Raw genomic sequence first — 52,803 nt, 5'->3', positions numbered from 1 at the left:
TCCAAAAAGCCTTATCATGTGTATCTTATCAGGCGGTACACGACTGGGAAACCCAGTACGTCTGCGAAAATCGATACGGGTTGGTCCGCCGTATGAATCGGGAGCTAAAATCAGCGGCGGCTTGAAGCTAACAGACGGAACACCCTAGGTATAGTAGAATTAAAACGAGTTGGCCTATCTTTCGACGAAACCTTTTCTCTTAGGAAAATGATGTCTCCACTCGCATTAGAATTTAGGCATGAACTTAATTGCCACAAATGGGACATGGAGATGTTTGAAACATCAATTTCAATATTACATCCATTTATCTGATCGCTTTTTGAAATCAAACGATACATTTTTTTCTCGGTATCGTAATAATGAATTGCATATCCAATCACGTCCTTTTTCGAAACCTGAACTGTTTCTGATGATGTGAAGAAGTTAGGTGAAAGAATGTAACTTATTGCAGAAATTGTTAGGTCATTGAGATGAGCATTCGAATGGCCTCGCTTACTTAACGATGATGCAATAAGGCGTAAATCATCTTGATGAAGGCTAGTTGACAAGAATTGGTTAGGTTCCTCACGCTCACCAAACAATCTTGTGTTGTCTGATGAGAACTCACCTGTATCTAAATCAATGATTAGAGTTGGCGTTTCGAATTTCGTTGGAGTACAGTTTCCAGACTCGCACAAATTTGTTTGAGAACATGAGGAAACAAGAAGCGCTAAGATAAGATTAGCAGATAAAAAGAATAGTCTCATAGTAATAGGTTTAAATAAGGTGAAGTAAATATGTAAAGCGTATATGATTCAACCACAAGTTAATTGACTACGAATCGCACGAAAAATGAGTCGCTCGCCTTAGAAAAGGCAAAACTTAGTGATAGTAAGTCATAAACACAGTGGCAAATATAATATTTTAAATGTTAAAGCAATCGAAATATGGATACATTTTTTAAATAATCATCTAATAATTAAACCCTTAGGGCTATTCTCAGCTAAATAATAACTGGACAAAATGCCTAAAAAGAGTCTAAGAGTCTATACCTTTTATTTTAATCGCACATAACGTTTGCAGCCCCGCAGCCCGCGCGTTCCACCAAAGGTAAGGCATAGCGCAAGATTGTCTCTCCCCCAAAACTTAGGCTCCGCCCCACTGGCGATCCGCGCGGGTTGACGGGGCTGCGGTGTTCTGCGCATTTTTTATGTTCATTGAATATAATTATATTCATTTGTCATCGGTTCAAATCCAATACCCTTTATAAATTGTACGTATCTCACTTCATTATTTTTGTCATTTCCATAAAGGCTTATAAACATTGTAGAATCCATATTTTCAATAGTGAATGCTTGGCCAGAATGCACAAAATTTTCTTCCAACAGTTTCGCAGATACTACCTCATGTATATATCTGAGTATAACTTTTGATTTGAAATTGGTGATTATTATTGAATCATTATTAATAACCTCCTCTCTTCTGTAATCGACTTCGTTCCCATTTATTGGAGGAGGTGGTGGACCACAGGACAAATCATATTGAATTAAATTCACTAAATATTTATTGTCCTCAATCTTGGAAACTAATACTTCTTCAAAGTGGTCTCCAAATTCGCCGCACTCGCTGAAATAAGCTGTAATTCTCAAAGGAGCAGGTTCAAATAAGCCATAACCTAAAAACTCATTTGAGAATACATCGACATCATTGATCTTATGATTATTAGCGTTCTCATCGCATGATGAAAATAACGATAAACTAAAAATACAGATTACGTAAATGAGTATAACCTTTCCCATTAATTCTTAATTAGATCGATTAGATTAGTTAGAATGAATTACAATCCTAATTTCTGTTATAATTAAGTTATCTTAATTATGTAACTTGATTTAATTTTATCCATCGTTAGTAAACATTAAATGACATGATACAAGAACTAATTAAATTTGTCTAGAATATCAATTAGTTCACGACTATTATTCTTAGACAACCAATACAAATCTGACCCCGTCACTTTTTGATAAGTTATACAATCACTACGTTTCAATAGTTGCAATGGAGTTCTTGGACCTGAAGTGCTATATATAATTGATTTAGGTAAAGCGTCAAAAATATATACAGAAATATAACCTGAAAACATAATTTCATCATTTAAAGCACTAACAGCATGTATGTCATTGACATCTGATAGAAAAATCCTCTTATGTTGACCATTTAATCCGTATGAAATAGAATTTACTTGTATAGTATCTCCACATTTAAGAGGAACCTCGATTCGATTGACACTTATTTGATTGCTCGCTGATTCACCTGAACATGAAATTAGTGAATATATAATAAACATGAAGGCAACTAGTAGTGAATTATATTTCATCAAGCAAAATTAAAACTTTATCTTCATTATGATAAACTCGATAGAAATTAGATCAATGTTTATTCGTTGCGCAGAACACAGTTGCACACGTATTGCGCGTATACCAGATATCTCCGCTATACACCAGTTGCGCTTTCCCCCCGCCAATATACCGTAAACACGCAACTCCACCAACTCCAAACAGGTAAAAGCCTGTTGCGTGTTTACTGCCAATATCCCGCAACTCAAATCCGGTCCAGTGGGCTGATTACACCTTGCTTCTCCGCCGTGGAAACGTGGGTGTATACCTCCGTAGTTGAGCTATTGGCGTGTCCAAGGAGTTCCTGGATGTGCCGAAGAGAGACACCAGATTCCAATAAATGCGTAGCGTAACTGTGGCGCAGAGTATGTACAGTACACAAAGGGTTGACGCCACTTTTGTCGACGGCTTTCCGCAAGATGGCCTGTACGGAGCGCTTGCTGTACTGTCCACCGGTCTGGCCCTCAAACAGCCAGTGTTGTGGCTGGTATTCACGGAAGTACTGCCGCAACTCCGTAAGGAATTTGGCGGATAGCGTCGTGTAGCGGTCTTTCTTACCCTTGCCGCCGTTGACAAATATTTGTAAGCGATCAGAATGAATATCCGCTATGCGAAGATTCACTACTTCACTCAGCCGCAGCCCTCCTCCGTAGATGATTTTCAGAATGCACCGGTGCTTCGTATTGCTGATGGCCCCAAACAAACGCCGGACCTCTTCAACACTTAACACCTTCGGCAGAATGGTCCGCTTTTTGGGCCGCAGATCAACAAATGCTTTTCCCCTCTCCCCCCGCCCTCAGGGCTAACGCATAGGCTAGTTAAGCCGTGTTAAACCCCCACCCCAACCCCTCCCCACGGGGGATGGGCTTGTGAAAACGCTAGGCGTTTTGGGTTGAAAGCTCTTAGGTGGTGACTATCATCTCGAGCTAAAAGCTTAAAATCGAATCCTATGCCTCAGCCCTGCCCCCCGCCCTCTCCAACAAGGTTTGCTTCTCGCAGTGCTTCGTGCTCGCCTAAGGCTCAGCGGAGAGGGAGCCAAAAATGCAGAGTAATGTGCCTTAAAACGTATGCTTGCGTTTATAAACGGCTAAGGCTCACATTTTCGGGATACTCCAGACTCCAGACTCCAAAATACGCCTTCGGCCTCCATCAGTCGGGACAACTTACGGATACGGGTGTATAACGGGCTTAGGTACGCATTAGCGATGGATGAATATAAGGATTTCAGGTCAGGTGGATTTAGATCAGAAGTTAAAAAATTACACAAATCCAGCAATACCTTCAACGAGGTTTTGCCGGGCGCAAGCCAGATTATCGCTCTCACCCTTTCCAGCCTCCCCACATCGGTACGCCGGGGAGGAGTAATCGTTACAATCTGGTTTGCGCCCGAAGGGACTTTGCTCACTACAGGCGACAACTTCAGTTGTCGTATAACAGATAGGACTTTGTGATTGAGGCGGGTTGGCGGATACACTACTCCCTGCTCTTAAGATAAAAAACCATCCATCGCTTTAAATAACCTCTTTCGTTTACGGTTTCAGAAGACACCCGCGAATTCACTTCAACGATTCTCCCTTCATCGAAAAGGAGCGTAACTTCGGGAAGATTATAATCTATATCGGCATCAGGCTCGTAGTAGATGGCTGGGTAGAGGTTCCATTCTCCGTGTCGCACACCGTCCTTGAAACTGCCGTCGAATGCCACGTACCGTTCCGCTTCAGTTCCAGGCAAAAGACTTAGTTGCTCACCGCATATCGCACCATCCCGGGCAGAAGACAACTCCCTTAGGATTTCTATTTCCGCTGCCCCTCGTCCATTAGTTAAGCGCGTTTTACGAGAGCATAACGATACGCCTATACTCTCTACACCGTTCTCGTTAGCGCGATTGTACAGATAGAGGATGTATCGCTCTCCTTTTCCTGGCTGCCATCCGCAACTTGGACCAAAAGGTGAGGTAGTCAGCGTAAGAGAATCTCCTTCAATATCTCCTTTAAAAACAGACTCCACCTTCACTCTGAACTCAATGCTGTTCATTGGTGGAGGGGGAGGTGGTGGGGGAATAGATTTCCCTCGTCTCCTGGCTTCCTCGATTTCAATTCGATAGGCTTCTCTGTCAAAAGACTTCCTTTTCACTGGCCTAGCGTATTCGGACCCCGTAATCTCTACAATTAGGTCGGCCGCATCGTAGTCCATCAGATTAAAAGAAGAAGTATGGCCTATGCAGGAACATGCATTTGCGGCGGCGAGCGACATTGTCGTTAGAAGAAGGCTTAGTAGATATCGTGACATGTTTGCTTGGATGCAAAAAGTAAGGCGGCTGGTGTATTCGTGCAGCCCAAAGGCTGCAGAAAATTACCCGAATACAGCGAAGACGAGGTAAACCCCAAAGAATACTACCCATGTGCCCTGATAAAAGCGGGCGATCGAAGCCTGATCTTTCAAATCGAGCCGGGAAGCGACGAAGCGGTAGCTGACCAGCAAGGCCGCGAGCCCGACGCCCAGGTACACCCACCCCACCCAAAACGAGTAGGCTGCAGCCAGAAACAATGTTACCGTCAGAAGCAATCCGCCCCGGTTGTACACCCACTCGCGGGATTGCAACAGCGTCAGCGTCTTGATGCCGTGTGCTTCGTCTCCCTCGGTATCAGGGAGGTCCTTAAACCAGGCAATAATGATTCCAAAAACGAAGATTACCGTAGTCAGCAGCCAAACCGTTCCCTGCACCTGCGGCCCCGCCCCCAAACTTGTTCTGAAATGAAGGTACAGCAATAGATTTACGATCAGCCCCCTCACCACAATGATGCAGAACGCGGCCCAGAAATGGTATTTCTTAAGCCGCACCGGCTCCACGCTGTAAGCCGTTCCGATCAGCAAACTGGACAGCACAGTCGCCGTCAGCCACGGCATGTACACCAGGCTGGTAGCTATCGCTAGAAAAAGGCAAACTCCCACAATCACTTTCCCTGTCCGCATCGAGTACGCTCCACTTGCCAGCGGAAGATACGGCTTGTTGATCCGGTCTATTTCTACGTCCGTCACCTGGTTCAGCCCCGTGATGTACACATTCGCCGCAAGGCAGGAGAACAGACTAATTCCGAACATCCACCAATCCTCCACTCCTGTATGACGGGCAGCCATCAGGTAAAGCGCCAGCAGGGAAAGCGTGGTTCCGATGAGGGTATGAGCACGACCGAAGCGAAGAAATGTAACCATTTTAATTAGTTGGTAGTGGGTAGTTGGTAGAATGTAGTGGGTAGTGCTGCCGCGCGTTGGAGGTGTGATATGCGTGGCTGGCGTTAGAACAGGCCGCAAACAAAGCTGCCGCGCGTCAAAGATGCAATATGCGTGGCTGGCGTTAGAACAGGCCGCAAACAAAGCTACCGCACGTTGGAGGTGCAATATGCGTGGCTGGCGTTAGAACAGGCCGCAAACAAAGCTGCCGAGCGTTCAAAGATGCAATATGCGTGGCTGGCGTTAGAACAAGCCGCAAACAAAGCTGCCGCACGTTGGAGATGCGATATGCGTGGCTGGCGTTAGAACAAGCCGCAAACAAAGCTGCGGCACGTTGGAGATGCAATATGCGTGGCTGGCGTTAGAACAAGCCGCAAACAAAGCTGCGGCACGTTGGAGATGCAATATGCGTGGCTGGCGTTAGAACAGGCCACAAACAAAGCTACTGCACGTTGGAGGTGCAATATGCGTGGCTGGCGTTAGAACAAGCCGCGAACAAAGCTGCCGCACGTTGGAGGTGCGATATGCATGGCAGATATTGAGACAGACTCCAAAAATAATGTCCGGAAAGTCCGGATTTGCCGGCAAAGCCTGTTCCCGGGCGCAAACCAGATTGTCGCGACTGCTCCTCCCAGCTTAGCGATGTGGGGAGGCTGGGAGGGAGTTGAGCGACAATGGTTTGCGCGTGCGGGCACTACCCACTACCCACTACCGTCTACCAACTACCCACTACTTACTCCCCCGCAAAACCCCGTACCGGATTGCTCCCGTGCGGAATCCTTCTTTCATGTACTTCATCGCCCACGCGCCTTTGATGGTGCTCATTCCCGCTCCGATCAGACCCGGCCAGTTGCGTGGATCAAGTCCGGAACTGATGACTGCCCCCCAGAAGGGCTCTACGGCGGCCGACCAGTCATCGGTCGCGACATCCCGGAAACCGGCTTTCTCGGCGGCTTGCCCGAGGGTTAGCACACTCACCAGCGGCGGCAGGTGGTAAAGTTCACAAATTTTGCTGAGTACCTTCTCGTCTCCCGCCGAAAGCGCCGGCGGTTCTTCGCGGTGGCACCAAGTAGCCATTACCAACTGACCGCCAGAACGCAGCAGGCTGTAGAACAGATCAAGCAGTGCCTGCTTGTCTTCCATATGCTCGGCCGACTCCATGCTGTAGATCAGGTCGAAAGGTCCGTCCTGCACCGGATCGAGGGTGTACACATCCTGAGCCCGAATCTCCAGCCGGTCATCAACCCCTGCTTCGCGGTTATAGCGCATTCCGTTTTCGGCCTGCACCGGGCTAAGGGTAACGCCGAGACCTTTGGCCCCGAGGTGCTTCAGGGCAAGATAGCGACTGCTGCCCCCTACCCCACAACCGGCATCGAGAAAATACGTCGGTTTGGCCGGCGACTGTCCCCAGCTGAGCAACTCATCGATCATGTCCAGTTGGGCCTGCTGGTGCGCTACTTTGCGCTTTCCGTCAGGACCATAAAAACCGTGGTGCATCTGCTCGCCCCAGGTGTTTAACCATAAGGGAGTAGAAGCATCGTAAAAGTCTTTGATTCGCGTATTGAGCGTTGCCATATTACCTGGGAGATTGTAGTCTTACCTGCGGCGCGTAAGCCGGTTGACGATCAGAACCGCGGCTACAACTCCTACGGTGGCCAATGCAACTTTCTGATGCGAATTCAGTGGTTCGGGCTCCTTGTCGATGCCCCGCATCGGAGCCGTAACGGAGGCAATCAGTGCCATTGGGATGAAGATAAAGCCCGCCGCAGAGCCAAGGATCACCCGACCTGCGAGCATAAGACCGCGGCCAAGGGTAACACCTTCATTATCTACCGCAACGAGCTGCCGCTCTTCGGCTACTGCTTCGTAATGGTTGGGGCTCTTGCCCGGCAGCGGTTTACGGCCTACGATAGCGATGCCGTAGCGATCGTTCTTCTGCCAATGGGGGCTGACGTAGGTATAGTCGATACGGTCAAAGCCGGCACGCTCCATGTAACGGAAGTAATCCTCCTCCGGCGGAAAGAGCATCCAGGTATTAGCCGCGAAGCGGCTGATGGGATTCACCGGTTCAAGGGGGCCGATCATCAACGCCCAGCCGCCCGGCTTGACAACGCGGTAAGCCTCGTTGAGGCCCCGCTGTGGATCGGGCCAGTATTCGATAGAACCCGCCGAAACGTAGCGATCGAATGAATCATCGTCAAAGGGCAGATTTTCTGCATCACCGAGTTGAAAAGTACAACCAGCAAGTTCGTGCTTCGCTTTGGCGTGGTTCATCTGGTGCGGGCTCTGGTCCACACAAGTAACGTTCGTGGAAGGTACCCTTTTTACGATTCCTTCGGTCGTGAAGCCTGTACCGGAGCCAACGTCGATTACCGAAAGCTCCTCGTCGTCGTCCCAATATCCAATATCAAGTGCTTTTTCTCTCATCCTGGCCGTCCAGAAAAGGGGATTAACCAGTTTGTCGTAAAAGACGGAAAGGTAGCGGTAGAACCAGTAGGCTTCGCGCTTGTGTTGCATTAATCTCATTTGGTAATATTTTCAGTTGGAGGTAAGCTACGGAAAAGTTGGTAGACGTGTTAAGGCGGAGGAATCAGGGTATGGGTAACAAGCTGCAGGAATCCACGCAAGGGTCGCTTATGTTCAGGGCCTGAGTCCGGTCTCTCGCGGCGTGGGGGATCACCCCTTTGTTTTTGTTGGTGCAACTTGTTATTCACACCGAATCAGGAGAGGCAGAACCGGGGACTCAAACATCCGGGCGGGCAGGCCGAAGGTCTGTCAACTATCAATAAGGGGCCTCGCCAATAGATTGACGGGCCCCTTTTCCTAGTTCCCTAGTTTCTATCTTCTGCGATCAATTCCTATTCCGGGATCTTCGTTGGGTCAAGGAGGTCGTAGAACTCATTCAGCTTAGGCAGCAGAATAATGCGGGTACGACGGTTGGTGCTGCGGCCTTCGGCAGTTGCGTTGTCGGCAAGTGCGTTGTATTCTCCGCGACCGGCTGCGATCAGGCGGTTAGGGTCAATACCGTAATCATTCTGGAGTGCTTTCACTACCGAAGTAGAGCGCAGTACAGAAAGGTCCCAGTTGTCTTTGATGCAGTTGGTATTGATGCTCACGTTGTCGGTGTAGCCTTCTACCATTAGCTCCAGGTTAGGGCGGCTCTTGGCAATCGTTGCGATTTTCTGCAGCACTTCTCCGGCACGATCGGTGATTTGGTAGCTACCGGATTTGTAGAGCATTTTGTCGGACAGGTTGATGTAAACAACCGTCTTGTCGACCTTGATGTCTACGTCTTGATCATCGATGCCATCCCGAAGTACCTGTTTGAGGTTAACGGCGAGTGCAAGGTTAATAGAGTCAGCTTTTGATTTAGCATTCTGGAGCAAGCGGATGTACTTGTCTTTGCCTTCCAGTTGCTTCAGGGTGTTGCCAATGTTCTGGTTCGCGCCCTGGCTGAGTACGGTAAGGTCACCTACCTGAGTCGCCTGCTGGTCGCGTTGCTTACGGAGGTCAGCAATCTGGTCGTTGGCCTGCTTCACCTGAGCCTGAGCGGCTTCTACGCGGGTGATCACCACGGCTTCACGGCGCTCACATTCGGCAAGGCGCTCGGCGTAACGGTTAATCTCCTGGTTGTGCTGAGACATTTTTTTCTGTGCTTCGTCCAGCTTGGCCTGTGTGCTCATCTGCAGTTCGTCGTACTGTTTCTTGCTCACGCAAGATGAGAAGCCCAGTGTCAGGGCAAGGCATAAAAGAATTAGCTTGTTCATGTTATAATGGTTGTTGGTTACACGACCGGCAGTCCGGCTTTGGCACATAAAACGTAGCAATGCAAAGGAGGTTCGCTGTTAGATTGTGCTTTTTTACACTTTGTAGCACCATTCTCATACGGCGCGATCGCAGGTGCAAAGAGGAGTTTCAAGGGCCGGTCTTCCGGTCAGGGCCCAAGCCTTTTAATCCTTAATTTCGAGGATCGACTGCCGGGTCCGGTCAATGGTGAGCTTCGTTACGTCCGGACGCGAATAGTGTCCGCTGGGGTCAAAATTCTGGCGTTCGCGCAGCACTTCGTTGGGGTCGATCTCGGCGAAGAGGAGAGCTTCCTTCCCCACTACTGGCTCGATGAGCCAGCTGCCATCCGGGTTGGCCAGGCAGGAGCCTCCGTCTGCCGGCATCGCTCCCATACTGCCGATGATCTCATCACGGAACGGGACTCCCTCCGGAACGTCTTCCGGCCGCATCAGCCCGCCAACGGAGACGCAGTAACTGCGTCCTTCCCGCGCCAGGAATCGGGTCAGCACTTCGGTGTTCCGCACGTTGCCGGGCCAGATGGCCACGTGAAGGGTCTCTCCCTGTCCGTACAGCGCCGCCCGCGGCAGGGGCATCCAGTTTTCCCAGCAGTTCAGGCCACCCAGGCGAAAGCCTTCGATCGGGAAGGTTCGTAAACCGTGTCCGTCTCCCGGGCTCCAGACGAGCCGCTCCTCGTAGGTGGGTTGCAACTTCCGGTGGACATTCCTGATGGCACCCGATTTATCTATATACACCAAAGAGCAATACACCGAGGTGCCGCCCCGGTCGAGCGGCCGCTCAACGATACCCACGATTACCGCGATGTTTAATTCATTGCACCGGCTACACAGTACATCGAGCATACCCTCTTCGATGCAAACTGCCTCAGTTGCGTAATGACGGAACAGTTCCTTCTGCATCGGATCGTTAAAACGGGCTCCGCCCGTTCCGTCCAGCCAGAAAGGGTACCCGGGCAGAATTGTCTCCCCGAACACAACCAGGTCGGCTCCTCCCTTTGCCGCATCCCCAACGTAAGCGGTGATCTTTGCCAGTGTAGCAGCCCGGTCTAACCAGACGGGCGCGATTTGAGCGATTGCTATTTTCATTTCAGCTTAGGAGCTTTAATTCCCGCCTTGATTAAGACGTCTAAAGAATTTTCATCCGGAGGTATAGGGCAAGAGTAACCATCAGTATAGGCGCAGTAAGGGTTGTAGCTTTTGTTGAAGTCTATAATCAATTCATTCCCAACCGGGATGTCCAGATTAATATAGCGTCCACCCCCGTAAGATTCATTCCCAGAGGTCAGGTCTCTGAACGGCAAAAACAAATAAGGCTCAGTAGGCTCGCCTGCGCCCGCAACCGGTTGATAAAGATCAAGAGAAAGCGATTTTCCTTCAAGCTCAAAAGCCGCCCGGCCGTAAACGCTGTACTGTTTTTCCCGGCCATCACTGGTTTGCAGCGTGATCGTCTTTTCGTGATTGCTTTCTTTCTCGACCTTTGCAGAAACCCTGAATTGGTCATCAGGCTCATAGAACTGATGCCCTCCACTGTTCTTGAATTTTGGAATTTCTTCTGCACTCAAAGGTGAAGTGAACTTCCCTGTGTACTGATCGTAAAGGCTCCACCTGAAAGCGGTAATATCATCCCGGTATGATGCAAAGCCGGTTCTTTTCAGTTCGTGTTTATCATAGCTCCCATCAAGAGACTTCCATATATATTTGTATTTGTCGCCTTCTATTTCATAGATATTAACGACGAGTTCATCTCCGAGACTTGCAGGGTTCCCGGGCATATCCTCGAGGGAGTACTTACTGTTGTTTATCCATTTAATCTTGAACCGGTAAACATCACCGTCTACAGTTTCCGTCTGAACGGTTTCGTCCCGCTCTACATCAACCCTCACGTTGTCAAACATCGAATCGACGTAGGCTCCATTCATAACTTCTCTCAGGTCATAGGGAAATTCTTTTTCGAAAAGGAGACTATCCCTGTACCTCAATCCGGCAATGCCGTCCTGAACCAGGTTGTTTACGTATTTAGCCAGGTCCCTTTCAATTTCTGAATTGTCCGTCATCAACATTTTACGGATCACGTCACCATAAGGTGACTGCATTACCGCAATCAGGCTGTCCACCTCGCTCTGGTTAAAATTCAACAATGCCCGGCCGACCATTTCTCCATACGTTGTTAGCGCAGATGAAGCCACCTCTTCGGTCAGAATCTCGACGAAGTAAGGATCCGTAGTTTGTCGAACGAACTCAGCGTTGTTATCCAGAGCATTTCCAAACCTGTTCTGAAAGTCCTCAACAGAGAACAGTAAATCAACCAACTGCTCAACATTTTTGAGTCCGGTACCGGACTCTGTTGTTTGTCCGGCTAATGTTCCAGCGTTGGTCAGTAGAAAAAGGGCAAAGAATATTGGTAGAAATCTGAAATATCGATCCATGAATAGGTATAAATGATTTTGATTCCGGAAGGTAGAGCTTACTTTCTGAATCACCGAACGATTATCCTCCCCTCAGCCACCCTGTCCCGTTCCGTAACCCGCACAAGGTAGGCTCCCGCAGCCAGACCGACTACGTTTACGTCGAGACGGATCGGATTCGTTCCCGTTCGCACGGCTTTCATGACACGAACCCGCCGCCCCAGGGCATCAAAGAGCTCCACCACGGCCCCGTCGCTGAACACGAGTGCATTCGTCTCTATCGTTACGTTGGTGGCCGCGGGGTTGGGGTACACTGACGTGATTTTAAAATCTTCCTGACTGCCGGCGTTGCAGTTTTCGGCCAGTAGTAGCTGCGCAGCAGCTACGTTGAGTGTCCCTCCGGTGGCCGTTCGGGTAGTGAGAGTACTGTTGGCGTCCGTGGCGTTCAGGATGGCATCACGAACCAGCAAAGCTGCTCCCGCCGGGTCGGTTTCGACCTGGTCCAGCAGCGACGGGCACGGCGTTGCGTACAGCAACGCGATGGCTCCGGTTACGTAGGGAGCCGCGGCACTCGTGCTCCCGAAGGAAGAGTAGGCATCGTCGGCGTTGGTCGAAAAACTGCCCTCGCCCGGTGCCGCAAGGTCAATACTTTCCCGGCCGAAACCGGACGAACGGTATAAAGCATCGTTCTCGCCTACGTTGGCCACCCCGATCAGATAATCGGTCGGGCAGTCGGTCGGCATATCGCCGAACATGTCCACATCCCAGTGGCGGTTGGCGGTGCTGGCGGCGGTCAGGATGCCCACCTGCCCCATCGCGTCGTACATATTTCCCCAGGCCGAGTTGTCAGCGCAGGTGCCTCCTTCTATGCCGAAGCTGGCGTTGGTGGCCACCACAAAGGCGCCCTCCTGTCCATCGGATTCATTGTAGCGTTTACGTTGCTCTCTTATGTATTCATAGGCTTCTACCACGTCAGAGCTCGAGGAAATGCTGAACAGCATCAGTTGTACATCCCAGTTCGATCCGGTTATCCCTACCCCATTGTCTCCTTTAGCGCCGATCAGGCCGATGACTTGCGTTCCGTGGCCGTTTACCGGCGGCCTGGCATCATCGTTAGTCATGTCCCAACCGAAGATATCATCGACGTATCCGTTGTTGTCGTTGTCGATACCGTCTCCGGGAATTTCCATCTGATTGTTCCACAGGTTTGCCCTTATGTCTTCGTGGGTGTAGTCGAAACCGGCGTCGAGGATGGCCACGACGATTTGCTTTCCGTTGGTGGTACGCCCACCGGCGGTGAGGTCCCATGCAGCCGTGAACCCTGTACGTTCGAAGTTGGTCCGCTGCTCGTTGTACAGCGGGTCGTTGGGGTCTACCCTGAATTCGACCGCCTGGTTGCGCTCTACCGACCATAAGCCGGTTTCATCCTTCAGCCTTTCCTCGGCCCTCTTCATGCTTTCCTGGCTGCCGAAGCGCAGCAGTTCGGTACTGGTGCTGCGCGACAACCATTTCCGTGCAGTAAGGTGGCCCGGCACTACTTTGGCCGCCTCCTTTTCGCTCTTCCATCGTACGATGAGTTCCCGGTCGGAAGTTTGTCCGCAAAGGTCGCTTCCCTGCAAAAGGAGAAGCTGGATGATAAGTATGAAAAGGTATTTCATCTTCCGCTGCTTGTTGATAATGAACAACTAAGGTAATCCCCGGAACGTGGCCGGAAACCAAATAGGTCGGGTATCGTCGGGTTGAGGACAAAGGGCGGTGGCCCTTTCCCTGCAGGCACGAACCTATTCTTCAAGCAGTAAGCGTTCTTTTAGCAATCGCGCCCGGTAGCTTACCCCGGCCATCCAGAAACCCATCAGCGTCCACCCGATGATGATCGGGTAAAAGACCATCCGCATGGTGTTGTCGAGGTCCTCGCCGCCGAAGGCGGGGTTGCCCGCTGCGCCGGGATGCAGGGAGTTGCCGGAAAGTCGTGGCAGGATGTAGATCAGCGGAATCAGGCAGGCAAAGGCAAAAATATTGTAAGCTGCCCCCAACCGGGCCCGCTGCTCGGGGTCCGGGAAACTGGCCCTGAGGACGAAGTAGCCCGCATAAATCAGCAGGGCGATCAGGGTGGTAAACTGTTTAATGTCCCAACTCCAGTAGCTTCCCCAGGTATATTTGGCCCATACCGCACCGGTCAGCAGGCCCAGAACACCGAAAAGCATCCCCACACTGGTGAACGCCACTGACCAGTAGTCGGCCTTGTCACGGAAAGACACGACCGAAACGCCTTCATTGCTGGCGTGGCGTGACCGCAGCAGGTACTTGATGGCGTACGTTACCGCAGCAACAAACACGAACATCATCGCAAACCACAGGCTTACGTGAAAGTAGGTGTTACGGATCGACTCCGCCAGGTGACCACGATACGGAAAGGTTGTCCGCGGCGTAGCCCTGAGTTCCCCCTTCTGAATGGACGAAGACCGCCAGGGCGTCTCGGCGCTCGTACGGTCAGGCGCTGAGGCCTCCTGGCGAATGAACAGTCCGACAGGATCCACAAAAGTTCCGTCGCCGGGGCTGTTGATGTAGATCGGGAGGGTAACCTTTTCGGTTTCCGGATCAGGCAGAAAGTCAGGCAATTTGAACGTTATCTGCGCCTGACGATCGTTGGTTACAACAATGTTTTCGGCCCGCAGACTCAAATCAGTACTGTCCCCTGCCACCAGCCATGCGTTCATTGCACCTGCGCCCTCGCCCGTAAAGAGCGTGTTGTAGCCCACCACATCGAGGGTGACGGTCTCGCCCAGCTTGGCGCTGCGCGGCGATACGGTCAGCAAATTCGGCTTCAGCGGTACCAGCAGGCCCGCTACCAGCCCGTAAAGCACCAGCAATACCGCCAACACTTTCCACCATGAGCGGTGAACGAAGCGGGTCATATCCCAGGTACGCGGATTATAAAAGCGGAATGGTCTGATGTTTTCCATGCGGTAAAATTAGGTACACAATATGTGGTTTGCGATGTCTGTAGCGCGAATATGGCAATTGTGTGATAGAATGCCGGCGCCAACAGCCATTCCGGCGCGGACGCAGGTGCGGGGCGAGGGTGGATTTGGGGCGTTTGTAATGGCGTTTGTGAAAAATAAGAAAACCCCGCTAAGCAAGGCTCAGCGGGGTCTTAAAGTGGTCTCGGATGGAATCGAACCATCATCGCAGGCTTCGGAAACCTGTATACTATCCGTTGTACTACGAGACCGGATATCTGGGCAACACTACGAAGAAGCTAAGAGGTTGCGTTGAAAGCGGGGCAAAAGTAGTTTAGTCGCGGGACGTGTGCAAGGAAACGACCTACTAGTTATTCATTAACCATCAATGATTTCACCTCGCCTGCCCCACCCTGGCAGAAAATAGCTGCTAATTCTCGTACGGTCTGGAGCCTGAACTGCGGATGTTGACCAGTTTTTTCAGCAAATCAAACCAGAAGGGAGCGCCCATGCTGATGGCCAGTGCCGTGAGGATAAAGCCCAGCACCTTCGTTACGAGGTCGAAAGTGGAGAGCTCGCGCAACGAGACGCCTTCCCACCCCATGCCGAGAGGGCGCCGTATTTCGGCGATTTCATTGTTCAGCAGGCCCTTAAGGTCTTCCAGGGATTCGCGAAAATCCTGCTCCGCAACGTCTTCGCCACTGTACAGGTAGGTAGCGGGTGCCGGGGCAGAAGGCTGGTAATCGGTGGAAGGTGCAGGCCCTCCCACGGGTACAGCCGCTGCGGAATCGTAAGGATTGACGGTGGTTTGACTGTCGAAGCCCGGTCCGGGGACGGAAGCGGGGGTATTAATGTCCTGGCCGGATCCTGGCGTGGTTTCTATCGGGCCGGCTTTGTCCCGGGCCTGTACGTACTGCTCTGCGGCTGCTACCAACTGCGTGAGCGTTTCCGGATCGTTGCTCAGACGATCGTAAAGCGCCACGGTATCGGCGTTGAAAACCACCGCAATTCCGAGGCCCATGAAGAGCAGAATCTTCTGGGTGTAGCGCTTGTACCAACCGGCTGCGCGGTCCATTACATTGTTGTACCAATTCTGAACTTCCAGCCGGAAGAGATCCAACTGCCCGTCACTCTCACGGAGCAACTGAGAAAGTACGTTGCGCAGATCGGCATCGGGTAAGCTTTCGATTCTCGATTTCAACTGATCGGTTCCTTCTCCTTTTAGGATCACATCGAACAGAATACTCTGAAAGGTTTCAGCACTCATGTAAGATGGCCCCGAAGTGCTGCTGCTTCCCTGCCGCCCGTACTGCTGCGTGAGGTGACGGTAGAGACTGTTGTTCTGGAACTCTTGCACCAGAATTTCATTCTCGTCCGAACTCGCCAGCATGTTGCGCAGCGCCTTGATGAGGTTTCTGCTGCGCAGGCTGAAAAAAGAAGACAACAGTTCCATCAGCGTTGTCGCCAACAGACTGAGTAGAAGCAGGACAAAAATGATGCCGATTACAACGGTTAGGATTTGCATAGGGCGAATATAGCCCTTCAGGCAGGATTTAGCATTTTGTGCTGTACTTTTTACCTTCAGGCACGACCGTTCGCCAGACGAACGGCCTGGGAATTATACTTAAGCCGAAGTAGTTGAGGAAATTCAGTGAGCAGGCAGTAGAGTGGCTGACGAGGTGAAAAACATAGGCAACACCTTAGTGCTGATGAGGCTTCTCAACGCAGTCAGACGCTTCAATGGCCAGCAATAAATTCCCGAACCACTTTGACTCAGGTATTAAGCTTACCGGGAGAGTTCGGTACGCATGAATTCGATCGTAAGGATCGCGCCCATCACAGCGTCGGGCGCATCGGAATCGGCCGAGAAAGTAAAGTAAAGCGGCTTACTTCCGACGCCAGCGCCGGAGACCGGCAGGATTACGTCGTTGACACCGTAGGTGGAAACGCCCTGCTTTATGGTTGCCTCCGCTACGACCTTGCCCGTTACCGGATGACCGGAGCGAACCTTGATGGTTCCGCCGGCGGTCATTTGGGGCACTAGGGCAACTTTGGCTTTTATGGCCTCAATACCGGTCAGGTCTACTGCTCCGTAGCTGGCCCACCCGCCTCCGTTGGCTACCAACAGGTCCATCTCTTCGTCGCCCATCGGGTTGTCTTTACCGTCTACATGGTAGGCCATCACTTTTTTGCCTTCCGTGAATTTATCGGCAGCAAGAACCGGCGCGCGCAGTACCACAACTTTCTTGGTCGTGAGTCTCGGCAGGCCGTCGGGGCCACCCTGATCGGTGTAGCTTGCCTGCAGGTAGTACCGGCCCGGCGTACCTTCTTTATGCTTATCGAGAGCGACGATGCCTTTGGCTGGCCGGCTTTCTGCGTTGGGCGCAGGTCCGGCGAGGCTGAGGATGTATTCGGCCATTTGCGCAGCATCGCCTTCGCTCAGGTCGGGGTGTGCGGCCATACTCTGCTCGCCCCAGACGCCACCACCGCCGGCGATGATTTTGCCCGACAGGTACTTCACGGCGTCTTTGTCTTTTCGGTACCGGTCCGCTACGCTCTGGTAGCTCGGGCCGATGCTGGATTCGTTGACTGCATGGCAGCTGGCGCAGTCGGAATCATCGATCAGCGACTTCCCGATTGCGTTAGCGGTTCCCTGTCCGGCCACCTGGTGGCCCTGCTCTATCTGCACGAGATCCTCCCCTTCCAGGTAGTCCAGACTAACGGTAATGGCCGCGGGGTCTATGGTTCCATCTTCCAGGTCAGACACTTCCACGTTATAGTCAAGTCGGTCTCCAGGCCAGAAAAACGAACTGTTGCCCGCAATTTCGATGGCCAGTTTGGGAATGCTGTTGCCCACTATGAGGGGCTTTTCGAGTTTGCTTTCGTTTCCTTCCTCGTCCTGTACCACCATCGTGAGGGTGTATTCTCCGTTCGCCGGTACTTCGTAGTTCAATTCAGCTTCGCTGCCGATCTTTTTACCGTCGAGTAGCCAGGTATAGCTCAGGTCGTCTCCGTCGTAATCGAGGCTGGCGCTGGCGTCGGCACGGAGCTGAAAAGGAGCGGTTCCGATGGTTTCTGCTATTTCGAGTTCAGGAACAGGGCGGCGGTTGCCGGCGTTGAACCGTATGCGCAGCAGACGGGCATCGTTGTTACGGGAGAACCACTTCCGGCCGTACTCAATAATGTACAGGTCTCCATCCGGGCTGAACATCATATCCATCGGATGGCGGAGGTCCTGATTGGGCAAAAACCGCTCGAAGTCGGTCACGTAGCCGGTTTCGTCGAGGTCGGCGGCCATGATGTGGTCGCGCATCCAGTCATAAAAGAAGAATTTACCGTCGTAATATTCGGGAAAGCGGGAATCGGAATCGTTGAAGTCATCGCGGTAAAAGACGGGGCCGGCCATGGCGTTGCGGCCACCGGTTCCCATCAGCGGCCACTCGGGGCTTTCGGCGTAAGGGTAATAGATCATGGCTGGTTGAGCCGGGGGTAGTTCCTTTGCTCCGGTGTTATAGGCCGAGTTATTGATCGGCTTTGCCGGGTCGAAGGCGTCTCCCAGTTCGCCGGTTTTAAAGTCACGGGCGTGGTAGCGTTTGTTGTCTCCGATGAAAAGCGGCCAACCAAAAAAGCCCGCTTCGCGGGCTACATTAACTTCATCGTGGCCGCGGGGACCAATGCCGGTGCTGTCTTTACCGGCATCGGGGCCGACGTCGCCCCAGTAAACGTTGCCATTGTGTTGGTCTACGTGTATCCGGAACGGGTTCCGCATCCCCATCGCGTAGATTTCGGGGCGGCCTACTTCGGGGTCTTTAAACAGGTTGCCTTCGGGGATGGTGTAGCTTCCGTCTTCTTCGACTTTAATGCGGACGATGCCGCCCCGGAGGTCCATCGTGTTGGCCGAAGACCGGCGCGCATCGAAGTTGGGTTCTTCACGGCTGTCGTCGATTGGCGCAAAACCGTCAGATTCGAAAGGGTTCGTGTTGTCACCGACAGAGAGGTGCAGCAAGCCTGTGCCCCCAAACTCAATACTGCCACCGGAGTGGCAGCATTTGTTGCGGTCGGTCGGTACATCCAGTATCTGTTGCTCGCTGTCCATCACGAGTTGGTTGTTGGAGAATTTGAACCGGCTGAGCCGGTTGACCGACTCTTCGGTATTGGGGCTGTAATAAAGGTATAGCCATTCGTTGTTTACGAAATCGGGGTCAACCGCTACGCCGAGCAGGCCGTCTTCAAATTCGGTCCAGACGTCGAGCTCAGCAACTTTGGCTGAGGTTTCGAAATCAGGGTCATAGACATGGATTTCACCCTGCCGGGTTACCCACAGCGGGCGGCCATCGGGCAGCAGTTCCATTTCCATCGGCTCGCGCATTCCGGTTACCAGCGCTTCTACTTCGAAGCGGTTCTCCTCGGGGGCAGATTTCACCTGCGAGTAGTCTACCGGCTTGCCGTCTCCCCAGGCGTATTCCATTCCGCCCCAGATATGAGCGATGAAATCGTGATCGGTATAGCTTTCCGGGGTGTGGCCCACGCCGGTGTAGAACGACCGGCCGTTTTCGACGTCGCGGTACCAGGCCATGGGGTGAAAGTCTCCGTTTTTGCCACCTTCGTAGCTGGTTTCATCAACGCGCATTACGGGAGTGATGCCTTCCTCGATGTTCTTGTAGTTGTACCATTCATCGAACCGCTTCCAGGTTTCGTTCAAATGCGCAACGGAAGGATGATTGGGCTCATCGATGATGATCGTGGCGTCCTGATGTTTGGGATGGTTCAGGAACCAGGCACCGCAAAGTTTATTGTACCAGGGCCATTTATACTCGGTGTCGGCAGCAGCATGGATGCCCATCCAGTTGCCTCCCGCTTTCATGAAACGTTCGAGTTCTGTCTGCTGCGCCTCGTTGAGAATGTCTCCCGTTGTACTCAGAAAAATGATCAGGTTGTACTTCGAGAGGTTTTCCTGGGTAAAAACGGAAGCATCTTCGGTAGTGTCTACCGAAAAACCCTTTTCCTCGGCCAGACGCAGAAACATTTTCTTGCCATCTTCGATAGAAGCGTGCCTGAACTTCGCCGTTTTCGAAAAAACCAGCGCACTGCGTACCTCTGGCTGACTACTCCCGCAGCCGTAGGCCAGAAACAGGAGGATTGAAACTAAGAAAAGCAGCACGGCTGGCTGCAATTGTGCTCGTGAATCGTTCATATTTTGTTTTGTATTTCCCTTTCTGGTGGCCAATGTAAGCATCGTGCCACCAAAATAATGCCTTTGAAAGACTAATTTTCACGCAAGTATTGTTAGGATAACGCCATAAAACGATACATCGTTTGAAATTAGAGACACTTAACCACTTTAAAAATCTGACGCCCCACCTTGTTTATCCAGGTAATTCCGGCATTCGGGGCGCGGTCGCAGGTGCAATAAAAGTTTTTTGGCGTCTCCTCTTCTCCTTACTATTCTTATCTGCGGCGTAACACCATATCAATTGCAGGGCAACCATACTCAAACCCACCGGCAGCGGATTTGCTCTGGAAATTCTGTTTGCCACGACTTATCTTACTATCTAAGTAAACAGTTGTCGTTCGTCGTATTTCCATCCCAATTCATCGACCAAAGTGGCATTAGCCGCTCAGCGGGCCGATTATTGGGGCATGAATGTAAACGGATACAGTTACAAAACGGTCCGGAAGTAAACACCCTTTAGATATCTTTAACACGCCCGTTCTCCGGGTCTGTTCATCAACAATTTATCCGAAGCCACATGGCTTCCCGTTTCGCCAGGCTTATGGCACGTTGAGCACAGACCAATCGGACAGCGGGCTTTTTTACGGACCTACCCCATCCTTCCAACCTGCTTTGCACCTGCGGCCGCGCCCATGCCTTAAATATACGTCGACACGGACCTTTATTGTTACAAAACCTGGCAGATAAAACTGACGCATCCCAACATCCACCCAAACAGTACGGTTTCAACTCTAAAATCTACTATGAAACTTAAACTCAAAAACCAGGTAGCAGTAGTTACCGGCTCAAGTACCGGCATTGGTGCTGCGTGTGCCATCGGGCTTGCACAGGAAGGCGTTAAAGTCGTCATCAATTACCACAGCAGTAAGGAGGAAGCCGAAGACGTAGTGAAAAAAATTAAAGGCGCAGGCGGAAGCGCTATCGCCGTGAAGGCTGATGTTTCGGACGAGAAAGATATCAAAAAACTCTTTAAAGCCTGCCTTAAAGAATACGGTCACCTCGATATTCTGGTGGCCAACGCCGGCATCCAGTCAGATTCGTCGTTTACGACCATGACCCTGAAAGAATGGAATAAAGTGATCGGGATCAACCTCACCGGTCAGTTCCTCGCCTGCCGCGAAGCGGCTAAAATCTTCCGTAAGCAGGGCGTGCACGATCGCAGCCGGGCGGCGGGCAAGATTATCTGCATGAGCTCGGTCCACGACGAAATCCCCTGGGCCGGACACGTCAACTACGCTACCGCCAAAGGCGGTATTAAAATGATGATGGAATCGATGGCCCAGGAGCTGGCCCCAGACAAAATAAGGGTGAACGCAATATCGCCCGGAGCCATCAAGACCGACATCAACGAGGATGCCTGGGACACACCGGAAGCACTCGAAAAATTACTCACCCTCGTTCCCTACGGCCGTATCGGCCAGGGGGAAGACATAGCAAATGTATGTGCCTTCCTCTGTTCGGATGCGGCGGACTATGTAACCGGAGCCACCCTATACGTTGACGGGGGGATGATGCTTTATCCTGGCTTTTCGGATAATGGATAAAAAAACCGGACGCTTGAAGACTTGCGGTAATTCCGCCTACGGCTACATTACCACAAGCGCTTCAAGATCCTTTTATTTGGAGGGTCTTGAAGCGTCTTCAAGCGCCCGGACACCACCGCCTACCGGTTAACAATAGCGTCCTGGTGATCGATACTCTCCTGGTGCACCGCACGCAGGTAAGATTTCATGAACTCCTCGCTCAAACCGTGTTTTGCACCGGCTTTTGCTGCTTCGGCCATGATGGCTTCCCAGCGGTCGCTCTGCAGAACGGCAATGTTGCGGGCAGCTTTGAACTCACCGATGGAGTCGGCCAGTTGCATGCGCTTACCGAGCATACCGATCAGGTCACTATCTACTTCATCGATCTGGCGGCGCAGTTCGATCAGGTCAGCCATTTCAACTTCGTCAGCGGTCGGCTTACGGAGGCGGAGGTTCTGGAGCATTTCCCCGAAGACTTCAGGAGTGATTTGCTGGGCGGCGTCAGACCATGCTTCGTCCGGGCGTGGGTGTACTTCGGTCATCAAACCGTCGTAGTTGAGGTTCAGAGCTTCCTGGGCAACTTCCTGGAGGGTATCCCGACGGCCGCAGATGTGGCTGTTGTCGACAAACATCTGCAGATCCGGGAACTTGCGCTTCATTTCGATGGCCATCTGCCAGCGCGGTACGTTGCGGTAAGAGGTTTTCCCGTGGTAGCTGAACCCGCGGTGAATAAGACCGATACGCGTGATACCGGCTTTGTAGATCCGCTCTACCGCACCTTGCCAGAGTCCCAGATCGGGATTGATCGGATTTTTGATCAGTACGGGAATATCCGTTCCGCTGAGTGCGTCGGCTACTTCCTGTACACTGAAGGGGTTTACGGTGGTACGGGCACCGAGCCACAGTACGTCGATTCCCGCCTTCAGGCAATCGTAAACGTGGGATGCTTTGGCCACCTCGGTGGTAGTACGCAGACCCGTTTCTTCTTTTACCCGCTTGAGCCACTGCAAGCCTTCTTTACCGACCCCCTCAAAACTTCCCGGGCGGGTACGGGGCTTCCAGATACCAGAACGGAAAAGATCCACCTGATTGAGCTTGGCAAGGTCTTTTGCACACTGCATTACCTGGCCTTCGGTTTCGGCACTACAGGGACCGGCGATTACGAGGCCACGGCCGGGAGTTGGGGTCAGTACCTTTTTAATGTTCATTTCCATTGTTAGACGGTTGTTGGTTGTCCGGAACTTCGTTGTCGGCGGCGTCAATACTGACAGCCAACGACGACAGGCCGGCAATTTATTTTAAAATTTTTGATATTTCGTTTGCGCGTTCGATACGTTCGTAGAAACCATCGAAGTCGCGTTTGATGAGTTGAGTTCTGAATTTTGAGAGTTGTTCGATATGCTCGTCGAGGACATCGAGGACATGGTCGCGGTTCTGGCGGAAGATGGGGATCCACATATCCGCCGAGGACTTCGCCAAGCGGACGGTAGAGCTGAAGCCGGAACTGGCCAGGTCGAATATCCGTTGTTCGTCGCGTTCTTTTTCCAGCACCGTAAGGGCCAGGGCAAAGCTGGCAATGTGGCTGATGTGTGAAACGTAAGCGCAGTGCAGATCGTGTGCTTTACGGTCCAGACGGCTGAAGTTCATCCCCGCACTTCTGAACAGACGCCGCGCAACCTCGAGCGCGTTATCGGCCGAGTCTTCTGCGTCGACGATCACGCAGACTTTATTCTCGAACAGGCGCGGAAGCGCAGCTTCCGGTCCGCTGAATTCCGTACCGGCCATGGGGTGACAGGCGACGTAGCGTTTTCGATTGGGGTGGTTGACGACTTCATCCAGAAGTTGCTCTTTAGTGGAGCCCACATCGATCACAGTTTGCTTGTCGCTTATTCTGTCCAGTATTTCCGGCAGGAGCTTGCGCATCACATCGACCGGAGTGGCGAGCACGATGACATCGGCTACTGCCACGCCTTCGGCGAGGCTCATTTCTTCGTCGATCAACCGTCGGCGGGTCGCCTTATGCAGGTTTTCCTCGCTGGCGTCGACGCCGATTACGCGCGTCGCGAATCCGTTTTCCTTCAGGGTTATGCCCAGGGAGCCACCGATCAGTCCAATTCCGATTATAGTAACGGTCAAGTGAGAATTATTAAGCTGGTTAAAAATTAGATTAGTACTGCGAACAGCAGCGCGTAACCCGATGGTTCCGGCGCGGCCGCGGGTGCAATGCCCATGTTGAAGAAGCGGGACTAGTTGGCCCTGAGTCTCGTCAGGGCTTCCGTGAGCCTTTCCTCCGATGAGCAGAGGCTGATGCGTACATAACCGTTGCCTTCATCTCCGAAGATCCCGCCGGGGGTGAGGAATACATCTTTGTCGTAGAGCGCTGCGTCGCTGATGGCGAAGCCATCGGTTCCGGCCGGGCACCTGGCCCAAACGAAAAGGCCTACCTGGTCGGTCCGGTACGTACAACCCAGTTCGTCCATGATGCTGAAGGCTATTTCACGGCGGCGGCGGTAGTGGCCATTCAGGCTTTCGTACCAATCAGGGCCAAGGTTGAGGGCTACGGCCGCTGCTTCCTGTACGGGGCGGAACGTCCCCGAGTCCATGTTGCTCTTGAACCGGATGATGCTCTGCAGGTATTCCTTTGCACCTGCGACCGCGCCCACCCGCCAGCCGGCCAGGTTCTGCGCCTTACTGAGCGAAGAGAGCTCCAGCGCGACCGCTTTTGCGCCCGGTACCGAAAGGAGGCTTTTCCGCGTCTCGGTCAGGATGAAGGCATAAGGATTGTCGTTGCAGAGCAGTATTTCGTTGCGCTGCGCGAACGCCACGAGGCGATCGTAAAATCCTTCCGGCGCGGCTGTTCCTGTAGGCATATGCGGGTAATTCACCCACATGATTTTGACTTTGCTGAGGTCAGAAGCTTCCAGCGCTTCGAGGTCCGGCAACCAGTTAGTGGCGTCGGAGAGCCGGTAATCGCGGATGACGCCACCGGCCAGTTCGGTCGCCGAACGGTAAGTCGGGTAACCGGGGTTGGGCACCAACACTTCATCACCCGGATTCAGGAAAGCCATGCTGATGTGCATGATGCCCTCTTTGGAGCCAATCAGGGGCAGAATCTCAGACCCGGCATCAAGGCTTACGTCAAAATACCGCTTGTACCAGCCGGCAAACGCTTCCCTCAGCACCGGCAGGCCGGCGTAAGGTTGATAGCCGTGGACATCGGGCCGCTGCGCGGTCTCCGTCAGGGCCGCCACAACCTCTGGTGCGGGCGGCATATCCGGGCTGCCGATGCCCAGGTTGATGATGTCTTTGCCCTGCGCACGCAGAGCCGCCAACTCCCGTAATTTGATACTGAAGTAGTACTCTTTTGTTTCGCCCAGGCGGGCGGCGGGTGAGATGATGGTTTTGTTATCTGTAATTGTCATTTTCTTAGCGTTTGGCCGGCGGGCCGAAAAGTTTTGGACCTTATTGTCGCTCAGGGTTTGTCGCCTTCGTTATAGACCCCCAGTACCCGCAGCTCGCGGGTAATCGGGCGGATAGCCTCTAGCGCCTGTTCGAGAGTGACATGGCCTTCCAGCAGAAAATCTACGTGGAAGCGGTACTCCCAGGGGCGTCCGACAATCGGTTTGCTCTGGATTTTGGTGAGGTTGATCTCATAGGCCGCCAGTACGTTGAGCACCTTGTGCAGAGAACCGCTCTCGTGGCTGGTGCTGAAGCTCAGGCTGACTTTATTGCCCTTGTCGCCGGAATGATCTCTCCCTTTTTCCAGCACCAGAAAGCGGGTATGATTGAGTTTGTTGGTTTCGATGCCCGGAGCGAGAATTTCCAGTCCGTAAAGCTCCGCTGCCGCGGAGCTGGCGATCGCACCGCGCGTAGGATCTTTCTTTTCCATCACCTCCCGGGCGCTGAGCGCCGTGTCCACGGCTTCGATCACCTCGATGCGTGGCCAGGCCTTGAAAAACTCCCGGCACTGCATCAAGGCAACGGGATGAGAATACACTTCCCGCAGTTGGCTCAGGTCCGTGCCGGGCAAAGCCATGAGGTTAAGGCGAATCCGCAGGTAGACCTCGGCGGTGATGCGCAGGTTGGCCGTTTGCAGGAGGTCGTAATTCGCCATCAGGCTGCCCGCCAGTGTATTCTCGATGGCCATGAGGCCAACATCGCTGCGGTCAGACTCCACCTGAGCCACCACATCGGAAAACGTATGGGCGGGTACCGTCACTACTTTCTGGTCGGTAAAATGAGCCCTGGCAGCAGCCTCATGAAAGGCTCCAGCGTAACCCTGAATGCTTACTTTTAATTCTTTGGTGGCGATGGTAGTTTCCATTGGATGGTTATAAAACAAAAAGTGGCCCCGATCTCTATCAGGGCCACTTTTCGCATTGTTATTTCTACAATAGTTTAGCGTCCCTTACCGGATGGGGTAAAAGTAAAAGCTAAAGTAAAAGTAGAAGTGACGATTAATCATGGTAATTCCGTTGTGCAAGTTGCTTGCCTGCGCTGCAAACCTACGGCGGGTATTCCGAACAACAAAATGTTGTTTTGGCAAGTATCGAAAGTTATTCTGACCAACAGCCCGTCCACCCGCCGGATCATCGAACCGGTGGCCGCATCACAGGCGGCTCAGCCCGAAGGATGAATGCCCGGGCAACCAACCCTACACTTCAGGGCTCTACTGAGAAAACAGGGACGACCCGCGACAGGCTTGCCCCCTCGGCGGACCTGTTCTGGTCCACTTGCCGGCTCCAAAAATAAAAACGCAATTGCTAGTAATTGCATGTACCAACGCCTAGCTTTAACCCAACCAAACACTCCATGCTATGGCACCCGTAAACTGGTGGCTCACTTTCCTGATTGCACTTCTTCCCCTTGTCGTCGGCTTCTTCTGGTACGGCCCGCTCTTGTTTCACAACACCTGGAAACATGAAGCCGGCATAACCGACGAGATGTTGGAAGGCGGAAACATGCTGAAGATTTTTGGTCTGACCTACTTTTATAGTTTTCTGGTTACATTGTTCCTGCACGTGATCGTGATGCACCAGTTTGGCCTCTCGGGCATGTTCGGCATGTTACCCGAATGGAACGACGCGGGCAGTGTATTGTGGCAAGACCTCAACGCGCTCGATACAAAATACGGGATGTACACAAGGCATCTTCATTTCGGGCACGGTGCGCTTCACGGAGGAGCGTTCGGGCTGGTGTTCGTGGGTGGTATCATCTGTATCAACTCCCTGTTCGAGCGTAAAAGCTGGAAGTACATGGCGCTGCATACCGGCTACTGGGTCATTTGCCTTGCGCTGATGGGGGGGCTGCTGTGTCAGTTTATGAAGTTGCCGCTTCCGATGCAGTAGACGCCCTGCTCCGGCCTTTGGGCTCTTTATCGGGTTGATGCACCTGCTTGTTTTCTTCGTCTTTTTCTATTTTCAACTCCTGTTTCAATGACTTACCGCTACGGGGCATATCCACGGGCACAGCGAATGGGGCTCGTCGTTTTTATTGCTGGCCTGATCATTCTCTGTCTCAGCGCAGACCGGATAATGTATGCTCCCGACAAGCCATCGGAGCGCATACTGGCAGAGGGTTTGAACTTGCGAACCACCACAAAAGCCGAAGAAAGGAGGAGCTTCCGGCCGCCGCCCAAGGCTTTCACATTTGATCCCAATACCGTCTCGGCGGCAGAACTGCAGGAACTGGGCCTCAGCAGCAAGCAGGCTGCGGGATGGTTGAAATTTCGTGGTACGAGAACGAATGCTTTTCGTAGGGCCGAAGACATCGGCAAGTTGTATGTGCTGAGCGACGACGACAAAGCACGCCTGATCCCGCTAGCCCGGGTTTCGGTTGCGGGGGCGAAGAATACGGCCCGGAGGCAGGTGCAAGGTTTTGCCTTTGACCCCAACACGGTCTCTGCGCAGGATCTCGAGCGGCTCGGGCTGAGCCCGAAGCAGGCGGCCGCTTTCATCGGCTACCGGAGTAAAGCCAAATACGGTCGTGCCTTCCGGAAACCGGAAGATATCCGCCGGATCAGGACCATGAGCGACGATCAGAAAGACCACCTCGTAGCCCTGGCCACTATCCCGCCGGAGGAAGAGAAAGCCAAAGCCCCCGCCCAACGCTTCACGTTTGACCCAAACACCATTACGAAGGATAGTTTTCAGCTGCTTGGGTTTCCGGAATGGCAGGCAAAAAGCCTGGTCCGCTACCGTGGAGACCGGGCAACAACCTTTCGGCGGGCAACGGATTTACGGCGAGTCGGGGCTTTGGATTCAGTGCTTGTCGAATCGATATTAGACCTTGTGCGCATTGCTCCTTCAACCTCCCCTGCACCTGCGGCCGCGCCCAAAACGTACGCCTACAAACCTAAAACTCCGCCTCCCCCACCCGCTTCGTTCGACATCAACAGCTCCGACACCACGGCCTGGCAATCCCTGCCGGGTATTGGTTCATACCGGGCAAAGCGAATTGTCCGTTTTCGGGATGCGATGGGCGGTTTTTCCTCCGTCAGCCAAGTCGCTGAAACACGGGGATTACCGGATTCTACGTTCCAACTGATCGAGCAATACCTCGCCCCAGGTAAGATTTACCGTCCACTGGTTATCAATCGCGCTACCTACGAAGAACTCAAAAAGCACCCCTATATCAGTCGGAACCTGGCCAATTCGATCGTAAAAAACCGGGAAAAATTTGGCCGTTTCAACGGGCCAGAAGATCTGTCGCGGCTCCGTCTCATCAATGATGAAAACAAGCCCCGGATTTTGCCTTACCTGAGTTTTGAGTGACAGACAACCCCTTAGCGGGCTAAGGCGTTAAGAGCGTGACTTCGGGCAACCGGACCTTCATCTTAACGCTACCACAGAACCAGATCTATGTCTAATTTATTCTCACTTATCGGTAATACTCCGCTTATTGACCTTTCAGACCTGTCCGACAACCCCGCCGTACAAATCTTCGGTAAACTGGAGGGCCAAAACCCTGGTGGCAGCGTAAAAGACCGGGCCGCACTGAGCATGATTCTGGGCGCCTGGGAGCGCGGCGACCTCGACGGAAAATCTATCGTTGAAGCCACCAGCGGCAACACCGGAATAGCAATGGCCATGATTGCCGCAAAGTTGCGGATTCCAATTACCCTTGTGATGCCCGAGAACTCAACGCCCGAACGTGTGGGTACTATGCGGGCATACGGCGCGGAAGTGATCCTCACCCCCGCCGAAAAAACCATCGAATACAGTCGCGAACTCGCCCAACGGATGGAAGATTCCGGAGAAGGTTACGTGCAGCTTAATCAGTTCAGCAACGAAGACAACTGGAAGGCACACTACCGCACTACCGGCCCTGAAATCTGGCGAGATACCGACGGCGAAATCACCCACTTCGTTTCCAGCATGGGGACCACGGGAACCATCACGGGAACAGGACGCTACCTGAAGGAACAATCGGATACTGTTCAGATCGTCGGTGTACAACCTACCGACGGTAGCAGCATCCCCGGCATCCGCAGGTGGAGCCCGGAGTTTCTGCCGAAGATTTACGACGACTCCGTGGTGAACCGTAAAATTGATGTGAGTCAGGACGAGGCCATCAAGACGATGCGGATACTCGCCCGCGAAGCGGGCGTTTTTGCGGGGATGTCTTCCGGCGGTTCAACCGCCGCCGCGCTCCGCCTCGCCGAAGAACTCGACGAAGGCCTCATCGTTTGCATCATCTGTGACCGCGGCGACCGGTATCTGAGTAGCGGTGCTTACTAGTGGACCAGCCACCGGGTTTACCCATTCGTTTTCTCGCCTGATTTGTTCCGGTCAGGCCCGATACCAAACAAAGAAGCCCGAATGAACGCTTGTTCATCCGGGCTTCTGATTTTGACTGGTGAAAGGGACCAGGTCTGCCAAATTAGCTTGTCGTAAATCTGGTTACGGGTTTTCGGTAAAGAAAACAATCCAACACTGAAGCTAAAGCGACATCAAGCCCAATAATAGCTGCAGCGCTCCTGCAACAACACGGTGCCCAACTGTGGCAGTTGGCCATCGGGGTGAAATTTGATGTCTTTCAGGCTTACGCTGTACCACTGGTCGATAGCGACAAAAGACCTCTTGGTCAATGGTCCTACTTTCCCAATGGGCAGGATGGCCCGGTATTTATGCTTCTTCTCTGAAGAAGTTATTGGTAACACTAATGCTTTCCCGTTGGCCCACATTTTTACGATGAGGCCGGGACGAAACTTATTCAATATTAAAGCATCCGTGGAATTTTCAAAGTTGCAGCTCACAATGGTGCCGGCAAAAGGACATTGGTTACGTCCGATCCGGGGAGCTAAAAGTGACCTTAACACAAAACTTAATCGCTTGCTGTCGGCGGTGGTCAGTTGTCCGCAGCTCTGTCTATTTAAACGTCGTTCGTCAATAGTGGCTATTCGGGTTAAATCATAATACTCCTTCCGGTTGGTGGAAGGGTTGGTAATAACAAAAAGAGACTTTTCGGCCAGCACATCCATCATCCCTACTTCTGGGACGATAACGTACTGAACTTCAGTCTCGTGAAAAACTATGCATTTTCTAATTTCCGGAGCACCGCCCTCGGCAGTCCTCCAGTAGGTATGGATTTTAAATTCCATGATTAAACAGTTTGAAGATGAATACGACAAACACAATCCGGTTTTTTCAAAGAACAATCACCAATCTGCGAGTCGTTTACTCGCGCAATAGTGTTGGATCACCCTAAAGTTAGGGGTTAATCACCTTAAAAGCAACAGGTTGCATTAATCAACCCGTTGAAAGCGCAGTTTATTTCTACAAACAACGAGTTGATACCGACGAACGGAAACCGTAAATGACGGGCAAATGATCCCTGGTCAAGGTAAACTAAGTGAATTGTTTAAACATTAGAGGTAGTTGTAGATCCTGGTGTGGTCTTCAACTCGGATATATCGACATGTCGGTTTTTCGACATGTCGACTTGTCGACATGTCGAAAAAACACCCCGAACCTCCTCCCCAAAAAACTCTCCTCCCAAATATTTTACCTTCGCCCCCATGACAGCCAAAACCGAAGCCTTCCAGCGTCTGCTTACTATTATGGACGAACTGCGCGAGCAGTGCCCGTGGGACCGAAAGCAAACATTCCTTTCTCTCCGCAAACTGACCATCGAGGAAACCTACGAGTTGGCCGATGAGCTCCTCAAGGAAGACCTCGACGGAATCAAGGAAGAAGTCGGAGATATTCTGCTCCACATGGTATTCTACGCTAAAATTGCCAGCGAACAGGGAGCGTGGGATATTGCAGACGCTCTGAACAGCGTATGCGACAAGCTGATTGAGCGGCATCCGCACATCTACGGTGATGTAGTAGCCGAGGACGAAGAAGCGGTAAAACAGAACTGGGAAAAGATCAAACTTAAAAGCGGGAAGGGCAAAAAAACGGTCCTTTCTGGTGTACCTACTGCGCTTCCGGCAATGGTAAAAGCGATGCGCATGCAGGAAAAAACCGCTCAATTTGGTTTCGACTGGGATAACGTAGACCAGGTATGGGATAAAGTCCGGGAAGAGTTGGAAGAGTTCCACCAGGCGGAAGACGACCGCCACAAGGAAGAGGAATTCGGAGACGTTCTTTTCAGCCTCATCAACTACGCCCGCTGGAAAGGAATTGATCCCGAAGCTGCCCTGGAACGCACCAACCTCAAGTTTCGCCAGCGCTTCGAGTCGGTCGAAAAAGCTGCCGGCGACGGCGGACTGGCAGAAATGTCGCTTGAAGACATGGAAGCTCTATGGCAGAAAGCGAAATTGGATCGTTAGTTCGTTGGTCTGTTGGTTCGTTACACCAAAGAACCAACGATCCAACAGACTAAAACACCAACGATCCTAAATGCCAACAGTCTACCGTACCTTCGCCTCCCTTTTTAAAAATTAAATATCCTACTCCATGAGCAATCCATCCAACTTCGGCCACCACGCCCCACGCCGCTGGCACGGCAATGTATCCGGCGAAGACAGCTGGACAATGTTCAAAGTCATCAGTGAATTCGTTGAAGGCTACGAAGTGATGAACAAGACCGGTCCCTGTGTTTCTATCTTTGGATCCGCCCGGACAAAGCCCGACCATAAATACTACAAGCTCGCTACCGAAATCGGTCGCGCACTCGTCCGCGAGGGTTACGGTGTTATCACCGGCGGAGGCCCGGGCATCATGGAAGCAGGCAATAAAGGCGCTCACCTCGAGCAAGGGGCCAGCATCGGTCTTAATATCGACCTGCCCTTCGAGACGAGTTCCAACCCCTTCGTCGATCCGGATAAAGACATCGATTTTCGTTACTTCTTCGTCCGTAAGGTTATGTTTGTGAAGTACGCACAGGCCTTCATCTGCTGCCCCGGCGGATTCGGAACAATGGACGAACTCTTCGAAGTACTAACCCTCATTCAGACCCGTAAAATCACAAAAGTGCCCGTCATCCTGATCGGTACGGAGTACTGGGGCGGCATGATCGACTGGATCAGAGAAACCATGGCCGAGAAAGAGAAGACCATCGCCATGGACGACATGTACCTCATCCCCGTTGTAGACTCTCCCGAAGAGGTGCTCGACATCATCAAGCGGTTCTACGACGAACAGGGGCATAACCTGGAACCGAACTATAAGCTCTAGTAGTGGACTGGACGTTGAAGCTTCGGGCGTGGCATTTGTTTTGTGTGGCGTTGATTCCTTCTGTACTTGTAGCATTGCTGGGGACTTGCGTTTTGGTGGCTGCTTATGGAACTAACTCCAGGTATGATGCAGCGGCAAGTCCGAACGAGTTTCTGATAGCCTTCCTATATACTGTTGCTGCTCTGCTCTTTGGTATTTCAGCCGTACAGATTATCTGGCAGTATAAAATTGGAACCGTTGTTGCTGGCAAATTACAGAAAAGTAAAAAGCAGCGTTTCCTTCTTTTTCGGGCCTCGGTGTTCCTACCACCATTGCTGCTTTTGTCTGTATGGGTAGCAGTCGCATCGTCTGCCCGAAATCAGGTTTCATTCCTGACGGAATATACAGTGATCGGCATCAGTGGTGAGTACCTGATTATGCTTTCTGTATTGATCTGGGGCATTTGTGAGGTGATTCGGCACGCCCATCTCGTATCGACCCTGAACCAAATCAAGCACCCGCGGATTCCGTACCATAATCGCTCCGCAATTCATTTGTTACTTCTCATCTTCTGGCCCGTCGGCATTTGGATACTGCAACCCCAAATCCGTGCGTTCTACGTGGGCAACGAAAGAGACAGCATTACTGACCACATGGTAGATTGAAGGAAGGTACGGCTTCAGTCCTTACCTCTAAAGTAACCGCCAGATACCACAAGTTGACGGCACAGCGCCCAAAATCTCAGATCAGAACCTTTAACCCGGTGCGGAAACGACTACAATGGCTCTGGCAAAAAGGAAGAAAGCCCGCTTTAGTGGTCTTCCTCGTGCTGTTCGTTTGGTGGCTGTTCTGTTTGCCCAAACCGCTCTTCAGGGCGCCGTTAGCGACCGAATTGCTTAGCAGCGACGGGGAGTTACTTAGTGCGCGAATTGCCGCCGACGGCCAGTGGCGGATGCCGGCAGCAGACAGTGTTTCGCCGAAACTCATTGCGGCGGTAATCAACTACGAAGACAAGACCTTCAGAAGCCACTGGGGTATTAGTGCACGTGGCTTTGTGCGTGCGTTGCTCGACAACTGGTCGGCTGGGCGGGTGGTTTCCGGTGGTTCTACGCTGACGATGCAGGTGGCCAGAATGGCGCGGGGCAATAAGGCGCGGACGCTGGTGCAAAAAGTGTTAGAAGCAACGGTTGCTACGCGCCTGGAAGCCGGATACTCGAAAGACGAAATTCTCCGCCTCTGGCTGGCCAACGCTCCCTTTGGCGGCAACGTAGTTGGTGCCGAGGCTGCAGCCCGCAGGTATTATGGCCGCTCTCCTGCGGCCTTGAGCTGGGCCGAGGCAGCCACCCTCGCAGTTTTACCCAATAGTCCTGCTCTGATCCACCCCGGCCGGTCGCGGGAGGAATTGCGCTTTAAGCGCAACCGCCTGCTCGACGACCTCGCCCGGAGCGAAGAAATCTCTTCCGCCGAAGCCGGGCTCGCAAAACTCGAGCCTCTGCCCGATGACCCACATCCCCTTCCCCGTGCCGGCGAGCACTTACTGGAGCGCCTGCGGCAGGCACACGGGCCGGGGCGCTACCGCAGTAGTCTCCATGCAGGGCTACAGACCGAAATCACTGAACTGGTCCGCCGTCATCAGTCTTTGCTCGCTGGGAACCAGGTACACAACACCGCCGCGATGGTCACCGAAGTCGCTACGGGTAAAGTGGTGGCCTACGTCGGTAATTCACCGGACCTTGCACCTGCGTTCGCGCCTGATGTCGACATCATCACAGCTCCTCGTTCGCCCGGCAGCCTGCTCAAACCTATGCTCTACGCACTGGCCCAGGAAGACGGAAAGCTTACGCCGCGGGGGTTGCTGGCTGATATCCCGACGAGATTCGATAATTTTCAGCCGGCAAACTTCTACCAGAACTACGACGGCGCAATCAGAGCAAACGAAGCCCTTGCCCGCTCGCTGAACATTCCCTTCGTTTACCTGCTCCAGGATTATGGTGTCCCCCGTTTTCATGCCGTAATGCGCGATTACGGTTTTGAGCAAATCAATCAACCATCCGGTCACTACGGCCTGTCGCTCATACTCGGTGGCGGCGAGATCACAATGGAAGAGATCAACGGCTGGTTCCTGGGGATGGCCCGGCAACTCCGCTATTTCTATGACCGTCAGGGGCAATACCAATCTTCCGACTTTGACCGCCCCACCCTGCTCGATTCTCGCACCAGGCCTCCCCTGCAAGAACTAAGCCCGACACCAGGAGCCATCGGAGCCGGCTCAGCTTACCTCACCTTCGAGGCCCTGACCGAACTCACCCGACCCGATGATACCGGTGCGGCGCGCCGGTTCACCTCCCGTCGCCGCATTGCCTGGAAGACAGGCACCAGTTTCGGTTTCCGCGACGCATGGGCGGTTGGCTCCACCCCCGCATACGTCGTCAGTGTCTGGTCGGGCAACGCCGACGGCGAAGGCCGCGAAGGACTCGTGGGGGTACGCGCCGCAGCACCACTTATGTTCAACATATTCCGCGCCCTGGAAGAGCACAGTACCGAAGCTCCGGCATGGTTTGAACCACCTTGGGATGATATGGTCGAGACGACCATATGCTCAGTATCCGGCCATCTGGCCGGGCCAGACTGCCCCCCCGAAGACCAGTGGGTGGCCTCTAACAGCGAACGAAGTAAGGTCTGCCCTCACCACAAAAAGATTTTCACCAACGAAGCAGCTACGTTCCGGGTTCGCCTCGATTGTGGCCCTACCCCGGCAACACCACATAACTGGTTTGTTCTGCCCGCCCGCCAGGCCTTCTATTACCGGCAACAGCACCCTGAATACCAACCAATGCCACCGCTACACCCTGATTGCGGCTCTGGCCATGAAGTTGCTCAAAGCCCTATGCAATTTATCTATCCCTACAAAAATGGGGTACTCAGTCCGGTCAAAAACTGGAAAGGAGAAACAGAGCCCATCTTCTTTGAACTGGCCCATCAGGACAAAGAGACAACCGTGTTCTGGCATCTGGACGGAAACTACCTCGGCGAAACAACACTTTTCCATAGCCTGACCGTAGATGTTGAAAAGGGCCGCCACTTACTTACTGTGGTAGACAAAGCCGGTAATCGCCTGGAAAGAAGGTTTACAGTAAACTGAGCCTGATTCCGCCGGAATTCACCTTTTTATTTGAAAACATTCTCTTCTTCGTCCCACCCTTCCCGCTTTGGACATAACAGATTACCCACAACGCTAAAACAAAGGCGTTGAAACAAACATCTAAAAATCGTTGTCCTTACTTTTATAGTTCCGAAAAAAATCAAAAATCAAAACTTAATTTCAATTTCACGAAACAGAAACACCCAAAACAGACTGACTGAGGATAACAATAAGCGGTGAACGTAACATTTGACAAAGTGAAAAGCGCATGTACATTTGGATTATCAATCGGGAAGGAATGATAATGATTGAAGGTTCAAGTCAGACCGTGTCGACTTAAACTACTCTCAAGTCTCCCCCGGTTCTTTCTTGCGGCATGATCGACTTTAAGCTTTTTTCAGCGGCCCTTATTTGGGGGCCGCTGTTTTTTTGTTTACAGACGTCCTGAAAGTAAAACCCGGACCTGTCCTAAAGTGTCGGCCGGCTACGACCTAATTAATTAATACGTGAATGCTGACAGTCTGTAGATACCTTTACGACAAACTAAGATCACGATAATGCGCAGCTTCATTCTATTATTTCTTGTTACCATCGCCACATCCCTCAGTGCCGGCCCCTGGCCCCGGGCTAAAGGAGACGGCTACCTTAAGTTGTACGAATTCTGGTTACGTTTCGATGAGCACTACACCAGTACGGGCGAGTTAGACCCAAACGCGACTCTTGGCCTTTACAATACTGCCATTTACGGCGAGTATGGCCTGACCGATCGTTTCACCGCCGTTGTCAACCTGCCGTTTTACAGCCGAAACGTAATCAACGAACAAGTTTCCGGGACCCGGGGCGATGTTCTTACGCCCGGAGAAGCCATTAGCGGTTTGGGCGATGCCGATATTGCTCTGCGTTACGGACTAAATAAGCCCGGAGCGAAATTCCCTGTCGCACTAACTCTAACGCTTGGTCTCCCCCTGGGAGAAGACCGGGGTGGTGAACTCAACAACCTGCAAACCGGAGATGGTGAATTTAATCAGATGCTGGAATTAAGCGCAGGGAGAAGTCTCGGCAATAATGCATACGCTACGGCTTCATTCGGGGTGAACAATCGCACAAACGGCTTTAGTGATGAACTCAGATTTGGCCTGGAGGCTGGTTATGCTTTAGCTGACCGAAGGGTCTGGCTAATCGGCCGGCTAACCGGTAGTGAGTCTTTCCAAAACGGAGAAACAGCAGCCACCTTCAGTTCAACCAGTGTATTCAGCAACAATGCCGAATACCTGAGCCTGGGAGGAGAGGTCAACGTTTACGTCACCGATAAAATAGGTTTGAGCGCCGGCGCAGCCACGGCGCTATCGGGAAGAATCATAGCGGCAGCACCGGCTTACTCAGCCGGTATATTTGTAGACCTGGGAAAGTGAGGTGAACAATAAGGACGACGCTCACCTTTCATGAGAGAAATCCTCTCCCCATCTGACCTATGCAACAACTTTATCGAAACATCCTCAGCTGGGGACGGACGGCCCTGCAAAGCCTTGCTTTTCTGCCGCTACCGATGATGTTCGCCTCCTTTTTTGCTGGTGCGGCGCTCTTTTACCTCGAATTGAACACTGACATCAGCCGTAAAATAACGGATCTGCTTCCTTCTGCGATTCTGAGCAGTCAGGAGACAGCCAGATCGGTACTTACCCTGATAATCGGAGGGCTCATTACCCTCACGGTCTTCACCTTTACCCAAATGATGACGCTGTTCAGCCAGGTGGCCAACAGCTACAGCCCCCGACTACTTCCCTATTTCACAGGAAGCAGGTCTTTGCAATTTGTGATGGGAACCTACCTCGCCGTTATCATCCTCAGTATTATTGTTTTGCTGAGCATCCGGGGAGACGACGAGGGCTACATCCCTAACCTTTCCGTTCTGTTGTGTTTGCTTCTCGGCGTAGGCTGCCTGATGCTCTTCCTGTATTTTGTTACCACTATCTCTAACAAAATACAGGTTTCGAACATCATTGAAGAGGTCTACAGGAAAGGAATAAACGCCATCGACGGCGCTCACGACAAAGCGGGATTTGCGGAACGTAGCCTTCCGGAGGGCTTAGCTGACTGGTACGCGATTCCATCTCCCATCGGAGGGTACATAGGGGTGGTGAACTATCATCAACTCTCTATGCTCGCAACAAAACACGACACCTCTTTTTACATAGGTACGGCCAGAGGAATGTTTGTTCCCCGCAACTATCCGCTCATTCAGAGCAGACATAAACTCGATCAGGAGGCAGTTAAAGAAGCCCTGCAAGCCGTTTCTCCTATCCGGCAAAAGTTTACCGACTGGAGGCTCCCCCCGGTCCGTCTGTTGACCGAAATCGCGGTCAAGGCTATGTCTCCTGGTATCAACGACCCCGGCACAGCCATCGATGTGATGGACCGCTTAACCGGACTGCTCCTAAGGTTGATGTATCTCCCCGAATACAACTTTTACCAGGCTGAAGATGAGGATGGTGGAGATGTATGGCTGGCAGGCCACCATTTTTCAGACGTGCTGGCAACGGTTATGCAACAACTACGGCAGTACTGTAAATCAGACACCACCGTGGTTCGCAGGCTATTTCAAATGCTGTTTCACCTCCTTGGAGCAGCGGGAGACAGCCTTGCCCACCAAAAAGCGATCCGCAGGGAATTGCGTGCCTTGTTGGATGACGCCCGGGACCATATCCTCAATTCTGCGGATCGAAAAGTCATCGCCAGCGAAATCAAAGCACACCGCGCTATGTTAAAGCAGTTGCTTGAGGACACTGACTTCCTGTTGGATCCTCACCTCGAAGAACCCGGCATCAATCCTTAGGTGGATTTTTCAGCGCCGGCTTGCGCTTATAAATCTTCATTGAACCGGTACCCGACTCCCCAGTTGGTGAGAATGTAAATAGGCTTGGCGGGATCGGGCTCTATTTTAGTACGCAAGCGATTGATGTGGGAGTTGACGGTGTGTTCGTACCCATCGAAGTCGTAGCCCCAAATAAGGCTCAGTAATTTTGACCGGTCGTAGCTTTTACCGGGATTAGCCGCCATCAGGCTCAATAATTCGAATTCTTTCGGGGAGAGATCAATTCTGGCACCCGCGCTGGTAACCCGACGTTTATCGAGATCGATCGTGAGGTCACCGTAGGTGTACACCGGATTCTCCGCGGTGGCGTCCTCTGCACCAGATCTTTCGACCCTGCGCATTAAGGCCTTCACTCTGGCGATGAATTCACGGATCGAAAATGGTTTGGTGATGTAATCATCCGCCCCCATCTCCAATCCCAGCACTTTATCGAATTCCTCGGATTTTGCGGTCAGCATCAGAACAGGAGCGGCAATATCCCTGCCCCGGAGACGCCGGCAGATTTCTGTTCCGTCCATTGAGGGAAGCATAATGTCGAGAATAATCAGGCTGTACTCTCCCTTCAGGGCCGCTGCGAGGCCCTTTTTGCCATCCTCTACTGCTTCAATCTCGTACCCCAGATCCGCAAGATGTATACGCAGGAGCTCTATTATGTCACGGTCGTCTTCTACCACCAGTACTCTGCCTTTCATCTTTTCGCTTGTTTTATCCTATTTCAAATTTAACAGCACAAATTTACAGCGAATGATTTTCTTAGGGGTGAAGTAAAACAAGTAAGTCAAACCATCGCTTTTCCCCTACCGGATTGTGTATTCCTAAGAAGCGCTTATAACGGCGGACATCTTCTATCAAAAGGCTTGCCTCACCAGCGTCACGCTGGATACAGTGTACTATCAGTCGTTGCTGAGCCGCGAAGCGGGTATGCTTATCGCTCCGCTCATCTCTGTACATTTCTGCACCTGCTGCCGAGCTATTCAGCGTCGCGGCAAATCAGGCAAGCTGTTTTCGAGGTATGGTGACGACGCGATAACAGCAGCATCACCGACCGGAAACAATTGCAGGTAGAGAAGGCCAGCCTGGCGGAAGCGAAAAGAATCAGGTGAGCGTAAAGAGACAAGGTGAGTTTATGAAATGGGTTGTTTCAAATCAAAGGTCTGGTGCTTTTATATTTCCCGTTACTGATTTTCGTTAAACACCAAACTGTTTATTGCATAGCCTGAATAATCGCCACCTCTGGCACACTCACCCCCAGGCATAAAACAACAAAAGCCCACTGAACAATTAAGTTCAGTGGGCTAATATTATCTTGAAGTCCCGAAGGGAATTCTTTGAATCATGAACCGCAAGACGATGTAAACATCAGCAGCTCTTCTCGCAGCAGGGGGAATTACTTACCCTCTACTTCTTCGAATTCAACGTCCTGTACGTCGTCGGCACCTCCGTCAGAAGCTCCTCCTGCGGTCGCGTCAGCTCCGGCTTCTCCACCGGCAGCCTGTTGGGCCTGGTAGATGTCCTGGCTGGCAGCGTTCCACGCTGCGGTCAGCGTTTCGGTAGCGGTTTCCACTTTAGCGAGGTCCTCAGATTTGTGGGCCTCCTTAAGCTCGGTCAGAGCCGTTTCGATAGCTTCCTTCTTGTCAGCAGGAATCTTCTCACCGTACTCCTTCACTTGCTTTTCGGTTTGGAAAACCAGCTGGTCGGCAGCATTGAGTTTTTCGACACGCTCTTTAGCTTCTGCATCGGCATCGGCATTTGCTTCAGCCTCAGCCTTCATGCGTGCGATGTCTTCTTCGCTCAGTCCGGTACCAGCTTCGATTTTGATGCTGGTTTCTTTACCAGTGCCTTTGTCTTTGGCCGATACCTCGAGCAGACCGTCGGCGTTCAGGTTGAAGGTTACTTCGATCTGAGGTGTACCACGCGGTGCGGGCGGGATGTCTCCGAGTACGAAGCGACCGATAGGACGGTTGTCCTTACTCATCGAGCGTTCACCCTGCAGCACGTGAATTTCCACGCTCGGCTGGTTGTCGGCGGCGGTAGAGTAAACCTTCGACTTCTTGGAAGGAATAGTAGTGTTTGCTTCGATCACTTTGTCGAACATACCACCCATCACTTCGATACCGAGGCTCAGAGGGGTTACGTCGAGGAGAAGGACGTCTTTCACGTCTCCGGAAAGGACACCACCCTGGATAGCGGCACCAATGGCTACTACTTCGTCGGGGTTTACACCTTTATTAGGCTTCTTATCGAAGAACTTCTCAACGGCTTCCTGGATGCGAGGGATTCGGGTAGAACCACCAACAAGGATTACTTCGTCGATGTCGGAATTGGTAAGGCCGGCATCTTTCAGTGCTTCAGCACAAGGTTTGAGGGTACGCTGAACGAGATCGTCGGCGAGTTGCTCGAACTTAGCACGGCTGATTTTCACGACAAGGTGCTTAGGCACACCGTCGACAGCAGTGATGTAAGGAAGGTTAACCTCCGTTTCTGTGCTGGAAGAAAGCTCGATCTTGGCTTTCTCCGCGGCTTCTTTGAGGCGCTGCAGTGCCATTGGGTCCTTCGTCAGGTCGATGTTTTCCTGGCTCTTGAATTCACCGGCAAGGAAATCGATCAGTACGCGGTCGAAGTCATCACCACCGAGGTGAGTATCACCGTTGGTTGATTTCACTTCGAAAACGCCGTCGCCGAGGTCGAGGATGGAAACGTCGAACGTACCACCACCGAGGTCATATACCACGATGGTCATGTCCTTAGAGCGCTTATCCAGACCGTAAGCCAGTGCTGCTGCGGTTGGCTCGTTGATGATACGACGAACTTTCAGTCCGGCGATCTCACCGGCTTCTTTCGTTGCCTGGCGCTGAGAGTCGTTAAAATAAGCCGGTACAGTTACTACTGCTTCGGTCACTTCGCTACCGAGAAAGTCTTCGGCAGTTTTCTTCATTTTCTGGAGCACCATTGCGCTGACCTCCTGCGGCGTGTAGAGACGGCCGTCGATGTCTACGCGGGCAACGCCGTTATCGCCTTTCACGACTTTGTAAGCCACGCGGCCTACGTCGTTCTTAGCTTCATCGAAACGCATACCCATAAAGCGCTTAATGGATGCTACGGTACGCGTCGGGTTGGTGATCGCCTGGCGTTTAGCGGGCTCGCCGATTTTGCGTTCGCCGCCGTCCAGAAAGGCTACGATAGAAGGGGTGGTGTTACGACCTTCTTCGTTATAGATCACGGTGGGCTCGCTGCCCTCCATTACCGCCACGCACGAGTTGGTTGTACCTAAATCGATACCAATTATCTTACTCATGTGGTTGTATATTTAATGGTTGTAAGTTGAAATTTTTGTCACCTAACTAAAGCAACTCCCGTGCCGTGTGCCAGCTTTACCACCTCAGGTGTCAGTTTTTCCGTCGGCTGTTGGCAAACCTGACGGTATTTACCGCGCCCCCCTGCCCTTGCGTCATTTTGTCAGACGTGGGCGCGGCCGCAGGTGCCGGGCCGGTTGATAGAATAACGCTCCTGCGGCAAGCAGGTAACCGGATTAATGAGGGAAGCAAGCCGTAAGTTTGCATGGCATCTCCAGCGGGCATTCATCGGAATACATTTCCTGTGCCGGGAGAAACTTCCCTCAAGCGAAATTCGTTATTTCCCAACCATGACACCAGATAAAGAACTACAAGATCTCCGGGACGCCCTTAAAGCAAGCCCGGAAAACGCCTATATACGCCGCCTGCTTATCAACAAGCTCCGGGGTTTATCCGGTTTCGAGCGTGAACTGGAACGCGAAATCAACACCCTGATGAAGCTGGAGCCGCACGACCTGGACCTGAAACAGGCCCTCATCGAAGTCTACCATGCTCAGGACAAAAATTCAGCCTGCCTCATCATCTTCGAGGAACTCGGTCATCCGGAACTGCTCACCCCGGAAACCCGCCTGATCATTGCCCGCTGCTACCTTAAAGACAACGATCTCGAGCGCGCGGGAATGCTTTACCGCAGTGCGATTGAAGACAACATCCTTCTTGCCGATAACGAGCTCGACCAGGCCTTCCGCCAACCTTCCACGTTTGAAGCCGACGATTTCAACTTCGAATTTGAGGACGACGATGAAGACGAGCGCTTGCTCAGCAAGCCCAATATGGACTTCAGCGATGTTGGTGGGATGGAAACCGTAAAACGGGAGATCGACCTTAAGATCATCCAACCTTTGCAACACGCAGAGCTCTACCGCAGCTACGGCAAAAAAGTAGGAGGAGGAATCCTTTTGTACGGCCCCCCGGGTTGTGGGAAAACGTTCATCGCCCGCGCTACCGCCGGGCAAATAGATGCCAATTTCATCAGCGTTGGCCTCAACGACATTCTGGACATGTGGGTTGGGAACAGCGAGAAACAACTGGCCAGCTACTTCGACCTCGCCCGCGAGAAGAAGCCGTGCGTTCTGTTCTTCGACGAAGTCGACGCCCTTGGCGCTAAGCGTTCGGACATGAAGCAAAGCGCAGGCCGCAACGTAATCAACCAGTTCCTTTCCGAACTGGACGGCATCAGTTCCAACAACGATGGCTTGCTCATCATTGGCGCAACCAACGTACCCTGGCACCTGGACACGGCCTTTCGCCGGCCCGGCCGTTTCGACCGGATCATCTTCGTTCCGCCGCCCGACGCAGCTGGCCGTGAGGCCATCCTGAAACTCAAGGTTGCCGACAAGCCAAACGAGAAAATTGATTTCGCCAAGGTAGCCAAGCGGACCAAAGACTTTTCGGGAGCAGATCTTAACGCTGTCGTCGATATTGCAGTAGAAGGTATCCTCGAAGAAGCCATCAAAACCGGAGTTCCCCGCCCCATCACAACAAAAGACCTCCTGCGGGGAGCCGACCAGCATCGTCCTTCCACTGCGGAGTGGTTCACGACCGCAAAGAATTACGCTATGTTTGCCAATAAAGGAGGGTTGTACGATGACATCCTCAAGTATTTAAAGTAACCGAAGGGGCTCGCCCCGTCCCCACCCCTGCACCTGCGGCCCCGCCCCTTACCTCCCTCGTTCCCCTTTTACTCTCCTCCATGCAACTAAACGCCCTGATCGAACGCCTCCACCTCCTCCAGTCCCAGGCCCGCTGGCCGGAGAGCAAGACGCTGCTGGAGACCTACCTGGCTGACCATCCGGACGAGCCCATCGCGCAGTTGTACTACGTAAACACACTCTCTAACATGGGGGAAAAGGAGCGCGCCCGGGAACTGGTCGGTCCGCTACTAAGTGAGCACCCCGACAACCCGATGGTGCTCCGCCTGGCCGCTATTATTGAACTGAACGACGGCAAACCGAAGATTGCCGAGCAGTTTGCCGGCCAGCTGATGGAAATGGACGCCGAAGACGACGATGCTTATACCCTGATGGCAAAAGCCAAGCTGGACCAGCGCAATTACGATGCGGCACTCCACTACGTTGACGAAGCACTCGCCGTAAACCCTCAGAACACCGAGGCGCTTAACATGAAGATTTACATCGGTGGTTTTCTTGGGAAAACCGATACCGACGACACCATCTCGGAGGCGCTGCACATCAACCCCGAAGACAGTTCGACCATCGCCAACCACGGATACCAGCTCCTGCGGAACGGCAAGGTAGACGAAGCGCTGGAGCGCCTCAAGTACGCCCTCAGCCTGAACCCTACCGACCAACTCGCCCGCTTCGCCATGCTGGAAGCGCTGAAGGCAAGGTTCTGGCCCTATCGGATGTACTTCAAGTACCAGGAGGCCATGTCGAAACTCTCCGGCGGAGCGAGTTTTGGCATCATGATCGGCCTGTGGTTCGGAGTGAACTTCCTCAACCGCCAGGCAGTCTCCAACCCCGAGTACGCTCCGTACATCATGCCGCTGGTTTACATCATGGTCTTCCTTTTTCTGCTGACCTGGATCATTGACCCGCTGATGAACTTTTACCTGCTGACCAATAAGTACGGCCGGCTGTTGCTCGACAAAGACGATAAACTCATGGCGAGCCTTGTTGGTGGATCGCTGGGGCTTGCCCTGCTATCGGGCATCGCCTGGCTCGCGACTGGTTTCTCCACCTTTCAGCTGTTCGCCGCAGCGTTCGTGATGCTGACCATCCCGCTGGGCAGCTTCTTGCGGCCGAAACGCAAACAACCACGGCTCCTCCTGACCATATATACAGCCGCTTTGGTGGGCTTTGCGCTGATTGGGATCCCTGCCGGTTCATCGCTGCTCATCAATCTGGCGCTTTTCGGCTTGCTTGCCTACCAGTTCATCATCAACGGAATGATGGCCCGGGAGCACGGCCGGACGTTCGGAGAGTAAGCCCTTTGGCTTCAGACTATTTTAGCCACCAGAAGCAAGGATTACGGTTTATTTGACTGCCTTGAAGAACGCTCCGGCAAGTTCGGCGAGCTCTTCGGGTAGGTTATAACAACCCGGAGAAACCCTGATGGCGTCGCCCCGGTAGCTGAGTGAAAGTCCGCGTCGTTCGAATTCAGCGGACAATACATCCCGATCGAAATCGTCGGTGAGCTTTAGCCCGACGAGGTGATGTGCCCGCTCCTCCGGCAGTTCAATGCCTACGTTCGCTAGTATTGGCGCTACTCCACTCCACAACTCGTTGCAGTACGCCTGAATGTTTTCCGCTCCCCACGCGTTGACCTGCTTCAGGCCTTCGAGCTGCATAGGCATCATGATGAAGTTAGATTGTTGCCCCACGCAGTAGCGACCGGCCAGTGGCCGGTATTCTTCGCGGTAATTGACGAGGTTACGAAAGTCCTCGCTCCCGGCGCGGTTGATCCAGTTTTCCTCCAGCGGAGTGCCGCCGTCCATCCGCTCGCCGAAGTAGGCGTAGCCACAACCGTAGGGGCCCATCAGCCATTTGTAACCGCCGGCGCAGAGCACGTCGGGTTTAAGGGCGGAGACATCGGTGGGAAAGGCTCCGACCGATTGCGTTGCGTCGATGATGAGCCAGGCGTCGACATCGTTCGTGCGGTCGCGGATCGCCGCTAGGTCAAACAAGCTGCCATCCGCCCAGTGCACCTGAGCGATGGCTACGGCGGCTGTTTTGTGATCGATGGCCGCAAGCACACGGTCAGACCAACTATCCGTTGCGCCCGGCTCGGGCCGGGCAACGACCCGAAGTTCGGCGCCCACTTCCTTGCAGCGCTCCAACCAGGAATAGTAGTTACTGGGGAACTGATCTTCGGCGACGATGATGTTCTGCCCCTGTTGCAGGGGCAGGTTTTTGGCAGCCGTAGCGATACCGTAGCTGGTGGACGGCAGCACCGCAATGCGATCGGGCTCGGCGCAATTGATCAGTTGGGCAAATTCCGCTTTCACCAGACTTACCGTCTCGAAGAAGGCAGGGATTGGCATTCCGGCGTTTTCCTCGCGCCACCAGATGGCGTGTCTTGCCGCGGCGGCAAGTGCTTTCAACTGAGGAGACCGGCTGGCACCGTTCAGGTAGCCGGAAACCGCTTTTTCGGGGAAAAGAAATCGTTGATTTGTGAGTTGTGTCATGATAAGGAGCCTGAGCTATTCCGGGTAATATCGTTAAAATGAACCAATGTAGAAAAATAGAGGTTTGAACTCGTGTGTAACAAGATGCACAACGAAAACGTAGGGACAGGGCCCCACGCTACAAGAAACGGACCTAAGCAATACATACAATTGCGGCAGATCGGGATATTCCTGTTGCCTTTACTTTAAGCAAAAAAATTGACTACTCACTTAGCGTTGATCTTACTCGCCGGCCTCGCCCTGATGGGAACCTTCCTGCTTCCGGGCCTCCTCCGCAATCGGCTGCTCAGCCTGCCGATCATTTACGTGTCGTTCGGCTTTCTTGTCTTCAACCTGCCGCTTGAGCTCCCGCTCATGAACCCGGAGGACAAACAGCTTGATCGTCAGTTCATGGAATATTTCACCGAGTTGATCGTCATCATCTCCCTGGCCGGAACGGGCTTAAAGATGAGGCGTTCGCCCGGATGGAAATCCTGGGCCAGCGGCGCTTACCTGTTGGGAATAGCCATGCCGATTACAATTGCAGCCATTGCAGTGATCGCCTGGGGTTGGATCGGGCTGGCTCCCGCTTCGGCCATTTTACTGGGCGCCGTAATGGCGCCGACCGACCCTGTTTTAGCCGCCAACGTACAGGTTGGACCACCAAAAGACGACGGTGCCGACGACGAGGTACGCTTCGGTCTCACGCTTGAAGCGGGACTGAACGACGGGCTGGCTTTTCCCTTCGTCTATCTGGCCATAGCACTCGTTACCGCAACCGACATAACGAGCTCGCTGACCACCTGGGCCTGGTGGGATTTTGGCTACCGGATAGTAGTCGGCACCCTGGTCGGCTACGTAATGGGAAAAGCATTGCTGAAATTATTCTCTTACTTCAGGAACCACATGGCCGCCAGGTACGACACGGAAGTAGAAGCTGGATTCTTCATTCTCGCGTCGGTACTGCTGACGTATGCCTGTGCTGAAGTAGTGGAGGGCTATGGTTTCCTGGCTGTCTTCGTCGCTGCTGCCACCAGCGTGCAGCAAAAAGAATCGGACGTTAAAGCCCAGCAGGCGAGCTACGAAGCCATCGATCAGGTAGAACAGGCAGCGTTAGGATTCTTCCTCATCGCCTTCGGAGGTATCATTGCGACCGGAGGACTTTCGGACCTGACCTGGCAGGGTACGCTGCTGGGCATCGTGATTATACTGGTCATCCGGCCACTGAGTGGCCTCATCGCCTTCATCCCCAGTAAGCTGAACCCGGTGGAAAAAGTAGCCATCAGCTACTTTGGCATCCGGGGAGTTGGCTCGTTGTACTATCTGGCCTACGCCCACAACAGCGACAATTTCCCCGAAATTGATACCGTATGGAGTATCGTGAATTTCACCATCCTGGTTTCTATTTTCCTGCATGGCCTCAGCGTCAAGCCCGTGCTCAACTGGGTCGACCGGAAAATGGGCAGGGTGTGAAATGAGCAGGCGCGGCCGGCAGGTGCAAAGTATGTTGCCCGGCACAGACTGAAGTAACGGCGGGTTGTGCTGCGGGGCAGATTCTCCCCCGCCCTTTTCGTTCAATCAGGTTCCCGACCAAAACACCAGGAGATCTTGCCGTTAAACCGTACCCTGCACCTGCGATTAGCGCCCAAAGAATCTATTTCCTGAAACAATTGCCCTTCAAATAAGTAACTTTGCGGTTTCTGATAAAAAAGCCGCAAAATGAAATCCCCTCTCGACCAGTTGATTCCCGAAAGCCGCATCTGGATTTATGGCTCGGAGCGTGCCCTCACGGATGCCGAAACAACGACCATAAAAGCCCGACTGCAGGAATTTGTAGCTGGCTGGGTAAGCCACCGCCGCGAACTCAAAGCCGCCGCCGACGTACTGCACAACCGCTTTTTAGTAGTAGGAGTAGATGAAAGCCAGGCCGAAGCATCCGGTTGCTCTATCGATGGGTCCGTTCGTTTCATTCAGGAACTGGGCGCTGAACTCGGGATAGACTTTTTCAACCGCATGCGCTTCAGCTACCGCGACGGAAACGGGAACATCCACACTGTTGGCCGCGAGGAATTCAAGGAACTCTACAAAAATGGCAGCCTCGAAAACGATACGATCGTCTTCGATCCGCTCGTTAAAGAACTCGGCGAATTACGCCAGATTTTCGAACGCCCACTGGAAGACAGCTGGCACTCCCGGATGGTGTAATACATTCTGCACAAGCCGGTCAGCGCCCAGCACCCCCGGATATGTTTAAGTCACGCCTCCAATTGTTGTCGGGTACCAGGTACAGCTTCGCGCCCCTCCAACAAAACAATTAGCGTCATATTTCAAGCTCCCCAAACATTTAGTACATTTGCGACTATGAACGAGCACCTCGATCCTAACGCTGAAAGATTGCAACCGGAAGACAACGCCATGGAGCGGGCCCTGCGCCCCGACTCGCTGGACGACTTCAGCGGTCAACCCAAGATCGTTGAGAACCTGAAGATTTTTATTCAGGCCGCCGTTCAGCGGGGCGACAGCCTCGACCACGTTCTGCTGCACGGCCCTCCGGGCCTCGGTAAAACAACCCTGAGTCACATCATCGCTAATGAACTCGGAGCCGAACTGAAGCTTACCTCCGGTCCGGTGCTCGAAAAAGCGGGTGACCTTGCCGGCCTGTTGACCAATCTTAACGAAGGCGACGTCCTCTTCATCGACGAGATCCACCGTCTCAATAACGTCGTGGAAGAGTACCTCTACTCCGCAATGGAGGATTACCGGATCGACATCATGATCGACAGCGGGCCAAACGCCCGCTCGGTTCAGATCAGCCTCGAGCCCTTCACCCTCGTTGGGGCAACCACCCGTATGGGGCTCCTCACCGCGCCCATGCGGGCGCGCTTTGGCATTAACTGTCTGCTTGATTATTACGATGTGCCTACGCTGGTGAAGATCATCAAACGAAGTTGCCAGATCATGGACGTGCCCGTTACCGAAGACGGCGCAATCGAAATTGCCCGGCGCAGCCGGGGCACCCCCCGTATCGCCAACGCACTGCTCCGTCGGATCCGCGATTTCGCTCAAATCAAAGGAAACGGGACCATCGACAAAAAGATCGCAGATTACGGGCTCTCCGCCCTCAACGTCGACGAAGGCGGCCTCGACGAAATGGACAACAAAATCCTGGACGCCATCATCAATAAGTTCAAAGGTGGCCCCGTCGGTGTGTCCACCATCGCTACGGCGGTAGGTGAGGATACTGGCACCATCGAAGAGGTCCATGAGCCTTTCCTGATTATGGAAGGCTACCTGCAGCGTACGCCCCGTGGCCGGCAGGCGACGGAGAAGGCTTACCACCACATTGGCGCTACGCCTCCGGGGGCAGCCGGGACGTTGTTTGAGTTTTAGCAGAAGGCATACTTGCTTGTAATTCAAGCAATTCCCTTCGTGCACCGACAGTGCGGAATGGCTAACTTTAAGAACCTGTTGCCCCCATCGGGCAATAGCCTGTCTTAATTTCAGGACTTCACCTCCACCACTTTAGTCTGTTCCATCATCTCGTTGCGCAGCGCAGTCTGCCGGGCAACGTTTTTAGCCACATTGAGCCAGGCTTCCCGGGTAACTTCGTCCTCTTTATTGAGGAACGCTGGCTTGCCGTCGTCGCCGCCTTCACGGATGCCCTGCACGAGCGGGATCTGACCGAGCAGCATCGAATTCGATTTCCGGGCAAGGCTCTTGCCACCGTCTTTACCGAAGAGGTAGTACTTATTGTCGGGCAGTTCTTTGGGCGTAAACCATGACATATTTTCGACGACGCCAAGAACGGGCACCTGAACGTCGGGCAGGAAGAACATATTCATTGCCTTGATGGCATCGGCTAAAGCAACTTGCTGGGGCGTAGTCACCAGGACGACACCGGTAACCGAAACCGTTTGCACGAGTGAAAGCTGTACATCGCCCGTCCCCGGAGGTAGATCGATGATGAGGTAATCCAGCGGCGGCCAGACACATTCTTCGAGGAACTGCTTGATGATTCCGCTCAGGCGGGGGCCACGCAGCACCACTGCCTGCTCCGGCTCGACGACGAAGCCCGTACTCATAACGGGAATACCGTAGGCAAAAAGCGGTTTGATTTTTGGTTTGCCATAAACCTTTTCCACCTTTGGCTTCTGCCCCTGAAGACCCAGCATAGTAGGCGCGCTGGGGCCGTAGACGTCGGCATCGAGAAGGCCAACGGCACCGCCAAGTTCCTGGAGGGCAAGGGCAAGGTTGACGGAAACAGTACTCTTCCCTACCCCACCTTTGCCACTGGCAACTGCGATGATGTTTTTTACGTGGGGCAGCGGATTGCCCTTTTGAGGTCCGCCACCGCCCTTGGCCTGGGGCGTAGCTCCCGGGTTCTGCATATGGACGTGCACGTTCGCTTCGGGGTAAACGCCCAGAATAGCCTCCTGACAAGCAAAATTCAGCTGTTGCTTGTAGTCGGCATCCAGTTTAGGCAACTGAAGCGTAAAAGATACATTAGGGGCTTCCACCTTCAGGTGCAATACCATATTGGCGGTAATCAGGTCCTGGCCGGTGTTGGGGTCCTGGACTGTGGCCAGGGCGCGTACGATTTTGCTTTCTTCCATCGTGGGAGCAAACATTATTGAGCAGCTTATGGTTTCGTGGCGCGGACGCAGGATGCAAAGAATTGGTTTTTGGGGCATGAATCAGCCGCTATGCGAACCTTTGCTCCTACGTTCTTACCTTGCACCCGCGTTTTCGCCCCTGCCTACTCCGGAAGCAGGGATGATATTGAAGATTGCTTTTGCCCCAACACGAATGAAAGTCCACTACCAGTTAGAAAATTTACCCCGTTTCAGGCGAGCGATCATCACGATCGGAAGCTTCGATGGCGTACACAAGGGCCACCAACAACTTCTGGCCCGCATCCGCCGGCTGGCAGAACGAAGAGGTGGTGAATCGGTAGTAATTACCTTCGACCCACACCCACGTTCTGTTCTCCGCCCCGAAGACGACACGCTTCGCTTGCTGACCACCACGCCCGAGAAAGCGGCTTGCTGCGAAGCCGCCGGCATCGATCACCTCGTCGTCGTTCCTTTTACAAAAGAGTTCAGTCGGCAAACCCCGGAAGATTACATCCGCAATTTTTTGGTCAAACACTTCAGTCCTGAACGTATCGTCATCGGTTACGATCACCGTTTCGGTAAAGACCGTAAGGGTGACCTCGCTTATTTGCGGCACCATGGTAAGGAACTCGGCTACGAAGTAATCGAGATTGACGCTCAGGAAGTGAACGACATAACGGTGAGCTCCACTAAGGTCCGCAACGCCCTGCTCAACGGCAGGGTAAAAGAAGCCGAAACCCTGCTCGGTAAGCCGTATGAAATAACCGGCACCGTCGTCGAAGGCAAGAAGATCGGACGGACCATCGGCTTCCCGACCGCCAATATCAAACCTTTCCACCGCCTTAAACTCATCCCTCAAAACGGCATCTATGCCGTTCGGGCAAAATGGTTGAACCGCGAACTGGAAGGAATGCTCTACATCGGAGACCGCCCCAGCCTTAACGATGGTCGCGGAGTCGTGATTGAACTCAACATCTTCGATTTTGACGAAGACATCTACGGACAGGCCATCACCGTTATTTTTGTAGACCATCTGCGCGGCGACAAAGAGCTCGCGAGCCTCGAAGACTTGCAGGCCCAACTGGCAATGGATGAAATTGCTGCCCGCCAGGCCCTGGCTGCACCTGCAGAAGTCCCCGATCCGAGCCTGAACTACGCGCCGGACACCGCCGTGGTTATCCTCAATTATAACGGACGAAGCTATCTCGAAGAGTACCTCCCGACCGTCATCACCAGTCTGCCGCCCTACGCCAGGGTGATTGTTGCCGACAACCTCAGTACCGATGATTCTGTCGAATGGATGAAGACAAACCATCCCGGCGTAGAACTGATCGAATTGCCCGAAAACTACGGGTTTGCCAATGGCTACAACATGGCCATGATGCAGGTCAAGGCGGATATTTACGTCCTCCTAAACAGCGACGTTCGGGTTGCTCCCGATTGGATCACGACCATCACTCGCCTCTTTCAGGATGAAACGATCGGGGCCATACAGCCCAAGGTTCTCGCCGAAGCGGACCACAATCGTTTTGAGTACGCCGGCGCAGCCGGCGGCTATCTCGACTACCTGGGTTACCCTTTCTGCCGGGGCCGCATCTTCACCCATACCGAACGGGACGAAGGACAATATGATGGCCGCAAAGAGATCTTCTGGGCTACCGGAGCAGCTTTCTTCTGCCGGGCCGATCTCTTCCACTCTTTGGGCGGTTTCGAACCGGAGTATTTCGCCCACGCCGAAGAAATCGACCTCTGCTGGCGGATGAAACGCGCCGGGTATAAGATCATGGTCGAGCCTTCCTCGGTGGTCTATCACGTTGGCGGCGGGACGCTCAATTACAATACCCCCCGGAAGACTTACCTCAACTTCCGCAATACGCTGACAACGAGTTTCAAGAACGAACCTTTCAGCCGCCTCGTGTGGTGGCTTCCTGTCCGGATGATCCTCGATGGCGTTGCCGGAGGGCTGTTCCTGACCCAGGGAAACTTCGCTCATATCGGCTCCATATTTTGGGCGCATATGCATTTCTATAAAAACCTGGGCCTCTGGATAAACAGACGGAAGGAACGCAAAGCCCAGATTCTTGCCGCAAAGATCGGGAAAGACCGTACAGAAGTCGGGCGCGTTGCCGACAGTATCATCCTGCATTATTACCTGCTCGGCCACCGCCGGTTTGCACAGATTTTCCGGGAGCAAATCAAGGAAGGGTAAACGCGTTACCTACAACTATGCCATCATCATGCTCAGGCATGATTACTCCGGTCGCGCTGCTGAGCTTGCTTTTCTGCGCCAAGAACTCAGATCACCCTCGAACTGCGCTCAAGCCGCTCTGTCAGGCGGGGCTTAAGGACGTCGGCAGCCTCCAGAATCAAAGATTCATCCGAAGGAAACTGAACGGGCTGGTTGCCAAGATAGCGCCGGGTATCCCGGCTAAGCGCACGGCGATCTCCCCGGAAAGTGCTCGCATAGTTTTCGAAAACTGCTTCTGCGGTCAGTTCGTCGCGGTCGACAACACGCTGGCTGCGCAGGTCAAAGAGTTCGAGGCTACCGGATACCAGCGCGGTTTTG

41 protein-coding genes and 1 tRNA gene (1 of these 42 running past the window's edge) are annotated in these 52,803 nt (G+C 52.9%); 16 read left to right on the top strand and 26 right to left on the bottom strand.

The window, feature by feature from the left end; all coding sequences use genetic code 11:
- Nucleotides 1-110: 110 nt before the first annotated feature.
- The 16 genes from FUA23_RS09220 to FUA23_RS09145 form a co-directional block, all read right to left on the bottom strand.
- Nucleotides 111-746, bottom strand: a complete 636-nt coding sequence (locus FUA23_RS09220) for a hypothetical protein (RefSeq protein ID WP_147930446.1) — start codon at nt 744-746, stop codon at nt 111-113.
- A gap of 447 nt (nt 747-1,193) precedes the next feature.
- The gene (locus tag FUA23_RS09215) at nt 1,194-1,778 is read right to left on the bottom strand and encodes a hypothetical protein (RefSeq protein WP_147930445.1); all 585 of its coding nucleotides are present in this window, start codon (nt 1,776-1,778) and stop codon (nt 1,194-1,196) included.
- Between the two features lie 137 nt (nt 1,779-1,915).
- Nucleotides 1,916-2,353 carry a hypothetical protein gene (locus FUA23_RS09210; RefSeq protein WP_147930444.1) on the bottom strand — a complete coding sequence of 146 codons (438 nt, stop codon included), beginning with the start codon at nt 2,351-2,353 and terminating at the stop codon, nt 1,916-1,918.
- Nucleotides 2,354-2,577: 224 nt separating this feature from the next.
- A complete protein-coding gene (locus tag FUA23_RS09205) occupies nt 2,578-3,102 on the bottom strand; it encodes a tyrosine-type recombinase/integrase (protein ID WP_222707012.1) in 525 nt (174 codons plus the stop codon).
- A gap of 743 nt (nt 3,103-3,845) precedes the next feature.
- A complete protein-coding gene (locus tag FUA23_RS09200; RefSeq protein ID WP_147930442.1) occupies nt 3,846-4,661 on the bottom strand; it encodes a hypothetical protein in 816 nt (271 codons plus the stop codon).
- 63 nt (nt 4,662-4,724) lie between these two features.
- On the bottom strand, nt 4,725-5,585 hold the full coding sequence (locus FUA23_RS09195; RefSeq protein WP_147930441.1) for a homogentisate phytyltransferase: 861 nt from the start codon (nt 5,583-5,585) through the stop codon (nt 4,725-4,727).
- Nucleotides 5,586-6,332: 747 nt separating this feature from the next.
- Entirely contained in the window at nt 6,333-7,178 is an 846-nt protein-coding gene (locus FUA23_RS09190) for a methyltransferase domain-containing protein (protein WP_147930440.1), read from the bottom strand.
- A 21-nt stretch (nt 7,179-7,199) separates the two neighbouring features.
- On the bottom strand, nt 7,200-8,129 hold the full coding sequence (locus tag FUA23_RS09185; RefSeq protein ID WP_147930439.1) for a methyltransferase domain-containing protein: 930 nt from the start codon (nt 8,127-8,129) through the stop codon (nt 7,200-7,202).
- A gap of 332 nt (nt 8,130-8,461) precedes the next feature.
- Entirely contained in the window at nt 8,462-9,370 is a 909-nt protein-coding gene (locus FUA23_RS09180; RefSeq protein WP_147930438.1) for an OmpA family protein, read from the bottom strand.
- A 183-nt stretch (nt 9,371-9,553) separates the two neighbouring features.
- Complete coding sequence (locus FUA23_RS09175; protein ID WP_147930437.1) at nt 9,554-10,492, bottom strand: carbon-nitrogen hydrolase family protein; 939 nt, start codon at nt 10,490-10,492, stop codon at nt 9,554-9,556.
- Entirely contained in the window at nt 10,489-11,832 is a 1,344-nt protein-coding gene (locus FUA23_RS09170) for a DUF1684 domain-containing protein (protein ID WP_147930436.1), read from the bottom strand. Before FUA23_RS09170 ends, FUA23_RS09175 begins: the two co-directional genes overlap by 4 nt.
- Nucleotides 11,833-11,882: 50 nt before the next feature.
- Nucleotides 11,883-13,469, bottom strand: a complete 1,587-nt coding sequence (locus FUA23_RS09165; RefSeq protein ID WP_147930435.1) for a S8 family peptidase — start codon at nt 13,467-13,469, stop codon at nt 11,883-11,885.
- 123 nt (nt 13,470-13,592) lie between these two features.
- Nucleotides 13,593-14,774, bottom strand: coding sequence for a cytochrome c biogenesis protein (locus tag FUA23_RS09160; RefSeq protein WP_246144120.1), 1,182 nt, complete (start codon nt 14,772-14,774; stop codon nt 13,593-13,595).
- A 197-nt stretch (nt 14,775-14,971) separates the two neighbouring features.
- A tRNA-Arg gene (locus FUA23_RS09155) sits at nt 14,972-15,043 on the bottom strand.
- Between the two features lie 158 nt (nt 15,044-15,201).
- Nucleotides 15,202-16,296 carry a hypothetical protein gene (locus FUA23_RS09150; RefSeq protein WP_147930434.1) on the bottom strand — a complete coding sequence of 365 codons (1,095 nt, stop codon included), beginning with the start codon at nt 16,294-16,296 and terminating at the stop codon, nt 15,202-15,204.
- Between the two features lie 261 nt (nt 16,297-16,557).
- On the bottom strand, nt 16,558-19,965 hold the full coding sequence (locus FUA23_RS09145) for a ThuA domain-containing protein (protein ID WP_187270947.1): 3,408 nt from the start codon (nt 19,963-19,965) through the stop codon (nt 16,558-16,560).
- Nucleotides 19,966-20,747: 782 nt separating this feature from the next.
- Between FUA23_RS09145 and FUA23_RS09140 the strand changes: the two genes are divergently transcribed.
- Nucleotides 20,748-21,548 carry an SDR family oxidoreductase gene (locus FUA23_RS09140; protein WP_147930432.1) on the top strand — a complete coding sequence of 267 codons (801 nt, stop codon included), beginning with the start codon at nt 20,748-20,750 and terminating at the stop codon, nt 21,546-21,548.
- Between the two features lie 119 nt (nt 21,549-21,667).
- Here FUA23_RS09140 and FUA23_RS09135 read toward each other — a convergent pair whose 3' ends face one another.
- From FUA23_RS09135 to FUA23_RS09120, 4 genes are all read right to left on the bottom strand, one after another.
- A complete protein-coding gene (locus tag FUA23_RS09135; RefSeq protein WP_147930431.1) occupies nt 21,668-22,741 on the bottom strand; it encodes a chorismate mutase in 1,074 nt (357 codons plus the stop codon).
- Between the two features lie 79 nt (nt 22,742-22,820).
- Complete coding sequence (locus FUA23_RS09130) at nt 22,821-23,663, bottom strand: prephenate dehydrogenase (protein WP_147930430.1); 843 nt, start codon at nt 23,661-23,663, stop codon at nt 22,821-22,823.
- Nucleotides 23,664-23,773: 110 nt separating this feature from the next.
- Nucleotides 23,774-24,949 carry a pyridoxal phosphate-dependent aminotransferase gene (locus FUA23_RS09125; RefSeq protein WP_187270946.1) on the bottom strand — a complete coding sequence of 392 codons (1,176 nt, stop codon included), beginning with the start codon at nt 24,947-24,949 and terminating at the stop codon, nt 23,774-23,776.
- 50 nt (nt 24,950-24,999) lie between these two features.
- Nucleotides 25,000-25,851, bottom strand: coding sequence for a prephenate dehydratase (locus FUA23_RS09120; RefSeq protein ID WP_147930429.1), 852 nt, complete (start codon nt 25,849-25,851; stop codon nt 25,000-25,002).
- 493 nt (nt 25,852-26,344) lie between these two features.
- Here FUA23_RS09120 and FUA23_RS09115 point away from each other — a divergent pair, with 493 nt between their 5' ends.
- The 3 genes from FUA23_RS09115 to cysM all read left to right on the top strand — a co-directional run bounded on the left by FUA23_RS09115 (nt 26,345) and on the right by cysM (nt 29,266).
- Nucleotides 26,345-26,875, top strand: a complete 531-nt coding sequence (locus tag FUA23_RS09115) for a DUF1761 domain-containing protein (protein ID WP_147930428.1) — start codon at nt 26,345-26,347, stop codon at nt 26,873-26,875.
- 87 nt (nt 26,876-26,962) lie between these two features.
- Nucleotides 26,963-28,300 (top strand): helix-hairpin-helix domain-containing protein, encoded by a 1,338-nt coding sequence (locus FUA23_RS09110; RefSeq protein ID WP_147930427.1) that lies wholly within the window; start codon nt 26,963-26,965, stop codon nt 28,298-28,300.
- Between the two features lie 87 nt (nt 28,301-28,387).
- Nucleotides 28,388-29,266, top strand: a complete 879-nt coding sequence (gene cysM / locus FUA23_RS09105) for a cysteine synthase CysM (protein ID WP_147930426.1) — start codon at nt 28,388-28,390, stop codon at nt 29,264-29,266.
- 212 nt (nt 29,267-29,478) lie between these two features.
- Here cysM and FUA23_RS09100 read toward each other — a convergent pair whose 3' ends face one another.
- The gene (locus FUA23_RS09100; protein WP_147930425.1) at nt 29,479-30,129 is read right to left on the bottom strand and encodes a hypothetical protein; all 651 of its coding nucleotides are present in this window, start codon (nt 30,127-30,129) and stop codon (nt 29,479-29,481) included.
- Nucleotides 30,130-30,546: 417 nt separating this feature from the next.
- Between FUA23_RS09100 and mazG the strand changes: the two genes are divergently transcribed.
- The 6 genes from mazG (at nt 30,547) to FUA23_RS09070 (ending at nt 38,106) form a co-directional block, all read left to right on the top strand.
- Nucleotides 30,547-31,305 carry a nucleoside triphosphate pyrophosphohydrolase gene (gene mazG, locus FUA23_RS09095; protein ID WP_147930424.1) on the top strand — a complete coding sequence of 253 codons (759 nt, stop codon included), beginning with the start codon at nt 30,547-30,549 and terminating at the stop codon, nt 31,303-31,305.
- A 127-nt stretch (nt 31,306-31,432) separates the two neighbouring features.
- Nucleotides 31,433-32,152, top strand: coding sequence for an LOG family protein (locus FUA23_RS09090; protein ID WP_147930423.1), 720 nt, complete (start codon nt 31,433-31,435; stop codon nt 32,150-32,152).
- A gap of 2 nt (nt 32,153-32,154) precedes the next feature.
- Nucleotides 32,155-32,796 carry a hypothetical protein gene (locus tag FUA23_RS09085; RefSeq protein ID WP_147930422.1) on the top strand — a complete coding sequence of 214 codons (642 nt, stop codon included), beginning with the start codon at nt 32,155-32,157 and terminating at the stop codon, nt 32,794-32,796.
- A 98-nt stretch (nt 32,797-32,894) separates the two neighbouring features.
- Nucleotides 32,895-35,273, top strand: a complete 2,379-nt coding sequence (gene pbpC, locus FUA23_RS09080) for a penicillin-binding protein 1C (protein WP_187270945.1) — start codon at nt 32,895-32,897, stop codon at nt 35,271-35,273.
- 557 nt (nt 35,274-35,830) lie between these two features.
- Nucleotides 35,831-36,685, top strand: a complete 855-nt coding sequence (locus FUA23_RS09075) for a hypothetical protein (protein ID WP_147930420.1) — start codon at nt 35,831-35,833, stop codon at nt 36,683-36,685.
- A 59-nt stretch (nt 36,686-36,744) separates the two neighbouring features.
- Entirely contained in the window at nt 36,745-38,106 is a 1,362-nt protein-coding gene (locus FUA23_RS09070) for a DUF2254 domain-containing protein (protein ID WP_147930419.1), read from the top strand.
- A gap of 26 nt (nt 38,107-38,132) precedes the next feature.
- On the opposite strand, the gene FUA23_RS09065 is transcribed toward FUA23_RS09070, so the two are convergent.
- Nucleotides 38,133-38,837 carry a response regulator transcription factor gene (locus FUA23_RS09065; RefSeq protein WP_147930418.1) on the bottom strand — a complete coding sequence of 235 codons (705 nt, stop codon included), beginning with the start codon at nt 38,835-38,837 and terminating at the stop codon, nt 38,133-38,135.
- A 695-nt stretch (nt 38,838-39,532) separates the two neighbouring features.
- The gene (dnaK, locus tag FUA23_RS09060; protein WP_147930417.1) at nt 39,533-41,440 is read right to left on the bottom strand and encodes a molecular chaperone DnaK; all 1,908 of its coding nucleotides are present in this window, start codon (nt 41,438-41,440) and stop codon (nt 39,533-39,535) included.
- 348 nt (nt 41,441-41,788) lie between these two features.
- On the opposite strand from dnaK, the gene FUA23_RS09055 reads away from it, so the two are divergent.
- Entirely contained in the window at nt 41,789-43,111 is a 1,323-nt protein-coding gene (locus tag FUA23_RS09055) for an ATP-binding protein (protein WP_147930416.1), read from the top strand.
- Between the two features lie 80 nt (nt 43,112-43,191).
- Entirely contained in the window at nt 43,192-44,445 is a 1,254-nt protein-coding gene (locus FUA23_RS09050; RefSeq protein WP_147930415.1) for a tetratricopeptide repeat protein, read from the top strand.
- Nucleotides 44,446-44,493: 48 nt separating this feature from the next.
- Here FUA23_RS09050 and FUA23_RS09045 read toward each other — a convergent pair whose 3' ends face one another.
- On the bottom strand, nt 44,494-45,645 hold the full coding sequence (locus FUA23_RS09045) for an aminotransferase class V-fold PLP-dependent enzyme (protein ID WP_147930414.1): 1,152 nt from the start codon (nt 45,643-45,645) through the stop codon (nt 44,494-44,496).
- Between the two features lie 198 nt (nt 45,646-45,843).
- On the opposite strand from FUA23_RS09045, the gene FUA23_RS09040 reads away from it, so the two are divergent.
- From FUA23_RS09040 to ruvB, 3 genes are all read left to right on the top strand, one after another.
- Nucleotides 45,844-47,097: a cation:proton antiporter gene (locus FUA23_RS09040; protein WP_147930413.1), complete on the top strand. Its 1,254-nt coding sequence runs from the start codon at nt 45,844-45,846 to the stop codon at nt 47,095-47,097.
- Between the two features lie 246 nt (nt 47,098-47,343).
- Nucleotides 47,344-47,829 (top strand): hypothetical protein, encoded by a 486-nt coding sequence (locus FUA23_RS09035; RefSeq protein ID WP_147930412.1) that lies wholly within the window; start codon nt 47,344-47,346, stop codon nt 47,827-47,829.
- A 156-nt stretch (nt 47,830-47,985) separates the two neighbouring features.
- Nucleotides 47,986-49,014, top strand: a complete 1,029-nt coding sequence (gene ruvB, locus FUA23_RS09030; RefSeq protein ID WP_147930411.1) for a Holliday junction branch migration DNA helicase RuvB — start codon at nt 47,986-47,988, stop codon at nt 49,012-49,014.
- A gap of 110 nt (nt 49,015-49,124) precedes the next feature.
- Here ruvB and FUA23_RS09025 read toward each other — a convergent pair whose 3' ends face one another.
- Nucleotides 49,125-50,252 (bottom strand): Mrp/NBP35 family ATP-binding protein, encoded by a 1,128-nt coding sequence (locus FUA23_RS09025; RefSeq protein ID WP_246144118.1) that lies wholly within the window; start codon nt 50,250-50,252, stop codon nt 49,125-49,127.
- 178 nt (nt 50,253-50,430) lie between these two features.
- Here FUA23_RS09025 and FUA23_RS09020 point away from each other — a divergent pair, with 178 nt between their 5' ends.
- Nucleotides 50,431-52,446, top strand: coding sequence for a bifunctional riboflavin kinase/FAD synthetase (locus FUA23_RS09020; protein ID WP_147930410.1), 2,016 nt, complete (start codon nt 50,431-50,433; stop codon nt 52,444-52,446).
- Nucleotides 52,447-52,532: 86 nt separating this feature from the next.
- On the opposite strand, the gene FUA23_RS09015 is transcribed toward FUA23_RS09020, so the two are convergent.
- On the bottom strand, nt 52,533-52,803 hold the final stretch of the coding sequence (locus FUA23_RS09015; RefSeq protein ID WP_147930409.1) for a hypothetical protein. Its footprint extends 923 nt past the window's final position; the window shows 271 of its 1,194 coding nt (coding positions 924-1,194); its start codon lies beyond the right edge, outside the window — the gene reads right to left on this strand; it ends in the stop codon at nt 52,533-52,535.

This window comes from Neolewinella aurantiaca, from assembly GCF_008014675.1.
GTDB lineage: Bacteria > Bacteroidota > Bacteroidia > Chitinophagales > Saprospiraceae > Neolewinella > Neolewinella aurantiaca.
The sequence above is the reverse complement of the archived record's forward strand: the minus strand, read 5'-3'. Positions and strand labels throughout refer to the sequence as shown.

Bases quoted from the DNA above. Each gene is read 5' to 3' on its own strand.
- cysM (WP_147930426.1), top strand. From the start codon at position 28,388: ATGTCTAATTTATTCTCACTTATCGGTAATACTCCGCTTATTGACCTT.
- FUA23_RS09110 (WP_147930427.1), top strand. From the start codon at position 26,963: ATGACTTACCGCTACGGGGCATATCCACGGGCACAGCGAATGGGGCTC.
- mazG (WP_147930424.1), top strand. From the start codon at position 30,547: ATGACAGCCAAAACCGAAGCCTTCCAGCGTCTGCTTACTATTATGGAC.
- dnaK (WP_147930417.1), bottom strand. From the start codon at position 41,440: ATGAGTAAGATAATTGGTATCGATTTAGGTACAACCAACTCGTGCGTG.
- FUA23_RS09070 (WP_147930419.1), top strand. From the start codon at position 36,745: ATGCAACAACTTTATCGAAACATCCTCAGCTGGGGACGGACGGCCCTG.
- FUA23_RS09020 (WP_147930410.1), top strand. From the start codon at position 50,431: ATGAAAGTCCACTACCAGTTAGAAAATTTACCCCGTTTCAGGCGAGCG.
- FUA23_RS09120 (WP_147930429.1), bottom strand. From the start codon at position 25,851: ATGGAAACTACCATCGCCACCAAAGAATTAAAAGTAAGCATTCAGGGT.
- FUA23_RS09170 (WP_147930436.1), bottom strand. From the start codon at position 11,832: ATGGATCGATATTTCAGATTTCTACCAATATTCTTTGCCCTTTTTCTA.
- FUA23_RS09180 (WP_147930438.1), bottom strand. From the start codon at position 9,370: ATGAACAAGCTAATTCTTTTATGCCTTGCCCTGACACTGGGCTTCTCA.
- FUA23_RS09090 (WP_147930423.1), top strand. From the start codon at position 31,433: ATGAGCAATCCATCCAACTTCGGCCACCACGCCCCACGCCGCTGGCAC.
- FUA23_RS09165 (WP_147930435.1), bottom strand. From the start codon at position 13,469: ATGAAATACCTTTTCATACTTATCATCCAGCTTCTCCTTTTGCAGGGA.
- FUA23_RS09100 (WP_147930425.1), bottom strand. From the start codon at position 30,129: ATGGAATTTAAAATCCATACCTACTGGAGGACTGCCGAGGGCGGTGCT.
- FUA23_RS09050 (WP_147930415.1), top strand. From the start codon at position 43,192: ATGCAACTAAACGCCCTGATCGAACGCCTCCACCTCCTCCAGTCCCAG.
- FUA23_RS09055 (WP_147930416.1), top strand. From the start codon at position 41,789: ATGACACCAGATAAAGAACTACAAGATCTCCGGGACGCCCTTAAAGCA.
- FUA23_RS09025 (WP_246144118.1), bottom strand. From the start codon at position 50,252: ATGTTTGCTCCCACGATGGAAGAAAGCAAAATCGTACGCGCCCTGGCC.
- FUA23_RS09140 (WP_147930432.1), top strand. From the start codon at position 20,748: ATGAAACTTAAACTCAAAAACCAGGTAGCAGTAGTTACCGGCTCAAGT.
- FUA23_RS09115 (WP_147930428.1), top strand. From the start codon at position 26,345: ATGGCACCCGTAAACTGGTGGCTCACTTTCCTGATTGCACTTCTTCCC.
- FUA23_RS09200 (WP_147930442.1), bottom strand. From the start codon at position 4,661: ATGTCACGATATCTACTAAGCCTTCTTCTAACGACAATGTCGCTCGCC.
- FUA23_RS09075 (WP_147930420.1), top strand. From the start codon at position 35,831: ATGCGCAGCTTCATTCTATTATTTCTTGTTACCATCGCCACATCCCTC.
- FUA23_RS09150 (WP_147930434.1), bottom strand. From the start codon at position 16,296: ATGCAAATCCTAACCGTTGTAATCGGCATCATTTTTGTCCTGCTTCTA.
- FUA23_RS09195 (WP_147930441.1), bottom strand. From the start codon at position 5,585: ATGGTTACATTTCTTCGCTTCGGTCGTGCTCATACCCTCATCGGAACC.
- FUA23_RS09190 (WP_147930440.1), bottom strand. From the start codon at position 7,178: ATGGCAACGCTCAATACGCGAATCAAAGACTTTTACGATGCTTCTACT.
- FUA23_RS09215 (WP_147930445.1), bottom strand. From the start codon at position 1,778: ATGGGAAAGGTTATACTCATTTACGTAATCTGTATTTTTAGTTTATCG.
- FUA23_RS09160 (WP_246144120.1), bottom strand. From the start codon at position 14,774: ATGGAAAACATCAGACCATTCCGCTTTTATAATCCGCGTACCTGGGAT.
- FUA23_RS09220 (WP_147930446.1), bottom strand. From the start codon at position 746: ATGAGACTATTCTTTTTATCTGCTAATCTTATCTTAGCGCTTCTTGTT.
- FUA23_RS09210 (WP_147930444.1), bottom strand. From the start codon at position 2,353: ATGAAATATAATTCACTACTAGTTGCCTTCATGTTTATTATATATTCA.
- FUA23_RS09185 (WP_147930439.1), bottom strand. From the start codon at position 8,129: ATGAGATTAATGCAACACAAGCGCGAAGCCTACTGGTTCTACCGCTAC.
- FUA23_RS09145 (WP_187270947.1), bottom strand. From the start codon at position 19,965: ATGAACGATTCACGAGCACAATTGCAGCCAGCCGTGCTGCTTTTCTTA.
- FUA23_RS09175 (WP_147930437.1), bottom strand. From the start codon at position 10,492: ATGAAAATAGCAATCGCTCAAATCGCGCCCGTCTGGTTAGACCGGGCT.
- FUA23_RS09135 (WP_147930431.1), bottom strand. From the start codon at position 22,741: ATGGAAATGAACATTAAAAAGGTACTGACCCCAACTCCCGGCCGTGGC.
- FUA23_RS09035 (WP_147930412.1), top strand. From the start codon at position 47,344: ATGAAATCCCCTCTCGACCAGTTGATTCCCGAAAGCCGCATCTGGATT.
- ruvB (WP_147930411.1), top strand. From the start codon at position 47,986: ATGAACGAGCACCTCGATCCTAACGCTGAAAGATTGCAACCGGAAGAC.
- FUA23_RS09045 (WP_147930414.1), bottom strand. From the start codon at position 45,645: ATGACACAACTCACAAATCAACGATTTCTTTTCCCCGAAAAAGCGGTT.
- FUA23_RS09125 (WP_187270946.1), bottom strand. From the start codon at position 24,949: ATGACAATTACAGATAACAAAACCATCATCTCACCCGCCGCCCGCCTG.
- FUA23_RS09065 (WP_147930418.1), bottom strand. From the start codon at position 38,837: ATGAAAGGCAGAGTACTGGTGGTAGAAGACGACCGTGACATAATAGAG.